General features: G+C 32.1%; 58 protein-coding genes, 1 tRNA gene and 2 pseudogenes (1 of these 61 running past the window's edge). 37 read left to right on the plus strand and 24 right to left on the minus strand.

Going from position 1 to position 57,671, the window contains the following annotated elements:
* A pseudogene (locus NAT47_RS05735) lies at positions 1-215 on the plus strand (IS110 family transposase); the annotation flags it as partial.
* Positions 216-413: 198 nt separating this feature from the next.
* On the opposite strand, the gene NAT47_RS05740 reads toward NAT47_RS05735, so the two are convergent.
* From NAT47_RS05740 to NAT47_RS05750, 3 genes are all read right to left on the minus strand, one after another.
* Positions 414-1,055, minus strand: coding sequence for a DUF6266 family protein (locus NAT47_RS05740; protein ID WP_250581357.1), 642 nt, complete (start codon positions 1,053-1,055; stop codon positions 414-416).
* A gap of 971 nt (positions 1,056-2,026) precedes the next feature.
* Positions 2,027-2,296 carry a helix-turn-helix domain-containing protein gene (locus tag NAT47_RS05745; RefSeq protein WP_250581358.1) on the minus strand — a complete coding sequence of 90 codons (270 nt, stop codon included), beginning with the start codon at positions 2,294-2,296 and terminating at the stop codon, positions 2,027-2,029.
* A gap of 928 nt (positions 2,297-3,224) precedes the next feature.
* On the minus strand, positions 3,225-3,737 hold the full coding sequence (locus NAT47_RS05750; protein ID WP_250581359.1) for an NUDIX hydrolase: 513 nt from the start codon (positions 3,735-3,737) through the stop codon (positions 3,225-3,227).
* 116 nt (positions 3,738-3,853) lie between these two features.
* Here NAT47_RS05750 and NAT47_RS05755 point away from each other — a divergent pair, with 116 nt between their 5' ends.
* The gene (locus NAT47_RS05755) at positions 3,854-5,068 is read left to right on the plus strand and encodes a glycosyltransferase family 4 protein (RefSeq protein ID WP_250581360.1); all 1,215 of its coding nucleotides are present in this window, start codon (positions 3,854-3,856) and stop codon (positions 5,066-5,068) included.
* 59 nt (positions 5,069-5,127) lie between these two features.
* On the opposite strand, the gene miaE is transcribed toward NAT47_RS05755, so the two are convergent.
* The 9 genes from miaE to NAT47_RS05800 all read right to left on the minus strand — a co-directional run bounded on the left by miaE (position 5,128) and on the right by NAT47_RS05800 (position 14,000).
* On the minus strand, positions 5,128-5,709 hold the full coding sequence (miaE, locus tag NAT47_RS05760) for a tRNA-(ms[2]io[6]A)-hydroxylase (protein ID WP_250581361.1): 582 nt from the start codon (positions 5,707-5,709) through the stop codon (positions 5,128-5,130).
* A 500-nt stretch (positions 5,710-6,209) separates the two neighbouring features.
* On the minus strand, positions 6,210-7,253 hold the full coding sequence (locus NAT47_RS05765; RefSeq protein ID WP_250581362.1) for an o-succinylbenzoate synthase: 1,044 nt from the start codon (positions 7,251-7,253) through the stop codon (positions 6,210-6,212).
* A gap of 80 nt (positions 7,254-7,333) precedes the next feature.
* Positions 7,334-8,530, minus strand: coding sequence for a tetratricopeptide repeat protein (locus NAT47_RS05770; RefSeq protein WP_250581363.1), 1,197 nt, complete (start codon positions 8,528-8,530; stop codon positions 7,334-7,336).
* A 103-nt stretch (positions 8,531-8,633) separates the two neighbouring features.
* A complete protein-coding gene (locus NAT47_RS05775) occupies positions 8,634-9,311 on the minus strand; it encodes a metal-dependent hydrolase (RefSeq protein ID WP_250581364.1) in 678 nt (225 codons plus the stop codon).
* A 13-nt stretch (positions 9,312-9,324) separates the two neighbouring features.
* Positions 9,325-10,245, minus strand: a complete 921-nt coding sequence (menA, locus tag NAT47_RS05780) for a 1,4-dihydroxy-2-naphthoate octaprenyltransferase (RefSeq protein WP_250581365.1) — start codon at positions 10,243-10,245, stop codon at positions 9,325-9,327.
* Between the two features lie 225 nt (positions 10,246-10,470).
* A complete protein-coding gene (locus tag NAT47_RS05785; RefSeq protein WP_250581366.1) occupies positions 10,471-11,973 on the minus strand; it encodes a PH domain-containing protein in 1,503 nt (500 codons plus the stop codon).
* A complete protein-coding gene (locus NAT47_RS05790; protein WP_250581367.1) occupies positions 11,966-12,544 on the minus strand; it encodes a PH domain-containing protein in 579 nt (192 codons plus the stop codon). The genes NAT47_RS05785 and NAT47_RS05790 overlap by 8 nt, the downstream gene beginning before the upstream one ends.
* 2 nt (positions 12,545-12,546) lie before the next feature.
* Positions 12,547-13,137, minus strand: a complete 591-nt coding sequence (locus NAT47_RS05795; RefSeq protein ID WP_250581368.1) for an outer membrane beta-barrel protein — start codon at positions 13,135-13,137, stop codon at positions 12,547-12,549.
* A 23-nt stretch (positions 13,138-13,160) separates the two neighbouring features.
* Complete coding sequence (locus tag NAT47_RS05800) at positions 13,161-14,000, minus strand: 1,4-dihydroxy-2-naphthoyl-CoA synthase (protein WP_250581369.1); 840 nt, start codon at positions 13,998-14,000, stop codon at positions 13,161-13,163.
* A gap of 179 nt (positions 14,001-14,179) precedes the next feature.
* Between NAT47_RS05800 and NAT47_RS05805 the strand changes: the two genes are divergently transcribed.
* Together NAT47_RS05805 and NAT47_RS05810 are read left to right on the plus strand one after the other, a co-directional pair.
* Entirely contained in the window at positions 14,180-14,626 is a 447-nt protein-coding gene (locus tag NAT47_RS05805) for a PH domain-containing protein (RefSeq protein WP_250581370.1), read from the plus strand.
* Positions 14,616-15,797: a serine hydrolase domain-containing protein gene (locus NAT47_RS05810; protein ID WP_250581372.1), complete on the plus strand. Its 1,182-nt coding sequence runs from the start codon at positions 14,616-14,618 to the stop codon at positions 15,795-15,797. Before NAT47_RS05805 ends, NAT47_RS05810 begins: the two co-directional genes overlap by 11 nt.
* On the opposite strand, the gene ygiD is transcribed toward NAT47_RS05810, so the two are convergent.
* From ygiD to NAT47_RS05830, 4 genes are all read right to left on the minus strand, one after another.
* Positions 15,798-16,631, minus strand: a complete 834-nt coding sequence (gene ygiD / locus NAT47_RS05815; RefSeq protein ID WP_456298675.1) for a 4,5-DOPA-extradiol-dioxygenase — start codon at positions 16,629-16,631, stop codon at positions 15,798-15,800.
* 110 nt (positions 16,632-16,741) lie between these two features.
* Positions 16,742-17,026, minus strand: coding sequence for a hypothetical protein (locus NAT47_RS05820; RefSeq protein ID WP_250581377.1), 285 nt, complete (start codon positions 17,024-17,026; stop codon positions 16,742-16,744).
* Position 17,027: 1 nt separating this feature from the next.
* Entirely contained in the window at positions 17,028-17,864 is an 837-nt protein-coding gene (locus NAT47_RS05825; protein ID WP_250581379.1) for a CvfB family protein, read from the minus strand.
* A 132-nt stretch (positions 17,865-17,996) separates the two neighbouring features.
* Positions 17,997-19,214 (minus strand): porin, encoded by a 1,218-nt coding sequence (locus tag NAT47_RS05830; RefSeq protein ID WP_250581381.1) that lies wholly within the window; start codon positions 19,212-19,214, stop codon positions 17,997-17,999.
* An 80-nt stretch (positions 19,215-19,294) separates the two neighbouring features.
* Between NAT47_RS05830 and prmA the strand changes: the two genes are divergently transcribed.
* Entirely contained in the window at positions 19,295-20,128 is an 834-nt protein-coding gene (prmA, locus tag NAT47_RS05835; RefSeq protein ID WP_250581383.1) for a 50S ribosomal protein L11 methyltransferase, read from the plus strand.
* Positions 20,129-20,186: 58 nt separating this feature from the next.
* Positions 20,187-20,462: an ATP-dependent Clp protease adaptor ClpS gene (locus tag NAT47_RS05840; RefSeq protein WP_250581385.1), complete on the plus strand. Its 276-nt coding sequence runs from the start codon at positions 20,187-20,189 to the stop codon at positions 20,460-20,462.
* Positions 20,463-20,510: 48 nt separating this feature from the next.
* On the opposite strand, the gene sucD is transcribed toward NAT47_RS05840, so the two are convergent.
* From sucD to NAT47_RS05880, 8 genes are all read right to left on the minus strand, one after another.
* Positions 20,511-21,383: a succinate--CoA ligase subunit alpha gene (gene sucD / locus NAT47_RS05845; RefSeq protein ID WP_250581387.1), complete on the minus strand. Its 873-nt coding sequence runs from the start codon at positions 21,381-21,383 to the stop codon at positions 20,511-20,513.
* An 84-nt stretch (positions 21,384-21,467) separates the two neighbouring features.
* Complete coding sequence (locus NAT47_RS05850; RefSeq protein ID WP_250581389.1) at positions 21,468-21,830, minus strand: nuclear transport factor 2 family protein; 363 nt, start codon at positions 21,828-21,830, stop codon at positions 21,468-21,470.
* Positions 21,820-22,761 carry a UDP-3-O-(3-hydroxymyristoyl)glucosamine N-acyltransferase gene (locus NAT47_RS05855; RefSeq protein ID WP_250581392.1) on the minus strand — a complete coding sequence of 314 codons (942 nt, stop codon included), beginning with the start codon at positions 22,759-22,761 and terminating at the stop codon, positions 21,820-21,822. The genes NAT47_RS05850 and NAT47_RS05855 overlap by 11 nt, the downstream gene beginning before the upstream one ends.
* 99 nt (positions 22,762-22,860) lie before the next feature.
* A complete protein-coding gene (gene efp, locus NAT47_RS05860) occupies positions 22,861-23,427 on the minus strand; it encodes an elongation factor P (protein ID WP_250581394.1) in 567 nt (188 codons plus the stop codon).
* Between the two features lie 35 nt (positions 23,428-23,462).
* Positions 23,463-24,248 carry an acyl-ACP--UDP-N-acetylglucosamine O-acyltransferase gene (gene lpxA / locus NAT47_RS05865; protein ID WP_250581396.1) on the minus strand — a complete coding sequence of 262 codons (786 nt, stop codon included), beginning with the start codon at positions 24,246-24,248 and terminating at the stop codon, positions 23,463-23,465.
* A 5-nt stretch (positions 24,249-24,253) separates the two neighbouring features.
* Positions 24,254-25,642, minus strand: coding sequence for a bifunctional UDP-3-O-[3-hydroxymyristoyl] N-acetylglucosamine deacetylase/3-hydroxyacyl-ACP dehydratase (locus NAT47_RS05870; protein WP_250581398.1), 1,389 nt, complete (start codon positions 25,640-25,642; stop codon positions 24,254-24,256).
* A 21-nt stretch (positions 25,643-25,663) separates the two neighbouring features.
* Positions 25,664-26,677, minus strand: a complete 1,014-nt coding sequence (gene lpxD, locus NAT47_RS05875) for a UDP-3-O-(3-hydroxymyristoyl)glucosamine N-acyltransferase (RefSeq protein WP_250581400.1) — start codon at positions 26,675-26,677, stop codon at positions 25,664-25,666.
* Between the two features lie 75 nt (positions 26,678-26,752).
* The gene (locus NAT47_RS05880; protein WP_250581402.1) at positions 26,753-27,988 is read right to left on the minus strand and encodes an HD domain-containing protein; all 1,236 of its coding nucleotides are present in this window, start codon (positions 27,986-27,988) and stop codon (positions 26,753-26,755) included.
* 133 nt (positions 27,989-28,121) lie between these two features.
* Here NAT47_RS05880 and porX point away from each other — a divergent pair, with 133 nt between their 5' ends.
* The 31 genes and pseudogenes from porX to NAT47_RS06045 form a co-directional block, all read left to right on the plus strand.
* Positions 28,122-29,675 carry a T9SS response regulator signal transducer PorX gene (porX, locus tag NAT47_RS05885; RefSeq protein WP_250581404.1) on the plus strand — a complete coding sequence of 518 codons (1,554 nt, stop codon included), beginning with the start codon at positions 28,122-28,124 and terminating at the stop codon, positions 29,673-29,675.
* 23 nt (positions 29,676-29,698) lie between these two features.
* The gene (gene tsaE / locus NAT47_RS05890; RefSeq protein ID WP_250581412.1) at positions 29,699-30,112 is read left to right on the plus strand and encodes a tRNA (adenosine(37)-N6)-threonylcarbamoyltransferase complex ATPase subunit type 1 TsaE; all 414 of its coding nucleotides are present in this window, start codon (positions 29,699-29,701) and stop codon (positions 30,110-30,112) included.
* Between the two features lie 100 nt (positions 30,113-30,212).
* Entirely contained in the window at positions 30,213-31,409 is a 1,197-nt protein-coding gene (locus tag NAT47_RS05895; RefSeq protein WP_250581414.1) for an alanine dehydrogenase, read from the plus strand.
* A 56-nt stretch (positions 31,410-31,465) separates the two neighbouring features.
* Positions 31,466-31,852: a DUF4258 domain-containing protein gene (locus tag NAT47_RS05900; protein WP_250581416.1), complete on the plus strand. Its 387-nt coding sequence runs from the start codon at positions 31,466-31,468 to the stop codon at positions 31,850-31,852.
* Between the two features lie 83 nt (positions 31,853-31,935).
* Positions 31,936-32,010: transfer RNA gene (locus NAT47_RS05905), tRNA-Val, on the plus strand.
* 272 nt (positions 32,011-32,282) lie between these two features.
* Positions 32,283-33,530, plus strand: a complete 1,248-nt coding sequence (locus tag NAT47_RS05910) for a site-specific integrase (RefSeq protein ID WP_250581418.1) — start codon at positions 32,283-32,285, stop codon at positions 33,528-33,530.
* Between the two features lie 76 nt (positions 33,531-33,606).
* On the plus strand, positions 33,607-34,206 hold the full coding sequence (locus NAT47_RS05915) for an SCO family protein (RefSeq protein WP_250581420.1): 600 nt from the start codon (positions 33,607-33,609) through the stop codon (positions 34,204-34,206).
* A 5-nt stretch (positions 34,207-34,211) separates the two neighbouring features.
* Positions 34,212-34,583, plus strand: a complete 372-nt coding sequence (locus NAT47_RS05920; protein WP_250581422.1) for a hypothetical protein — start codon at positions 34,212-34,214, stop codon at positions 34,581-34,583.
* A gap of 36 nt (positions 34,584-34,619) precedes the next feature.
* Positions 34,620-35,486 (plus strand): helix-turn-helix domain-containing protein, encoded by an 867-nt coding sequence (locus tag NAT47_RS05925; protein WP_250581424.1) that lies wholly within the window; start codon positions 34,620-34,622, stop codon positions 35,484-35,486.
* 10 nt (positions 35,487-35,496) lie between these two features.
* Positions 35,497-36,204, plus strand: coding sequence for a PepSY domain-containing protein (locus NAT47_RS05930; RefSeq protein WP_250581426.1), 708 nt, complete (start codon positions 35,497-35,499; stop codon positions 36,202-36,204).
* A 23-nt stretch (positions 36,205-36,227) separates the two neighbouring features.
* Complete coding sequence (locus tag NAT47_RS05935) at positions 36,228-36,629, plus strand: hypothetical protein (RefSeq protein WP_250581428.1); 402 nt, start codon at positions 36,228-36,230, stop codon at positions 36,627-36,629.
* Between the two features lie 132 nt (positions 36,630-36,761).
* Positions 36,762-38,887: pseudogene (locus tag NAT47_RS12535) on the plus strand (TonB-dependent receptor).
* A gap of 50 nt (positions 38,888-38,937) precedes the next feature.
* Positions 38,938-39,816, plus strand: coding sequence for a DJ-1/PfpI family protein (locus NAT47_RS05955; RefSeq protein WP_250581432.1), 879 nt, complete (start codon positions 38,938-38,940; stop codon positions 39,814-39,816).
* Between the two features lie 228 nt (positions 39,817-40,044).
* Entirely contained in the window at positions 40,045-41,706 is a 1,662-nt protein-coding gene (locus NAT47_RS05960; RefSeq protein ID WP_250581434.1) for a GEVED domain-containing protein, read from the plus strand.
* Between the two features lie 160 nt (positions 41,707-41,866).
* On the plus strand, positions 41,867-43,354 hold the full coding sequence (locus NAT47_RS05965) for a c-type cytochrome (protein ID WP_250581435.1): 1,488 nt from the start codon (positions 41,867-41,869) through the stop codon (positions 43,352-43,354).
* Between the two features lie 6 nt (positions 43,355-43,360).
* On the plus strand, positions 43,361-44,689 hold the full coding sequence (locus NAT47_RS05970; protein ID WP_250581436.1) for a c-type cytochrome: 1,329 nt from the start codon (positions 43,361-43,363) through the stop codon (positions 44,687-44,689).
* Positions 44,690-45,229: 540 nt separating this feature from the next.
* Entirely contained in the window at positions 45,230-46,078 is an 849-nt protein-coding gene (locus tag NAT47_RS05975) for an RteC domain-containing protein (RefSeq protein ID WP_250581437.1), read from the plus strand.
* 113 nt (positions 46,079-46,191) lie between these two features.
* Positions 46,192-46,479 carry a helix-turn-helix domain-containing protein gene (locus NAT47_RS05980; RefSeq protein WP_250581438.1) on the plus strand — a complete coding sequence of 96 codons (288 nt, stop codon included), beginning with the start codon at positions 46,192-46,194 and terminating at the stop codon, positions 46,477-46,479.
* A 92-nt stretch (positions 46,480-46,571) separates the two neighbouring features.
* On the plus strand, positions 46,572-47,405 hold the full coding sequence (locus NAT47_RS05985; RefSeq protein ID WP_250581439.1) for a transcriptional regulator: 834 nt from the start codon (positions 46,572-46,574) through the stop codon (positions 47,403-47,405).
* Between the two features lie 166 nt (positions 47,406-47,571).
* Positions 47,572-47,820 (plus strand): hypothetical protein, encoded by a 249-nt coding sequence (locus tag NAT47_RS05990; protein ID WP_250581440.1) that lies wholly within the window; start codon positions 47,572-47,574, stop codon positions 47,818-47,820.
* On the plus strand, positions 47,817-48,428 hold the full coding sequence (locus NAT47_RS05995) for an ATP-binding protein (protein ID WP_250581441.1): 612 nt from the start codon (positions 47,817-47,819) through the stop codon (positions 48,426-48,428). The genes NAT47_RS05990 and NAT47_RS05995 overlap by 4 nt, the downstream gene beginning before the upstream one ends.
* A 138-nt stretch (positions 48,429-48,566) precedes the next feature.
* Positions 48,567-49,229 carry a hypothetical protein gene (locus tag NAT47_RS06000; protein ID WP_250581442.1) on the plus strand — a complete coding sequence of 221 codons (663 nt, stop codon included), beginning with the start codon at positions 48,567-48,569 and terminating at the stop codon, positions 49,227-49,229.
* Positions 49,230-49,433: 204 nt separating this feature from the next.
* Complete coding sequence (locus NAT47_RS06005; RefSeq protein ID WP_250581443.1) at positions 49,434-50,651, plus strand: DUF4297 family anti-phage-associated protein; 1,218 nt, start codon at positions 49,434-49,436, stop codon at positions 50,649-50,651.
* Entirely contained in the window at positions 50,651-52,426 is a 1,776-nt protein-coding gene (gene herA / locus NAT47_RS06010; RefSeq protein WP_250581444.1) for an anti-phage-associated helicase HerA, read from the plus strand. The genes NAT47_RS06005 and herA overlap by 1 nt, the downstream gene beginning before the upstream one ends.
* A 191-nt stretch (positions 52,427-52,617) precedes the next feature.
* Positions 52,618-53,157, plus strand: a complete 540-nt coding sequence (locus NAT47_RS06015) for a hypothetical protein (protein ID WP_250581445.1) — start codon at positions 52,618-52,620, stop codon at positions 53,155-53,157.
* 12 nt (positions 53,158-53,169) lie between these two features.
* Complete coding sequence (locus tag NAT47_RS06020; RefSeq protein ID WP_169522452.1) at positions 53,170-53,562, plus strand: helix-turn-helix domain-containing protein; 393 nt, start codon at positions 53,170-53,172, stop codon at positions 53,560-53,562.
* Positions 53,552-53,995 carry a hypothetical protein gene (locus tag NAT47_RS06025; RefSeq protein WP_250581446.1) on the plus strand — a complete coding sequence of 148 codons (444 nt, stop codon included), beginning with the start codon at positions 53,552-53,554 and terminating at the stop codon, positions 53,993-53,995. The genes NAT47_RS06020 and NAT47_RS06025 overlap by 11 nt, the downstream gene beginning before the upstream one ends.
* A gap of 25 nt (positions 53,996-54,020) precedes the next feature.
* Positions 54,021-54,302 (plus strand): MarR family transcriptional regulator, encoded by a 282-nt coding sequence (locus tag NAT47_RS06030; RefSeq protein WP_250581447.1) that lies wholly within the window; start codon positions 54,021-54,023, stop codon positions 54,300-54,302.
* A gap of 1,317 nt (positions 54,303-55,619) precedes the next feature.
* Positions 55,620-56,045, plus strand: coding sequence for a DUF6943 family protein (locus NAT47_RS06035; protein WP_250581448.1), 426 nt, complete (start codon positions 55,620-55,622; stop codon positions 56,043-56,045).
* 178 nt (positions 56,046-56,223) lie between these two features.
* On the plus strand, positions 56,224-56,961 hold the full coding sequence (locus NAT47_RS06040) for a Shedu anti-phage system protein SduA domain-containing protein (RefSeq protein ID WP_250581449.1): 738 nt from the start codon (positions 56,224-56,226) through the stop codon (positions 56,959-56,961).
* Positions 56,962-57,025: 64 nt separating this feature from the next.
* Positions 57,026-57,671 carry the beginning of a DUF4365 domain-containing protein gene (locus tag NAT47_RS06045; RefSeq protein ID WP_250581450.1) on the plus strand. Its footprint extends 1,268 nt past the window's final position, so only the first 646 of its 1,914 coding nucleotides appear in the window; the start codon lies at positions 57,026-57,028; the stop codon falls past the right edge of the window.

Here is a 57,671-nt window from a genome sequence, read left to right on the forward strand (position 1 = left end):
CACACTTTTTGAGGGACAAAACACTAAAGTCTATTTTATTTAAGGCTGCGGGAAGTGCCATTCAGCACGATCCTCAATTAAAAAAATATTACCAACAAAAATTAGAAAAAGGAAAGCACAAGCTTACTGCTTTAAATGCTGTTGCAAACAAAATTGTACTAAGAATATTCGCCGTTGCAAAAAGAAATGAACCTTTTGTAAAATTAATTGCTTGATTACTTGTTTTTATCTTAGAATGCTCAGGATGACAATCGAGTCAATTAATTTCCAAAGATTTCTAAGCATTTTAAATTTTAAAATTTATTTCAATTTCTCCCATCTGTGTTCCAAAAACTTGAAAAATAAAAAAACGCCCCACTATCACTAGCAGGGCGTTTGTAAATCGCATGTACGAACACTAATCAAAACTAAGATTAACCCACGGTTACAGCACCTAAGTATAAACTGGTGGCATATAAAGCATCGTTAGAAGAAACAAATGTTGCCCATACTTGTACTTCCAATCCGCTTAAGAAGTTGGGCAATTCAAGAGTAGCGCTTCCACTACTTCTACTCCCTGCATTCAAACTGTACACCGTAGCTTTAGAAGTAGGTTCGTAAACCACTACTACAAGCTTATCGGTTGCCATTGCCTCACCTTGTCCGCTGTTGTCGGTCCAACTAAAATCTAAGTTTTGCCCGGTTCCAGCGATAACAGCTCCATTGTTAATCCCTAGCAAGTCGCCTTTACTAATTAAGACTTTAGTGTAATCCCACTCATAATTAGGATCCGTAAACACAATAGCCTCTTTCATTAAATACGACATTGCTTGATTGCGTCGTGTTTTCAAACCAGCATTACTACCAAAATAGCGTTTAATTACAGGTTGAACCCTGCCAAGAAATTCGGTAGTCATGGCAAACTTACTGCGCTGCTGTTGCTGATACGTTGTTGCCAAACGATTACTCTTTTTAGGTAAACTACGCATTACCTCTTTACCTCGCCATGTAGCGCCCACCACCGGACCTACTTTTCCTGAAAATGCACCTAAGATGCCCTTATTGTATGTACCCATACTCTTTTAAATATTAAATTATTAAAACTATTTTTTTGTTTTTGATGCGCGCTATCAAAGAACGAGACAAAGATAAAGTAAGGCTTTTTATGAACAAATCTAACTTATTAACTTGCAATGAATTAACGTTATTTAAAAGTATTTGATACGTTTTGCTAGGGTATGCCATCTTATGCCCTTCTTTGCCACCTTTTGACGGGTTTTGACGGGTTTTGACGTCTTTTGATAGGAATTGCTAGTCAATGATAGCTCGGGTGTGATTTTAAGGGGGTTTTGTTCGTAGTTTGTTCGAACGTTGTTCGAACGCGCTTCGTAAAAACAGCTGTTTCTTCGAACAAATTAGAAATAAGATAAGAAGGAAAATAAAAAAAAGGAACGATAATCCAATATAAAACGATACATTTTCATTAAGTTCTCTATACATTTTGTATTTGTAAATCTATGGCTTTACAAACACAAAACACTCGAATTGACGCTGGTGGAATTATGAATTTTAAGATGCTAACCTGAAACAACCAGTACCAGAAAAAAGCTCTTGAAACAATACAACCCTACCTCGTCTCTTCGAATGATTTTTAAAAGTGAAATGCTATTTTTTGCTTTTGAAAATTGTATCGAGAATTGTAGAAACGATACATTTTCGTTAGTTCTCGATACATTTTGTATTTGTAAATCTATGGCTTTACCAACACAAAACATTCGAATTGACGCTAATGAAATTATGAATTAAAAGACGCATGAAAGTAGCTTATAAACATTAGCAACGAGATAACACAACCGTCATTTCGAGTGATTTTTAAAAGGAAAAATGCTAATTTTTGCTTTTGAAAATTGTATCGAGAACTATAGAAAGCAAATAAAATAAGCACTATAGAAAGGAAAGAATGTAAAATATTTTACACGTATGAATTGAAGAAAGGAGTTCTAATTGCTATTAGAAAAAAAGCTTGGGGAAGCAAGAATACGAAAACTTAAAGCAAATGCTTGTTTTCTAATTTCTCCATAAGAGATTTTGTAAAGAAAGCTTTTGGATACAAAAAGCGTCCTCCTAGTTTAGTAAAAGGAATTTTCTTTTCTTTACGGTAACGCAACAAAGTAGAATCGCTAATGTTAAACAATTTTAGAACATCTGCATTATCGTACCAAATATCATTATTGGCTTGTTCTTTTAATTGTAAAACTGCTTTAGTTAATTGCTCTACTTGGGTTTGTAAAATTTCAACTTCTGATCGCACAGGCATGTAGGGTTATAATTGTTAAACGACTATTATTCTTTTACTTATAATTTTGTTTTGACTTTTAACAAAAGTGCTAAAAAATGTTATCTAAACAAAGATAACTTGAAAAAAAATAGAATGAAGTTTTCAACAGCTAGCGGCTAAATTTTCTTTTGTAAAAAATATTTTTTTAAAATAAATTGAAAAGTGAATGTAAATACGAGTAAAACAGAATATTAGAACTATAACAAAAACTCTATTTTTACTAAACGTATACTAAACGTATACTAAACGTAAAGTATTGATATAGTGAATATTGCACTCAATTGTTAATAACTACTTTTTGTTTTGATTAAGAAAAGAGCATAACTGTGTTATAAAAAAGGGCAAGAGCAAGAACAAGGGCAAGTTCAATTTCAAAAATCAATAGAGATACTTAGCCGCACGACAAACTGGGCGGTTAGAAAACTCAAATAAGTAAAACGCTCAGTGCAACTCCCTCAACACAATCCACCTCAAAGAAACTCCGTGTAACTCTGTGAAAAACTTAGTGCTACTTTGTGTAACTAAAAAATCCGTCACCACCAGCGCTCCGCCTAGGCGGACCCGTTTCATCCGCGTGCTAATTCAAGGGCAAGTTCAAATTCAAGGACAATGTACTTTACTTATAAAATTAAAACATATAAGTCATAGAAGTATAACTAGTGAAACGTTTCGCCAATAAAGTACATATAAGATTTTGAAGATGATTTCAATTTCTGTAATCTATGTTCCAAAAACCTGAAACTTGAAACAAAATAAATAAAACATCTAAATAGCATTTCATTAGCCTTCGACTTCGCTCAGGGTGACAATCGAGTCAATGAATTTCTAAAGATTTCAAGGGTTTAAATTTTAAAGATAATTTCAATTTCTTCAATCTGTGTTCCAAAAACTTGAAAAACAAAATCAACTATTTCAAATACTGCTCTCCTATCACCTTGCGTATCGAAACAAAACCAATTTTCTCCAAATCAATTTCCGAACGTTTTACCCAAACCAACTCCTGAATTTCATCTTCAGCAGCTACATTGATTATATCAGAAGTTAATTCACATTCGTAAAAAATATCCATCGTTCTGTAAGGCACGTTTTTGTACAAATAATTATTTGGTGAAGTCGTAATATACTTTAAATCCGAAGCCTGCAAGTTCAAGCCCAATTCTTCTCTAATCTCTCTACAAGCCGCTTCTTCCGCCGTTTCATTTGGATCAATGAATCCGCCTGGTAAATCCCATTTCCCTTTGTCTGGGTCCACATTTCGTACCGTAAACAACACCTTGTCTTCAAACGTAAAAACAAGCGCTACAGCCGCCGCAATATTATGATAATAAGTAAACCCACAATCCTCACACAAAAACCGACGATTATCAGGAAACGAAAAATGCGTTGAAGCACAACTAGGACAAAATTTGAAAAAACTCATTTTTTTAGTGATTAGTGATTAGTGATTAGTGATTAGTGATTAGTGCAAATTTACTTTTTACTTTTTACTTTTTACTTTTTACTTTTTACTTTTTACTTAATAACTATCTTTGTTCTATGAACCACTTAGTCATCATCGGAGCCGTATGGCCAGAACCCAATTCAACCGCAGCAGGAAACAGAATGTTGCAACTCATTGCCTTGTTTCAAAAGCAAGACTATGAAATCACGTTTTTGTGTTCGGCTATGCCATCGGACTTCTCATTTGATTTGAGCACAATTTCAGTTAATACGCAAACCATTCAATTAAATAATAGTTCGTTTGATATTATCATCAAAGAATTAAATCCCGATGTTGTACTTTTTGACCGTTTCATGATAGAAGAACAATACGGTTGGCGTGTCATAGAACAATGTCCGAATGCCTTACGAATTTTAGATACAGAAGATTTACATTTCTTAAGAAAAGCCCGAGAAGTAGCGTTCAAACAAAATCGCGAATTGGTCTTTGAAGATTATATTTCCGATGTTTTTAAACGCGAAATAGCTTCTATTTACAGATGTGATTTAACATTATTGATTTCCGAATACGAAATGCAATTGGCTGCTGAATCGTTTAAAATTGATGCTTCTATTTTGTACTATTTGCCTTTCCTATCGGAAGAAATAAATATAAATGTTCCAAAATTTGAAGAACGAAATCATTTTATAAGCATCGGCAACTTTTTGCACGAACCTAATTGGCAAACCGTTTTACAATTAAAAAAACAGTGGAAATCCATCAAAAAACAACTTCCTGAAGCTGAACTTCACGTTTATGGCGCTTATGTTTCCGAAAAAGCCAAACAATTGCATAATGAAAAAGAAGGTTTCTTAATCAAAGGAAGAGCCAAAAGCGTTGCAGACGTGTATGCAAAAGCAAAAGTGTTGTTAGCGCCAATTCCTTACGGAGCGGGTTTGAAAGGCAAATTATTTGAAGCTATGCAATTAGGATTACCTTCTGTTACAACAAAAATGGGCGCCGAAGGAATGAATGGAGTTTTAGATTGGAATGGATTCATCACTTCCGATGAGAATGAATTTGTAGAAAAAGCTGTTGAATTGTATACCAATAAATCAATTTGGAAAACCGTTCAAAAAAACGGTTATGAGATTATCGAAAAACGTTTCAAAAAAGAATTATTTGCAAGTGATTTCATAACTAAAGTAGCACATATTCAAGAACATTTGAAAACACATAGAAATCAAAACTTCTTGGGACAAATATTGCAACATCAAAACTTACAAAGCACCAAGTACATGAGTAAGTGGATCGAAGCAAAGAACAGTTGACAGTCACAGTTTTTAGTCGCAGTATATTCACTGAACACTGAGACTGAGACTACAAACTTTTACCCATGAATCGTCTCCGATTTCCCGTAACTCGCAATCACTTGGGCTTCAAATTCTAACCATTCTTCCCAACGCTTTTTAACGTCGTAGCCTTCTTCTGCTAATTCGTTTGCAAATTGCAAGAAAGAAGTGTAATGATTGGCTTCTGAAATCATTAATTCACGATAAAATTTTGCTAGTTCTTCGTCTTTTATATTATCGGAAAGCACTTTGAATCGTTCGCAGCTTCTGGCTTCTATCATAGCCGCAAATAACATGCGCTCTACAATTAAATGCTTGCGATTTCCAGGCTTCATAAACTTGAATAAATCATTTACATAACTGTCTTTTCGTTCGCGACCTAAGACCCAACCACGCGCTTTGATAATCTCATGTACTTGCTCAAAATGATCCATTTCTTCTTTCGCAATCTTCGTCAACTCGGTAGTAATTTCTGTGAACTCAGGCAACATATTGATTAACATAATGGCGTTAGAAGACGCTTTCAATTCGCACCAAGCATGATCGGTTAGAATTTCTTCTAAGTTTCCTTCGGCGATGTTAGCCCATCTTGGGTCGGTTGGTAATTTTAAACGAAACATTGGATAAATGATTTAGTTGTGCAAATTTAGGAAATAATACTTGTAAACGGAGAATAAGTTCAAGGGCAAGTTCAAATTCAAAATTCAAGTACAAACCCGCTACACCCCTAAAGTCCCCTCAAGGGGACAATTCTTTCTAAGAATATTTATTTTATTAGCATTTCATAAGAACTACTCTAACCGTTGCCTGAGGCTCTCGAAGGCAAAAGGTACCTAAAAAATCCGTCACCACCAGCGCTCCGCCTAGGCGGACCCGTTTTATCCGCGTGCCAACTCAAGGGCAAGTGCAAATTCAAATTCAAAAATTAATTACAAACTCGAAACACCCCTAATCCCGATAGCTATCGGGACCTCAAGGGGACAATCCTACTTTACACTATCAATGTAATACGTTTTCTCAGAAATTCAAGTTACTAATCTAGTAACTCCTTACCGACCTTTGCGAAAAAACTTAGCGTTCTTTGCGTTTAAATAAAATCATCCTTGTTCTAAACTGTAACCTAAATTCCTAAATTAGAAATATCCCATTGTTTATTAACATTATACTGAATATGTCCCTTCTCAATTTCCAACGGACAATCGAAATTATTCGTATACAAACCACCCGTTCCTAAACCTTGCGGCATGGGATTATTGAGTGTGAAAGTAAATTGCGTAATCGCATTTAATCCGATGTTGCTTTCTAATGCAGAAGTAATCCACCAACCAATATTTAAACTTTCAGCTATGGAAATCCATTCTAATGTTCCTTTGAAACCACCGACTAAACTTGGTTTTAAAATGATGTATTGCGGTTGAATTTCTTCTAGTAATTTTCGTTTTTTTTCAATTCCAAAAACACCTATTAGTTCTTCGTCTAAAGCGATTGGAAAAGGTGTTTGTTGACAAAGCATTTTCATTTCTTGAAGTTGACTGGCTTTAATTGGCTGCTCAATACTATGTAATTCAAATTCAGCTAATTGATTCAATTTACTTAAAGCCTCTTTTGAATCAAAAGCACCATTAGCATCCACCCGAATTTCAATGGTGTTAGCATCAAAATTTTGACGAATAAATCGCAATAATCCCAATTCTTTTTCGAAATCAATGGCACCAATTTTCAGCTTGATACACGAAAATCCTTGTGCTAATTTTTCTTCGATTTGGGTTTTCATGAAGTGCTCCTCGCCCATCCAAACCAAACCGTTGATTAACATATTCTTTTTACCAGTTGTAAAATCAGAAGGAAATAAATCGAAAGGAGTTTTCGATTGCAACGACAAAAACGCCATTTCCACTCCAAACTGAATCGAAGGAAACTCTAGTAATGCGTCCCACAATTGGTCTTTTCCCAAATGAATGTTCTGGCAAACCCATTGCAATTTTTCTTCATAATCGGGTCTATCATCAATAGAAAGGGTTCGTAAAATACCACACTCACCAATTCCAATTTTACCATTATCTTCCAAGATTAAAAACCAAGTTTCCTTCTCCGTCATTACCCCCCGAGAAGTGCCACTTGGACGTTTAAAATTTAGGATGTATTTTTTGTAGGTTGCTTTCATATCCAAGTACAAGTGCAAATTCAAGTACAAATTTCAAAGTTTTAAAGTTGATTTTTGTACTTGAACTTGTTATTGATATTTTATTCTAAAACTCTCAAGATTTTCTTGAAGTTGTCGATTGGTAATTTATGCTTTTCAAAAGCTGCGAAATCGACTTTCGTTTGTGCTATCCATGTTTTACCGTTGGATAAGCTTTCGTGAGCGTATTTTTTGTGAATACCTCTTGATTCAGAAATTCTATCGGTAAACAAATAAACGTGCGCCAAATTCAACTGAAAATGAATTTCGGATGGATTCAATTTTATTCCTTTATTGTATGTTTCTTCCGCTTTTGTAAATTGTTTAGAGAACAAATAATAATCGCCTAAAAGTCTATAATCTATATAAGTGGCTCTGTTTTTTGCAAACATTTCGGTTGAAATAATGGAAATCGCTTCTTCATAATTTCCTTTTTGAAAAGCCAAATTTGATTTCTCACGGATGATATCGTAATACGCTTTTACTTCACCCGTTTCTTTTAAACTTTCTTCTGTAAGTTTTTCAATAGCGCTGTTTTTCTCTACAGCTAAAAGTTGAGCATATTCTCTATACGTGTACTTTTTGCTACTATTTTCAATAAAAGCAGCATAAAAAGCCTCTTTTTTTGTAAGTTTTGAAACTACTGGAAGTTTTTTAGCAAGAGTTAAAATTTCATTTTTAGTAGTTTTATCCCAACCTCTGCTCGCTTTATAATCGACCCAAGGCACGACTTCTAAAACGATTTTTTGATTCATGACCCAGTTCTGACTTTCAAATCCGAACCACAAATTAGGTAAATTGGTCAAACATAACGAAGAAGACGAAATCAACTTGGCGTCTTTGTTTACCTTTTCTTTTTGTTCCCAGCACGCTCTATCAGTTTTACCCTCTTTTAGAAACAAATTTGCCGCATTCGCTTCTTGAAACAAAGCAAACGTACATTTATCATCACCTGAAATAGCCGATGTTAAATGAATCGCACCAGCTGTTCCCTGGCTAATTCCGGTAGGGTCAGGAATCGCTTTCAACACCGAAACCAAACTAGAAGTCAACTTCTGATTCTCGTCTAAAACCGTCACTCGGTATACAAATTCAGTGGTTCCGACGGGTAAATCTTCTGTTTTAATCAGAGCGCGTTTTCCTGCAGAAAGTGTTATTTCTTTTGTAGTGGCGCGTTCTTTATCCCAAAAACCATCTTTTTGAGCGTAAATTGAGCTAGAAAACAATACGGCGGATACGAAGTAAACTATTTTATTCATTATGATTTTTTAATTTAAACACGAATTACACAAATTTTCACCAATTAGAAAAGTAAAAAACTATGTATCTATGTGTTTAATACATTCAATTTTTATACCAAATTTACAATTCGATACTTGCTCCAATTTCTAATAGCATCAAATCTTTTCCTTTATCGAAAAATTTGCGTTTTGCTTCTTCGTGATTGATTTCAATGTAACCAAATGTATCGAAATGATATCCTAACACTTTATCGCATTGTACAAAATCAGAAGCAATAATAGCATCTTCAACGTCCATAGTGAAGTTATCGCCAATAGGTAAAATCGCTAAATCTAACTTGGTACGCATTGGAATTAGTTTCATATCCATAGTTAAAGCGGTATCGCCTGCGATGTAGATGTTTTTGTGTTCGCCCTCGATTACAAATCCACCAGGTTGTCCTCCGTAGCTTCCATCAGGGAATGAAGACGTATGAAGTGCAATTACATATTTCACGGTTCCGAATTCAAAATCCCAACTTCCACCGTGATTCATAGGATGGTAATTGAAACCTTTGTTTCCGTAATGTGAAGCAATTTCGTAGTTGGAAACAATAACGGCTTCGGTACGTTTAGCAATCGCTTCCACATCTAAAATATGGTCTTGATGTGCGTGAGTTAGCAATATATAATCCGCTTTCAACGTATTGATATCAATATGAGAAGCCTTTGGATTTCCTGAAATGAAGGGGTCAACTAAAATGTGAACCTCGTTAAGTTCAATTCCGATACAAGCGTGTCCGTAAAATGTGATTTTCATAGTTTTATAATTTTTATGATGCTAACATTATTAAATCTTTTAAAACAGAGCTTAAGTATAAAATTAACCAAAATAATAGACTTAATACAAATGTTCCCAATGCTACTTTTTTAAGTTCTGGGTCGAAGTCATCGTATTGTTTTGCTTTATAAACTGTTACTATGTGTTTTATAAAAAAAATATTAACCAAAAGAATTGGGAAGTAAGATGTATCTGTTAGTATAGCAAATACAAACATAACAATCATTTGAATAAAAAATAATAACGAATGATATTTCTTCGCATTCTCCAATCCCATCTTCACTACCAACGTATTCTTTCCTGCGATTTTATCGTTTTCAATATCGCGCATGTTATTTAAATTCAGCACCGCAACGCTTAATAATCCGATGGCGGTTGCGGGTAAGAATAATTTCCAATCGATAAAATGGGTAAACAAAAAGTTAGAACCAATTACCGAAACCAACCCGAAGAAAATAAACACAAATAAATCGCCAAAACCGCTATATCCATAAGCGCTTTTCCCAACCGTATATTTAATGGCTGCTCCGATGGAACCGATTCCTAATAAAATAAATATCAAACTCAAGGCGAAATTATCTTTTCCAAAAGCTATGTAAATCAATAACAGCGCAATAATGAACGTCAATACTGCAGTAATAATTACCGCTTTTTTCATTTGCTCGGCTGTGATAACTCCGGCTGCTACTAAACGTTTTTCGCCTATTCTATTTGCATCGGTTCCTTTTACGCCATCACCGTAATCGTTGGCGTAATTGGACAATACTTGTAATCCTAACGTAGTTAATAACGCCAAAACCACAATTCTCCAATCGGAATATCCTTGATAATAGGCATAAGCGCTTCCTACAATTATTCCAGAAACGGAAAGTGGTAAAGTTCGTAATCGTGCGGCTTGTATCCAGTGTTTCATTATTTAATTATTTAATTATTTTAATTAAAATCAAGTTCAAGGGCAAGTTCAAGTTCAAGAGCAATGGTTTTCGCTTCGCTCTAATGTGAGCCTACTTCGTAGGAGATTCCTACTTCGGCGGAATAACAAAACTAAGTCAATAATATCAAACTCCCAACTTCCTACTCCAATCTCCAATCTCCCATCTCCAAACTTCTAACTTCTAACTTCCTACTTCCAACTCCACTACATCCAATTCTTTTCCCAAGTTTCCACTTCGTATAACCAATAATTTACTAATTGCTTAATTTCGGTGTAATTTCCTGTGGTAAAACTTACGGTTCCTCCTGCAGTTGATAGCGTAACCGAACCGATATTCGTTGCTTTTTGCCAAAAAAATTGTTGGGTTTCGATAGCTTGAATTTTATAGGGTTCTATAATTGTTGTATCAATATCCCAAGCGCCATTTTGTTTGATGATGAAATCATGGGAAACAAAAAGTTTGTAATTTTTAAACGAAAACCAAAGCATCACTCCGGCGAAAACAGAAAAAATAGCTGTATACATGAACCAATCGTTCCAAGCTACAAAATCCGTTTTGTGATTTAGGAATAAGGTTACGACTATTGGAACTAATAAAAAGAAAAACGTATTCACCGCTAATTTTCTCCAATTCGGCAAATACATCGTTCCTTTTTGAGGTAATTGCCCTAATAACAATTTTAGAATAGCATCGCGTTCGTTTTCAGTACAACCTGGGACTTCAATTTGGTCTTTTTCTTTTACTTTCTCTGCATCACTTGAGGCTTGATGTATGCCAATCGTGGTTACATCCAATTTCTTTTGAAAGTAGTTTTGAGTAACTTTAATTTTTTGAACTTTATTTGGATTCAACAAGGTGTTTTTTGTCGAAAGTAATCCGTAAGACAAAATGATAGCTTGTTTGCTTTTCTGAATAGTGAAATCGAAATATTTGAGAATCGTTCGAACTAAATTCACCAGTAAAATCAAGGTAATAAAAAAACCAATGACAATAAAAACAGAAGTGTAAACAGGTAAAGTATCTAAATAATTAGTCACTTGATCTTCATCAATTACTTCCGCATTCAACTGTTGTAAATTTTCAACAATAGTGGTGAAAAACAGAAAAATCAGAGCAAAACTTTTGATATAATTCGAGGTAAATCCGATTTTTATTAAACTTGGTAATCCAATTTTTATAAAGGATGTTGGTGTTATCTCTTCAACATTTTTTTCAGCATTCTCAGTCAGTTCTGATTGCGAATGATTGATTAATCGTTCTTTCAGAATAGTTGCCAACTCATGAGAAATGGCACTAATAGAAGCTTCTTTTTTATCGCTTCCAGCAGTATCAATTTCCAATTTATGAACCCCAACCAAACGTTGAATTAAACTTTGATTGATATTGACTTGCTGAATTTTATGCAACTGAATGGTAATTCTGGTTTTATTCAAAACTCCTTTTTGAATGACAAATTCGTTGTTTTCTTCATCAATGTGAAAAGTAAAAAATAGATACTGCAAATACGAAATTACTCCAAGTAAAATTACAACTCCGGCAATACTTCCAAAGAAAACAAGTTTGTTTAAGGATTCAAATCTAACCAACCAAATCAACAACATGGGCCACAAAGCACGAACCGTCTTCTGCAGGGAATTGGCAAACATGACCAAAATTCCCGGAAGCGATTGTCGTTGCGGCTGTGAAAAATCAACTGATTTATTCATGTTCTTCAGATAACAGAGTTTCTGTTGGTACTACTTCAATTGGTTCGTCTTGCTTGGGCGGATTAATTTTTTGGGAAACCAAATTCTTAATGATTTGGGCATCAGCCAAAAGCAAACCAGGAATTTCTAAATCCGAACTACTACCACCTGCAGTAAATAATTCAATTGAAGCCAATCCTAATTTTCTTGATATAAATCCTTGATGCAAAGCCACATGTTGTACTCTATTGAAAGGAATAATTGTAGTAGTTTCCGAAATTAATCCCGATTTATAAATAGCATCGTGTTCTCTAAAAGCATACCCTTTTTTCTGAAAACTAAACTTAGTAAACACAACTAATCCTGTTAAAAATAAAACAATTCCAACTACAATCCCCATCCAAATTGTATTAGAAAAAGCTTCCTGCTTGAAATAAAACAAGGCTGAAAATCCTCCAATAACCAATAGTAAAAGCAATGAAAAATTAAAAAGTAAAACTGTAATATACTTGGGATTTAAACCTTTCAATTGCACTTCTTCGAATTTCGGAAGTTGGTTTAAGTCGATGGAATTATTGGTGAATTCGTTCATATTTAAAATTTAAAGCCAAGACCTAAATTGATAAAATGCGTATTAGCAGCTCCATCAAAATCATTAGAATTTATTGGAAAATATTTGTAACTACCTTCTATAAAAAACAAATCAGAAACATGATATTTTAAACCCGGATTAATTGTTAAACCATTGAAGTTAAGTTTTTTTTCTCGTGTTGTTATTGCTGGATCCATAGGCTCAAAAACACCTGTTTCAAATTTGAAATCATTTGAAAAAAAAGCATATCCTATACCAAAGAACGGTTTTAATTTACCTTTGAAAACGTCAACTTCAATACTAGCATTGGGATTCCAAATTAGGATATCATTTTGTAAAAATAAATCTCTCGATTGCAAATAGTCGATATTCAAACCTCCAAAAATCGAAATCATTTCATTTTGATAAATTGCGTAATTAGCGGAAATACCGACAATTCCATTAAAACCGTCACTAATAATGTTTTCATTACGAAGATTTCCAACGTAATGAACTCCTACTTGAAATTTTGTTTCTTTTTTAACGTCTGTATTTTCTTGAGCTAATGATACATTACCCAACAATACTAGTAACCCGAATGCGATTTTTTTCATGAATCTTTATTCTATTCTCTTAGTTATGGCAAATATTTCTTCTCAAAATTCGGTTTACGTTTTTCTAAAAACGCATCTCTTCCTTCTTTGGCTTCGTCTGTCATGTAAGCTAAACGAGTCGCTTCACCAGCAAAAACTTGTTGGCCAACCATTCCATCATCTGTTAAATTCATGGCAAATTTTAGCATTTTGATTGAGGTTGGTGATTTTGCTAGAATTTCTTGTGCCCATTCATAAGCTGTATCTTCTAACTCAGCATGAGGAATTACCGCATTTACCATTCCCATTTCAAAAGCTTCTTGAGCCGAATAATTTCTACCTAAGAAGAAAATTTCTCTCGCTTTCTTTTGTCCCACCATTTTTGCTAAATACGCCGAACCGTAGCCACCATCGAAACTTGTTACATCGGCATCGGTTTGTTTGAAAATAGCATGTTCTTTACTCGCTAACGTTAAATCACAAACAACGTGAAGCGAGTGTCCGCCACCTACAGCCCAACCGGGAACCACACAAATTACCGCTTTTGGCATGAAACGAATCATACGTTGTACTTCTAAAATATTTAATCTGTGGTAACCGTCTTCGCCTACGTAACCTTGATGTCCGCGTGCTTTTTGGTCGCCACCACTACAAAAACTCCAAATGCCATCTTTAGAACTTGGACCTTCTGCAGACAATAATACAACTCCAATTGAGGTATCTTCTTGTGCGTCATAAAATGCCTGAATTAATTCGGCAGTAGTTTTCGGACGAAAAGCATTTCTAACATCAGGACGATTGAAAGCGATTCGGGCAACACCATTGCATTTTTTATACGTAATATCTTCAAATTCTCTAACGGTTTTCCATTCTATTTTGCTCATTTTTTCAAATATTTAAGTCAATTTTATTAAATGTAATTTTCTGTAAAAATAATTCATTTTTTGCATTATATTGCAAGTCCAAAAGTAGATAATTAGAATATTTCATATCTAACATCTAAAGTAATTTTCAAGCATTTCATCATTTTCATTAATTTTATGATTTTCAAAATATTATCGTAATGATTTTCAAATCGGCAGTAAGTAAATTAAACAAATACATTTATGTTGGAGTAATCTTATTTTTATTACTCTTAACAATTCCTGCTCTTTTTGAAGACTCGTACGAGCCATTAGTTGTATTATTTACGATGCATTTCTTGATTATTTTATTTTTTTTATGGCTCTTTACAAGTACATACTATAGAATTGAAAACTCGGATTTACATTGGAAATCGGGTCCGTTTTATGGAAAAATTGATATTACTAAAATTTCTAAAATTGAATATCACAAAGGAATTTACGTACCAACTATTTGGAAACCAGCATTGAGTCATATTGGTTTAATTATTACCTATAATAAATATGATGATATTTACATTTCACCTGAAAAACAAGAAGAATTTATTGCTACATTGCAACGCCTAAATCCCAATATTACGTTTAAGAATACGCCTTATGTTGAATAAAATAGTACTTGTAGGTTTAAGCCTATTACTTTTTAATTGCCAAAATAAACCCGACGAAAACAAAGAATCTACCTTGAAAGATAAAGAAGGTAATGTTTCTGTATACGCTGTAAACTTTACTCCTCTAACCACCATCTATAAAAAACGAATGGGAAATGAAGTAGAAGCTTTCTATGATAAAAAATTTAATTCAAAAGATTTTAGCGGGTCGTTTTTAGTAGCTAAAAATGGAGAAATCCTATATGAAAATTATAGTGGCTATGCCTACAAAGAAAAAGGCGATTCGATTAAAGAAAACACTCCTTTACATATTGCATCGGTAAGTAAAATTATTACGGCTGTAACCGTTTTAAAATTGGTTGACCAAAAGAAACTAGAATTAGATGCTACAGTAAAATCGATTTTACCGGAATTTCCTCACGAAGAAACTACGGTAAGAATGTTATTAAGTCATCGAAGTGGTTTGAGAAATTATGCTTATTTTACAGATGATAAAGGTGTTTGGGATAAGAAGAAAACATTAACCAATCAAGATGTCTTAACGCTTTTAGCAACTAAAGACATTGGATTAGAATCTAAACCTGGAACGCGTTTTGGTTATTGCAATACGAATTATGCTTTATTAGCTTTAATCATCGAAAAAGTGACCAATAAAACGTATCCAAAAGTGCTTCAAGAAATGATTTTTGATCCTTTAGATATGAAAAACACTTTTGTTTTTGATGATTTAAATAAGAAAGACGAAGTGAGTCAATCTTACAAAAACAACTATTTGCGTTTGGCTTTTGAGTTTTTAGACCAAGTATATGGTGATAAAAATATCTATTCTACTCCACGCGATTTACTGAAATTTGATTTGGCCTTATATTCCGACAAATTCTTGAGCGCTAAAATGAAAGAGGAAATGTACAAAGGCTACAGCTACGAAAGAAAAGGCATCAAAAATTACGGATTAGGAATTCGAATGTTGGAATTTGAAACGGGACAGAAATACTTTTTTCATAACGGATGGTGGCATGGAAACACCTCCTCTATGGTTACACTTCATAAAGATTCAGTAACTATTATTGCCTTATCTAACAAGTTTACACGCAAAACGTATCAAACAAAACGTTTAGCACCAAGATTTGGCGATTATCCGTTTAAATTTAATGCAGAAGAAGGCGAATAATTAGCCTATTTTCACCGAAGTCATCGTTAACGAACCTCCAACCGCTTTATCATTAAAGAATTCTACTTTATCATTATCTGTTTGAAGTGCTAAAATGTACAACAAGGGATAATAATGATCGGGTGTTGGTATAGCTAACGTTGCAGCTTTATGTAATTTTTCATATTGAATTAATTCTTTATGAAAACCATTTGAAATTTTATTTTTAAAAACATCATTCATTTCTAATGCCCAATCAAATCCGTATTCTGGTTCGTTGAGTTTATCCCAAGCTACCATTCGTAAATTGTGCACCATATTACCACTTCCGATAATTAAAACACCTTTTTTACGAAGTGCTAATAATTGTTTTGCCAATTCATAATGATAAGCTGCTGGTTTATAATAATCGATACTCAATTGTAAAACGGGAATATCGGCATTAGGATACATGTGTTTTACAACGGACCAAGTTCCATGATCTAATCCCCAATCGTGGTCTAATTCCACCGCTGGATTGGTAATTAATTTTTGAATTTCAGTTGCCAATTCTGGACTTCCCGGAGCTGGATATTGTACCTCAAATAACGCTTGTGGAAAACCTCCAAAATCGTGAATCGTTTTTGGATTTGGCATTGCCGTTACCATTGTCCCCTTTGTTAACCAATGTGCCGAAACCACAACAACTGCTTTCGGAGTTGGAATTTCTTTCCCCATTTGTTGCCAACGTTTTGAAAATATATTATCTTCAATAGCATTCATTGGTGAACCGTGTCCGATGAATAAAACGGGCATCTTCTCCTCTTCTTCTCCTAATCCTTTTGTCCAATCATAGAACGGTTGTATACTTGCCATAGCGACTCCTCCTGAAAGTAAAGTTATGAAATTCTTGCGATTCATAAATTAATATTTGTACATACAAATGTAATAATAAAAAGAATACAAAATTCTAATTTAGGAAAAGTTTAGGGAAGTAAGTCGATTTTGAAATATCTCAAAATAAAAAAGATAGACATTACATTTAATAACAATGCTAACCAATAATATTTATTATAATCATCAGTATTTATAGCAATTTCATATAAATTTAAAAGAGGTAAAACCACAACGGCAATCCAAATCGGAATCCAAATGATTTCAGTCTCAAAACCAATAAAATGGATAGTTTCAAAATTTTGAAAAATAGCAACAAATGTCATTAATAAAACAACAACACTTAATACCAGATATATTTTGTTTTTTGTCGACATATTACACTAAGTAAATCCCGTCTTCTTTGATTTCGATAAGTTTTTGTTTGTATAAATTTCCAACGGCTTTTTTGAAATTCTTTTTACTCATTTTCAAAACCGTTTTAATGTCTTCTGGATGTGAATTATCCGTTAAACGTAAGAAACCGCGATTCGCTTTTAATTCGTCTAAAATTACTTGTGAAGAAGGTTCAATAGCCTCTACTCCTATTTTACGAAGTAAGACATCAATTTTACCATCAGGGCGAATGGTTTTGATGTACCCTTTTGTTTTCATTCCGGGTTTTACATCATCATATACTTCATTTTTATAGGCTAACCCTTTGTGTTTTTGATTGATGATACAATTGATTCCGCCTTCGGTAATATGAGAAATTAAAATATCCACCTCTTCGTTGCGTTGTAACTCTAAATTTTCGTTACTCAAAAACTGATTGGTTTTACTCGAAGCTACTAAACGATTTGTTTTTTCATCTAAAAACATATACACCAAATAACGTTTACCTTCTTCCATTGGACGCGCTTGTTCTTTAAACGGAACAAACAAATCTTTCTCTAATCCCCAATCTAAAAAAGCTCCGAATTTGTTGATGTAATTTACTTTTAAATGCGCAAATTCATTCAACTTGATATACGGTTTCAAAGTTGTTGCAACAGGGCGTTCTTCGTGATCTAAATACACAAAAACCGTTAAATTATCGCCAATAGTAAATTCTTTTGGCACATATTTATTTGGCAATAAAACATCATCTTCTTGTGTGTCTTCGCTTCCTAAAAACAAACCAACTTTAGTATCTCTAAGTATTTTTAACGTATTGAACTCTCCTATATGTAACATAAATGATTTAAATAAAGTGCAAAGGTAATCATTTTAAAAATTAGAATTTAGAAATTAGAATTCCGAAATAATGAAAACAAAAAAACCACAAATCAATCACTGACTTGTGGCTTTGTGCTATATGTCTAAAACTTAGATTCCGATTTCTAATTGAAAACGAACGTACCAATTTTGTTTATTACTTCCGTCTAAATAATTCAAATCGCTTAACGTAACTTCTCCTTGTAATTTGAAAGCATGTTCCCAAAGATACTTTGTAAGACCTAACGAGTATTGTTTGGAATCTGGTGTTAATGCTTTAATATCGTCATGCATATTTTGAGTTGAAAAACGACCAATAATTTCGTAATTCGTTGGGAAAACATAACTCAATTGATAGTCCATTCCATTTCCAACAGGAACATAATTGAATTCTGTTATATCTTCTGGATTAAAAGCAATTGGATCTTTAGCTGAACGCGACATATAACTCGACATAAAAGCCCATCCATTATATTTGAACATTGCATCTAATAATACCGATTTCATTGTTTTTTGTTCAAATAAATCGCCACCTAATTGTCCTTGAGTTCTTCTAGCTCTGTTATTTTGGTGAAATGCCCCTGACAATAATAATCTTGGTTTTTCCTCACGGGCAACATCTCCTTCAAAATTGGTACCATCTTTTTTAAACGATCCAAAAGGCATTAATTCTAATTTTCCCGTCAATGCCACTCCGTCATCAGCAGATTTTGTCCAGTTTCTTCCTTCTCCTGTTGAAACAGCCGTTTTTACATTGTATGAAAATTTATCTGTATTTTCATTCAAATAATAGGCTTGAAAACCAAAATCACGATCAATAGTAAAACGTGCATTATTGATACTTCTGTCGGTTAACTGTAAAGCTCCTGATGAATTGACACGTTGACGGTTTCCTGGTAATTTGGTTTGACCAAAAAGAAAACTCCAATGTTTATTTGGTCGATAAAAAATAGCAGCATCTCTAATGATATTAATATTTTCACCATCATGAACCTCCCCAACATCCCCAGGAGCAAAAGACAACTGGATTACATATAAAATGTGTGGGTTTCCAACATATCCATCAAATCTCAAACGTAAACGTCTAATTTCTCCAGAATAAGTAGGATCTTCTCCTTCATTTTCAAAATAAGTCACCCTATTTTGCATTCTAAAACGAATATTCAATTGAAATAAACTATCAGGTGATGTCATTCCTAATCCTTTTCCATAACTGTAATATGGCAAGGCAGCCAACTTTACATCGTTGTCTTTTGAGGGTTCTTTTACGTCCTGTGCAAAAGTAAAGGTGCTGATTACAAGTAATAAAAATGTAATTAATTTTTTCATTTGTTATGTTGTTGTTTATTTTATACAAAATTAATATTAAATATCAACTAAACACTACCTTTGCAAAAAATTAAAGAATTATGTCAAACATATACATAGGATATCATTTTACAGTTCATCCTTTAGAAATAGGAAGTGAAATTCTGATTGCGGAATTAGGTGAAAAAGCTTTTGAAAGTTTTATTGAAACTGAAACCGGAATCTCTGCTTTTGTACAAAAGGATTTATGGGATGAAACCATTTTAGATGACATTCAAATTTTGAGTAATCCAGAATTTAAAATCGAGTATACTTTCGAAGAAATTGAACAGGTTAATTGGAACGAAGAATGGGAGAAAAACTTCGAGCCTATTGATGTAGACGGAAAATGTCACGTACGAGCACCATTTCATGAAAAAACAAATGCTGAATACGACATCGTAATCGAACCTAAAATGAGTTTTGGAACAGGACATCATGAAACGACGCACATGATGATTCAACATTTATTAGAAACAGATTTAGTAGGCAAGAAAACTTTAGATATGGGATGTGGAACTGCCATTTTAGCTATTTTAGCCGAAATGAAAGGTGCACAACCTATCGATGCTATTGATATTGATAATTGGTGTTATTTAAACTCGATTGAAAATGCAGAACGCAATAATTGTAAACATATTTCGGTTTATGAAGGAGATGCTTCTTTATTAATAGGTAAAAAATATGATGTGATTATTGCAAACATCAACCGTAACATACTTTTAAATGATATGCAACAGTATGTAGCTTGTTTAAACGAAAACGGAATTTTATTTTTAAGTGGATTCTATACGGAAGATATTCCTGTAATTTCAGAAAGCTGTACTTCGAAAGGATTAACGTATGTAAAACAATTTGAAAGAAACAATTGGGTGGCATTGAAGTTTATAAAATAGTATTTTGAATTTTATAAATTAAATTCTAAATTTGTTATTCAACTGATAATAGATGATTATGAGTACAATAGAAAAAGTTAAAGAAGAAATTGTAGTTGAAGAAGCTATTGATTTAAATCATGAAATTGTATTACACAATGATGATGTTAATACTTTTGATCATGTAATTGATACTTTAATACGAGTATGCAATCATGATGATTTACAAGCAGAGCAATGTGCTATTCTAGTACATTATAAAGGAAAATGTACCGTTAAAACAGGTTCTCTAGAAGAGTTAAAACCTCAATGTTCTGCTTTATTAGATGCAGGCTTAAGTGCTGAAATTATATAAAAAAGTCCCGATTAAATCGGGACTTTTTATTTTATATGGTTTTGAGGATTACCCTAAAACTTCTTTTACTTTTTTACCAATTTCAGCTGGAGAATCTACCACGTGAATTCCGTTTTCTCTCATGATACGTTTTTTAGCTTCTGCTGTATCATCAGCACCACCAACGATTGCACCTGCGTGACCCATTGTTCTTCCTTTTGGAGCTGTTTCACCTGCGATGAATCCAACAACAGGTTTACGGTTTCCGTCAGCTTTAATCCAACGAGCAGCGTCAGCTTCTAATTGACCTCCGATTTCACCAATCATAATGATGATTTCAGTTTCTGGGTCATTCATTAATAATTCAACAGCTTCTTTAGTTGTAGTTCCAATAATTGGGTCACCACCAATTCCAATAGCTGTAGTAATTCCTAAACCTTGTTTTACTACTTGGTCAGCAGCTTCGTATGTTAAAGTACCTGATTTAGATACGATACCAACAGTTCCTTTTTTGAAAACGAAACCAGGCATAATACCAACTTTAGCTTCTTCTGGTGTAATAACACCAGGACAGTTAGGACCAACTAAACGGCAATCTTTTCCTTTGATGTAATCGTACGCTTTAATCATATCTGCTACCGGAATACCTTCAGTAATACAAATAATTACTTTAATTCCAGCTTCAGCAGCTTCCATAATTGCATCAGCAGCAAATGCTGGCGGAACGAAGATGATAGAAGTATCAGCACCCGCTTTCACAACTGCATCTTTAACAGTATTAAAAACAGGTCTATCTAAGTGCATAGTTCCTCCTTTTCCTGGAGTTACACCACCCACAACATTTGTTCCGTACTCGATCATTTGAGAAGCATGGAAAGTTCCTTCGCTACCTGTAAATCCTTGTACAATTATTTTTGAATTTTTATTTACTAAAACGCTCATGATATATGAATTAAATTGTGTTTAAAAATGTAATGCAAAAGTATGTTTTTTACCAAATAATTACCTCTTTTTTATGTTATTTTTTTAATTAGGTTTGCTAATTTGATATCCTTTTTTGATTTTATTATCTTCAAATTCCCAAATGGCCACTACTTTTGCAATTTGAACAAACTCTCTTGGATTTTCAATTGTGGTTACTTTATGATTGTATTTTACCACAATTTGATTATTTTCTTCAATAAAATGTGAGATTTCCATGAAAGAATCAACGTAATTTTGTTTTAATTCGTTTGCCAAATTAACGATATCTTCCTTAGTCATGGAGTCATTTCCATGGGAACTATCCCAAACCAATACAAAATCATCATGCAAAATTTCATTTAAAAAAGTGTCATTTCGCACACCATCTTCTTTATACAAAAATTCAATTATCTCTCTATTTGTCATTTTGCTTTAATTTTTCTATGATTTCTGGAATTCGTTTTACATTAGCTAATTGTTTTAATTTCTCACGAGATTCTTCAATAGGAGTACCAAAATAAGTTTTGCCGCCTTCGATGGATTTCGTCACACCAGTTTGTCCCAAAACAACAGCTTTTGAACCTATGATTATACCACTTGTAGTACCAACCTGCCCCCATAGCGTAACCTCATCTTCAATAACTACACAACCGGCGATTCCTGTTTGTGAGGCTATCAAACATTTTTTTCCAATCACTGTATCATGGCCTACATGCACTTGATTGTCAATTTTAGTTCCAGATCCGATAGTGGTATCACCAGTTACTCCTTTGTCAATAGTGCATAATGCTCCGATTCCTACATTATCTTCAATCACCACTCGCCCACCCGACAATAATTGATCAAAACCTTCTGGACGTTTTTTGTAATAAAAAGCATCTGCACCAAGTATAGTTCCGGCATGAATCATTACGTTATCACCAATAATGGTATTGTCATAAATTGTAACATTAGCGTGAATCAAGCAGTTTTTACCAATTTGCACATTATGTCCGATGAAGCAATTAGGTTGAATAATCGTTCCTTCTCCTATTGTGGCCGAATCAGATATGGTTATTTGCGAAGGATGAAAAGGTCTGAAATATTTTGTAAGTTTATTAAAATCTCTAAAAGGATCATCAGAAATCAATAACGCTTTTCCTTCTGGACATTCCACTTCTTTGTTAATTAAAACAATAGTAGCTGCCGATTGAAGTGCTTTATCGTAATATTTTGGATGATCAACAAATACAATATCTCCGGGTTCTACCACATGAATTTCATTCATACCGTGAACTGGAAAATCGGCATCACCCACAAAATTACAATTGATAATTTGGGCAATATCTTTTAGAGGATAAACTTTTGGAAATTTCATTAAAAAGTGATTAGTGAATAGTAATTAGTGATTAGCAAAATATAAAAGAGTAATTAGTTTTTGGTTATTTACTAATTACTCTTTACTTTTTACTATCAATTATTCTTTTACTCTTTCCATATAGTTTCCAGTTGCTGTATCAATTTTGATTTTATCTCCTTCATTGATAAACAACGGAACGTTTACAGTAGCTCCTGTTTCTACAGTTGCTGGTTTTGTAGCATTTGTAGCTGTATTTCCTTTAACTCCTGGCTCAGCATAAGTCACTTCTAAAATAATAGAAGCTGGCATATCAACTGATAAAGGCACTTCAGTTTCAGCATTGATTTGAATCATTACGTTTGTTCCTTCTTTTAATAAATCGGGAGCATCTAATACTTTTTTGTCTAACGTAATTTGTTCAAAAGATTCGTTGTTCATGAAGTGAAACTGATCTCCTTCAGCATATAAATATTGGAAAGTATGCGTTTCTACACGAACTTCTTCAATTTTATGCCCTGCTGAAAACGTATTATCTAAAACTTTACCATTTGTCAATGATTTTAATTTAGTTCTTACGAAAGCTGGACCTTTTCCAGGTTTAACATGTAAAAACTCAATGATTTTGTAAATATCATTGTTATACTTAATACATAATCCGTTTCTAATATCTGCAGTTGTTGCCATTGTAATTATTTATGTTTATTAACTATTTTTAAATTTTAAATTGAACTTGTATATCCCTTCATAATTCCTCGAGAAGAATTTCGTATGAAATCTAAAATCTCATCTCTTTCTGGTGTAGCTTCCATTTCAGCTTCAATGATACTAACCGCTTGAGAAGTATTGTAGTTTTTTTGATATAAAATTCGGTAAATATCCTGAATTTCTCTGATTTTTTCAGTTGAGAAACCTCTTCTTCTTAATCCTACTGAGTTGATTCCCACGTAAGAAAGTGGTTCTTTTGCTGCTTTGGTATAAGGAGGAACATCTTTACGTACTAATGAACCACCAGAAATCATAGCATGATCTCCAATAGAGATAAATTGATGAACTGCAGCTAAACCTCCAATGATGGCAAAATTTCCAACAGTAACATGTCCTGCTAAAGCCACACCATTAACAATAATAGCATTATCACCAATATGACAATCATGTGCTATGTGCGCAGTTGCCATAATCAAACAATTTTTACCAATTACAGTCTGACCTGAGGCTACAGTTCCTCTATTAATAGTTACACATTCTCTTATGGTAGTATTATCTCCAATGACTGCTAATGAATCTTCTCCACCAAATTTTAAATCTTGTGGTACTGCAGAAATTACGGCACCAGGGAATATATTACAATTTTTACCTATTCGAGCACCTTCCATAATGGTTACATTTGAACCAATCCAAGTTCCCTCACCTATTTCAACATTGTTATGAATAGTAGTAAATGGATCGATTACTACGTTTCTTGCTATTTTGGCACCGGGGTGCACATAAGCTAATGGTTGATTCATATATTTTATTTTACTTTAACTATTTGTGCCATTAATTCGGCTTCTGAAACTAATTTCCCATTTGCGTATGCATAAGCTTGCATATGACAAATTCCTCTTCTAATCGGTGATAACAAATCACATTTAAAGAATAAGGTATCCCCTGGTAAAACTTTATTTTTGAACTTAACGTTATCAATTTTCATAAAATAAGTCAAGTAATTTTCTGGATCAGGAACTGAACTTAAAATTAAAATTCCTCCTGTTTGTGCCATTGCTTCAATTTGTAAAACTCCGGGCATTACAGGTGCCCCAGGGAAATGCCCAACAAAGAAATCTTCATTCATTGTTACATTTTTCAAACCCACCACATGTGTATCGGTTAATTCTAAAATTTTATCAACTAATAAGAATGGTGGACGATGAGGTAACAAATTCATAATCCCATGAATATCTAAAACTGGCTCTTTATTTATATCATATTGAGGAACGTTATTTCGTTCTTCTGTTTTAATAATTTTTGCCATTTTTTTTGCAAACTGTGTGTTTACATAATGACCTGGTTTATTTGCGATAACCTTACCCTGAATTCGAGTTCCAATTAAGGATAAATCTCCTACTACATCTAATAACTTATGACGAGCCGCTTCATTAGGAAAGTGTAGGGTTAAGTTGTCAAGAATTCCGTTAGGTTTAACCGAAATTGAATCTTTATTAAAAGCTTTTTTTAAATTTTCCATTGTTTCAGAAGATATTTCTTTATCTACATAAACAATAGCATTATTCAAATCTCCTCCTTTGATCAAACCATTATTCAACAAAGCTTCTAACTCGTGTAAAAAACTAAATGTTCTACAATCAGCAACTTCCGATTTAAAATCTTTAATTCCTTTCATCGTTGCATTTTGAGTCCCTAAAACTTTGGTACCAAAATCTACCATTGCAGTTACACAATATTCTTCAGAGGGAATAACTGTAATTTCGCTTCCTGTAGCTTCATCTAAGTAAGAAATAACTTCTTTAACTACATAAATTTTTCGTTCAGCTTCTTGTTCAACTACGCCTGCTTTTTCAATAGCTTCTACAAAATATTTTGAAGAACCATCCATTATAGGAAGCTCAGAAGCATTTAATTCAATAATTATATTATCTAAATCACAACCTACAACAGCCGCCAAAACATGTTCGGGTGTTTGAATCATGACACCTCTCTTTTCCAAATTAGTGCCACGTTGTGTATTCACTACATAATTAGCATCAGCTTCAATAATGGGCTGTCCCTCTAAATCAACTCTAACAAATGTGTATCCATTATTAACAGGAGCTGGTTTAAAAGTCATTGTAACTTCTTGCCCTGTATGAAGGCCAACCCCTTGTAAAGAAATTTCGTTAGCGATGGTTTTTTGTTTAACCATGGTTATAAATTTATTTTTGAATTATTGTTTTTTTAAATTTTCGATATCCGCAACAATTTTAGGTAAGTTTTTGAAATGAACAAATGATTTCGCAAAATCACCATAGTTAAATGCTGGTGTACCTTGAACTACTTCTCCGTCAGCTAAACTTTTTCCTATTCCAGATTGTGCTTGTATTTTCACATTATTTCCAATGGTAATATGTCCTACAATTCCCACTTGACCACCAATCATACAATTTTTTCCAATTTTAGTAGAACCCGCTATTCCAGTTTGTGAAGCAATAACAGTGTTTTCTCCTATTTCAACGTTATGAGCAACCTGGATATGATTATCTAATTTTACTCCATTTCTAATGATTGTTGAACCAAGAGTTGCTCTGTCGATAGTAGAACAAGCACCAATTTCAACATTATCTTCAATGATTACATTGCCAATTTGAGGAACTTTTTTATAAGTACCATCTTCTTGAGGAGCAAATCCAAATCCGTCAGAACCAATTATAGTTCCAGAATGTATGGTACAATTGTTTCCTATTACTGTTTCAGAATATATTCTTACACCGGCAAAAAACACACAATTGTTACCTATAACAACGTTATCACCAATAAAACTGTTTGGATAAATTTTTACATTTTTACCAATTTTTACATTTTTACCAATGTAACAAAAACTGCCCAAATATAAATCAGATCCGTAAGTGACATCTTCCGAAATAACAGAAGGATGTTCAATTCCAGATTTCATCAATTTTACTTGGTTATAATATTCTAATAACTGAGAGAAAGCTTTATAAGCATCTTCAACTTTTATTAAAGTAGTTGATATTTCTTGTTCAGGCTCAAAAGTATTATTAACAATAGTAACCGATGCTTGAGTAGAATAAATATGATTGATATATTTAGGATTAGCAAGAAATGTTAAAGAACCTTCTGTACCTTCTTCGATTTTAGCTAATTTATAAACTTCCACTTCTGGATTGCCTACTACTTCGCCTTGTAAAATTCCTGCTATTTGAGCTGCTGTAAACTTCATTAAATTAATTTATAAGGTTTTAAAACCGCATGAAACCACTTCATCTTGGCAAAAATATAAAATTTAATTAAAATGTTAACGTTCTATCAAGACTTTTGGGAAACAAATAAAATATTTTGTCACAGGTTTCGATAACGCTTTCAAATGCAATTGATCAGAAGCTTCCACAACATCCTCTATGGATTTGTCCTTTTTTAAAATACGAATAGGCTCACTTGACTTACTGTAAGCCTCATTTTTTAATTTCCCTTTAAATACAAAATAATCTGCCTCTTTATCTGAAATTTTGGTTTGTGATATTAATTTTTCTTTTAAAGCTAACAAATTTTCTTTGTTTGGTTTATCATCTGTCATTTGAATCTTTAGTAAATCACGATTCAAAATCATTTTACATAGCGATTGTATCACAAAATCATCTTCAAATTGCCATGCTTTTATTGCCCCCATTACATCATAATCATCCAAATAAGAAAACTTATCTAACACACTTTTATCGAAATCTACTAATGAAATTTTATGCTGCAAAAAGAATTGCAACGGTTCGCTGCAAGGCAAAAGAATTCCTTTTTGGGTTAATTCTTTGGCACGCTTTAGAATTTTAGTTAAGATTAATTCCGCAACAACACTGGTTTTGTGCAAATAGGCTTGCCAATACATCAATCTTCGAGCTACTAAAAACTTTTCTACGGAATAAATTCCCTTTTCCTCAATTACCAAAAAATCATCTTGAACATTCATCATTTGAATCAAACGTTCGCTGTTGATATTTCCTTCAGCCACACCGCTGTAAAAACTATCACGTTTTAGATAATCCATTCGATCCATATCCAGCTGACTTGAAATCAATTGCAACATGAATTTTCTGTTATATTCACCTTTAAAAACTTGGATTGCTAAACTTAATTTTCCATCAAATTCTTTGTTCAACTGCTCCATAAATAATAACGATAATTCTTCATGATGCACTTCTTCCACAATACTATGTTCCATTGCGTGACTGTATGGACCATGACCAATATCGTGAAGCAAAATCGCAATGTACAAAGCATTTTCTTCTTCTTCCGAAATAGAAACACCTTTAAATTGCAAAGTTTGAACCGCTTTTTGCATAATATGCATACACCCCAAAGCATGATGAAAACGCGTATGATGCGCACCCGGATACACCAAATAGGACATTCCCATTTGGGAAATTCTTCGTAAACGCTGAAAATAAGGATGCTGAATTAAATCGTAAATTAAACTATTAGGAATGGTAATAAAACCATAAATAGGATCGTTAAATATTTTGAGTTTGTTAGTTTGGCTCACAATTTGATAATTTTAGTAACAAATGTAACGATTTTTTACTAATTGAAATCGTTGAAAAAGTATTGAACAATTTATACAATATTTAATACAAACCTCGTTTAATAAATAGTAACTTGCACACAAATTAAGAAATATGAGTCAGATAAAAATACTTTGGGTTGACGATGAAATTGATTTATTGAAGCCCCATATCTTGTTTTTAGAAAAGAAAAATTATCACGTAACTACTTGCAATAACGGACAAGATGCTATTGATTTGTTTGAAGAAAATAATTTTGATATTGTTTTCTTAGATGAAAATATGCCTGGTTTAAGTGGTTTAGAAACCTTATCTGAATTAAAAGAAAAGAAATCTTCAGTCCCAGTAATTATGATTACCAAAAGTGAAGAAGAATATATCATGGAAGAAGCAATCGGTTCTAAAATTGCCGATTATTTGATAAAACCAGTAAATCCAAATCAGATTTTATTGAGTTTGAAAAAGAATTTAGACCATTCACGATTAGTTTCAGAAAAGACAACTTTGGATTATCAGAAAGAATTCCGAAAAATTGCAATGGATATGGCAATAGTGAATTCTTATGAAGATTGGGTCGAATTGTACAAGAAACTATTGTTTTGGGAATTAGAGTTGGAAAACATCGAAGACCAAAGCATGGTAGAAATCTTAGAAAGTCAGAAAACCGAAGCGAATGTCCAATTTGGAAAATTTATAGAGCGTAATTATGAAGATTGGATTCAAGATCCTGATGATGCACCGGTTCTTTCACATAAAGTTTTTGGACAATTTGTTGCACCAGAAATTCGTAAAAAAGACAAACCCATTTTGTTTGTCGTTATAGATAATTTACGATATGACCAATGGAAAGCTTTTGAAAATATAATAAATAATTATTACAAATTAGAAAAAGAAGTAAGCTACTATTCTATTCTTCCTACGGCAACTCAATATGCTAGAAATGCTATTTTCTCAGGTTTGTTGCCATTAGAAATGGAGAAAAAATTTCCACAATATTGGAAAAATGATGTGGATGATGGTGGAAAAAACTTGTACGAGGGTGAATTTTTGACGGAACAACTAAAACGTTTAGGATTAACCATAAAACAAGAATATTATAAAATTACTAATTTCAAAGACGGAAAAAAACTGGCAGAAAACTTTAAAACATTAAAAAATAATGATTTAACAACGATTGTTTACAATTTTGTTGATATGCTTTCTCATGCTAAAACCGAAATGGAAGTAGTTAAAGAATTAGCATCTGATGATAAGGCCTATCGTTCTTTAACCGTGAGCTGGTTTAAAAACTCTCCTTTACTTGATATTATACAACAAGCACAAAAACAAGGATTTAGATTAATTTTAACTACCGATCACGGAACAATTAATTGCAAAAATCCATCAAAAGTGATTGGTGATAAAAACACGAGTTTAAACCTTCGCTACAAAACTGGAAGAAGCTTAACTTATGAAGACAAAGACGTTTATGCTGTGAAAGATCCAAAGAAAATTGGATTACCAGCACTAAACATGAGTAGCTCTTTCATTTTTGCAAAAAACGATTTATTTTTGGCTTATGTGAATAACTACAATCACTATGTAAGTTATTACCGAAATACCTATCAACATGGAGGAATTTCATTAGAGGAAATGATTATTCCGTTTTTAATTTTAGAACCAAGATAATTAAGTAATACTTGATTTTACATATGATCGTAATTTACAGTTTAGAAGAAATAAATGCCATTGCAAAACAAATTCTTGCTACACCTTCGTTAAAGAAAATCATCACGTTTCATGCACAAATGGGTGCTGGAAAAACGACTTTGATTAAAGAATTGGTAAAAGAATTAGGCGTGAAAGATAATTCAAGTAGTCCAACATTTTCTTTAGTAAACGAATACAGAACTTTTGAAGGTGAGACGGTATATCACTTCGATTTATATCGTTTAAATTCGGAAGAAGAAGGATATGATATGGGATTAGACGAATATTTCTATTCTGACAATTGGTGCTTTATAGAATGGCCTGAAAAAACCCCAAATTTAATTCCAATAGATCATGCAAGCATTTCCATAAAAATCTTACCAAATGGTAAACGTGAATTAACGTTAAAAAATTAAATCTTAAAGAGAATAGTGACCAACTTCTATTCTCTTTTTTTATGATTCCGTTTCCCAAGTCTAAAATTATTCCTAATTTAGAGCCTCAAAATCAAAAGTAATGTCGATATATACTCCTTTTTCTGCTTCACAATTGCTTCCACAAGAAGAAAAACTTGAAGTAGCGCGTCATAAAAGTGAATTATTTATAGGAATTCCAAAAGAAACATCCTATCAAGAAAGAAGAATTTGCCTAACACCCGATGCTGTTTCTTCATTAGTTTCACATGGTCATCGTGTTATGTTAGAATCAGGCGCTGGAGAAACTTCAAGTTATACCGACAAAGAATACAGCGATGCAGGTGCCGAAATTACTCAAGACACAAAAAAAGTATTGGGTTGCCCCATGATTTTAAAAGTAGAGCCACCTACTCTTACTGAAATTGAAATGATGAATCCGCAAACGATAGTTATTTCGGCTATTCAATTAAAAACACAAAAAAAAGAATATTTTGAAGCTCTTGCTAATAAGAAAATTACGGCTTTAGCCTTTGAATTTATTAAAGATGAAGATGGCTCTTATCCAGCGGTAAAATCCCTATCTGAAATAGCAGGTACGGCTTCCATATTAATTGCTTCTGAATTAATGATTGGCGAAAATATTGGCAAAGGGTTACTTTTCGGAAATATTACTGGTGTTCCTCCTACTAAAGTTGTTATTATTGGTGCCGGAACGGTTGCAGAGTACGCTGCAAGAACAGCATTAGGGTTAGGTGCACATGTAAAAGTATTTGACAATTCGATTACCAAATTACGTCGTTTACAAAATACCTTAAATCAAAGAATTTTCACTTCAACTATTCAAGAAAAATCACTTTTAAAGGCATTAAGACGTTGTGACGTTGCCATTGGTGCCATGAAAGGAAAAAACAGAGCTCCAGTTGTGGTTACAGAAACCATGGTAGAACACATGAAAAAAGGTGCCGTTATTGTGGATGTAAGTATCGATACCGGTGGTTGTTTTGAAACTTCCGAGGTAACTACGCATGAAAAACCAACTTTCATTAAAAACGGAGTAATTCACTATTGTGTTCCGAATATCCCTTCTCGTTATTCTAAAACGGCATCTATGTCGATCAGTAATATTATATCACCATTTTTATTGCAAATCGCTGAAGATGGCGGAATTGAGAGTGCCATACGTTGCAATCGAGGTTTAAAAAATGGAATTTATAGTTATCACGGATTACTTACCAACAAAGCAATAGCTGATTGGTTTACTTTAGAGTATCGCGATATTAACCTAATTGTTTTTTAAACCAAAAAATTCCTTTTGTTCTTTATTTAAACTAAATTTGCGAAAATTATTTTTTTATGAAATTTCAGTTTCGATTAGCTTATTATTTGTTTGGCTTATTATTGGGTGGTGTTTTTGTGATGTGGTTTTTAAAAGCCAAAGCCACTGACAAAGGTGTTGAATTTTGCTATTTTCCAAATTGCCGTGTTTTAAAAGATTTAAGAAGCAAATCATTAGAAATTGATTCACTTGCACAAAAATCATTAGATGCAAAATGGGTTACTTTAGAAGATATTCGTAACAGTTTACGCTATGGCGACGTCGATTTTTCAAAAAGTAATGAAGCCTATAGAAAAGGTAAGATTTACGTTATCGAAGGCAAAACTACTAATAATGAAGAAATTACAATAACTATGGTAAATTACACCAATAAAGTATTGTTAGAAAAGATAGAAAAAAAGTAATTTTTTTTACAGAAACACTTGCAGAAACAAATATTCCTTGTATATTTGCACTCGCAATACAGAAATAGTAAAGCACTTTATTGGGGCGATTAGCTCAGCTGGTTCAGAGCACCTCGTTTACACCGAGGGGGTCGGGGGTTCGAACCCCTCATCGCCCACACATTTAAAAACAAATGGTTTCAAAAGCCGATAAATCTTATGATTTATCGGCTTTTTGCTTTGGGACATATACCAAATTATTCATTCAATCTTAATGCTAAAGGGACAAAATCGAGACCCTAAAAATTTCTACAATTTTGGGTCTCGCTAAATTCTCTAAAGCACTGTAAACACCGTACTAACAACCAGTTTAATACTGGTTCAAAAAGTGTACATCTTGTTTGCTAAAAGTTTAAAAATTAAATTGAATACTAATTAAAAGGTCACCACCATGAAAGCAAAAATTACTGTGCATATTTATGCAAAAACTTCAAAAGCCAACAAAAATGGTCAATTGCCAATTTATTTCAGGTTAACTGTAAACGGAGAACGTTTTGAATTCAGTACTAAAAAATTCATTGAAAAATCAAAATGGTCCTCAGAACAATCAAAAATGAAAGGTAATTCAGAAGAAGCCAGGACAATAAATAACTATCTTGATTTAATGAAATCTAAAATTTTTGACATTCAGATGGAATTAATTCACAAAAATGAAGATTTGACAATTGAAAATTTTAAATCAAAACTAACTGGAGCACAAGAACGTGAGCGAATGATCATTCCAATTTATCAAAGCCATAATGATAAAATTAAAGATTTGATTGGAAATGGTTACGCTTATGGAACTTTAGAACGATTTAAAATTTCATTGAAACATCTACAGGAGTTTATCCTTTGGAAATACAATGTGAATGATATAAGCATCAATAAAATCGACTATGCATTTGTAACCGAGTTTGAATTTTATTTGAGAAGTGTAAAAAAATGCAACAACAATACAGCTGTTAAATATGTTAGAAATTTTAGAAAAATCATTAAGATTTGTTTAGATAATGATTGGTTAGATAAAGACCCTACTACTCGATATGAAGGTAAAATGAAAGAAGTTGAAAGAGACTTTTTGACTGAAGAGGAATTGTTGAAAATCTACAACAAGAAAATTTCATCAGAAAGACTACAACTAGTTAGAGATATTTTCATTTTTTCTTGCTACACTGGTTTAGCCTACATTGATGTAAAAGGATTGAAAAAGGATCATATTGGTATAGGCATTGATGGAGAGAAATGGATTTTCAAAAACCGTCAAAAAACAGATACAAAATCAAAAATACCAGTATTACCTATTGCCCAAGAAATAATTAATAAATACGAAAGTCATCCGAAATGTTTAAATGATGATAGTATTTTACCAATCTTAACAAATCAAAAAATGAATGCTTATTTAAAAGAAATTGGTGATTTATGTGACATCCCAAAAGAAATAACTTTCCACATGGCTAGACACACATTTGCAACATCAGTAACATTGACAAATGGAGTTCCAATTGAAACCGTTAGCAAAATGCTTGGCCATAAAAACCTCCACACAACTCAACATTACGCTAAAGTATTAGACAGAAAAGTTAGTGAAGATATGAAGATCTTAAAAGAGAAGTTTACTTTATCATCAATAGTAAAAAAACAAAATGTATCAATTTAGTTTATTTTATAGCTTTAAAAGTAAAGACTTTAAAAACAAAATAGCATAAAACTAAACAAATGCTTACATTTGCCAAATGAAAAAAATCATTTGGCTTTTATTTTTATTGATAACTTTTGGTTGTTCACAAAAACCAGATAGATTACCTTATTTGGGAAATCCTATCATAAAAGTTAATGATACTATCTATCCAACGATTATGGATTTTTCATTTATCAACCAAGATAGTGTGGTAATTACAAATAAGACTTTTGAAAGTAAAATTTATATAGCCGATTTTATTTTTCTTTCTTGCCCAACAATTTGTCCCAAAATGAATTTTGAGCTCAATAAAGTGTATGAAGTGTATAAAAACAACCCAAAAGTTAATTATTTATCTCATACAATTGATCCTGAAAGGGATAGTACATCAAGATTAAAAGACTTTAAGTCATCACTCTCTTTAAATGAAAATTGGCATTTTGTTACCGGAAACAAAGACAGTATTTTTAATATTGCCACAAAAAGCTATTTCACAACAGCTTATCCGGACGAAAATGAACCTGGAGGTTTAGTTCATGGTGGCGGTTTCTTACTAGTTGATAAGAATAAACACATCAGAGGAGTTTATGATGGCACCAACCCTGAAGAAACAAAACGCTTAATTAATGATATAAAAATATTATTAGACGAATAATTGAAATGAAAAAAGTAATTGTCATTTTTTTACTTTTTATTTTTACTATCCAAATAACAAAAAGTTTTTGGATAATATCTTCATTTCATATCAATAGGGATTATATTGCTAAAAATATATGTATTAATCGATTTGATAAAATCCCAACGTGTAAAGGTAAATGTTACTTAGATAGTGAACTAAGTAAAGAACAAAAAGAAAACCAAAAGAGTTTACTAAAAATCGAAAAAGAAAGCTTTTTTGTTTTGTCAGTTCTAAATGGCAAAGAAAGTAAACGATTGATTCCAACAAATTCCAAAAAAATAGTTGACTCACATAAAGACATTTACTATTCATCCTTCCTTTTTAAATTTGAAAATCCCCCAGAGTTAGCTTAATAATTACCTGTAATTATTAATTTAAAACTAACCATTATGCAGTCAAGTCATGTCTTGATATGTGATTTGGTGGATTTTAGCAAAAGTAATTGTGATATTTTTTATGATTCCTTAAAAGGATTTAATTCGAAATTTCCATTTGTAGAAGAATCACACAAGCAAAATTTTTATTCTATTTTGTTTGTAGATTCGTGCATGGGTGAAATTGAAATTGATAATCATAAAATTTATTTTAATTGCCCTAAAGTTGTTATTATTCAACCTAATTGCATTTCTAAAATAAATTTACAACCTGACACATCAGGTAAAATTATTTCTTTTACCGAAACATTTTTTTCGTTGCGTTATAATAATAATTCACTTAGCGATTTTTCATTTTTTGAGAAAGGTTGTAAACCTTACCTTTCTCTAAATTCTTTTCAAAAAGAACATTTACAAACCTTTTTTGAATTGTTTGATTATGAATATAATGCTGCTCTTAAAGAGAAAACAAAAGCACTTCGCTCATATTTGAATATTGTGTTAGTACAATTAGAACGTATTTATAACCCTCAGATAAGTGTAAAAACGCATACTAACAAAAACGAAAAGATTAAGGAATTTGAGAAATTAGTTGAACAACATTACAAAGAACATAAAATGCCATCATTCTACGCTGAGAAATTGCACATAACACCAAATTATCTCAACAAAATTTGCAAAAATGAAGTGAGCAAAACAGCTGGAGATATCATTAGAAAAAAAATAACTATTGAAGCTCAACGACTTCTTCATTACACGAATTTATCTGTAAATGAAATTGCTCACGATTTAGGGTTTGAAAATGTTTCTTATTTCATTACATTTTTTAAAAAGCAAACACAAACAACTCCTGAACAGTTTAGAAAGGCAGCAAATCAATAAAATAAATCTCATGAAATTCAGCAAATTAAACAGAAAAACTCATCGCTACCTTGGAGTAATCATTGGAATACAATTTTTATTTTGGACCATTAGCGGTCTATATTTTAGTTGGACCAATCTCGATGATATACATGGTGATACGTTTCGATTAGAGAATAAACCGGTTTATTTTGATAACCTTTTGCTTTCTTCACAAATTTTGTTACCTAAAATAAAATCATTGGAAATAAGAAACATTAATGATTCGCCTTTTTATTGGGTTAACGATTCTATTTTGGTCAATGCAAAAAACGGAAAATTTAAAAATGGAATTTCTAAAACCGAAGCTGTACAAATTGCCAAAAGGCACGTAATTCCTAGTTTAAAAATAGAAAAAGTTGAACTTTTAGAGGAAGTATCAAAAAAAGACGAGTACAGAAACAAAAAGACTCCAGTTTATAAAATCTCCTATCACGGTAAAGATAATGTTTGTGCCTATGTATCAAAAGAAGACGGAAAATTTCAATCGATTCGACATGATCGATGGAGAATTTTTGATTTTTTGTGGATGACTCACACCATGGATTATGAAGGAAAAGATAACATTAACAATGTAACACTTAGGATATTCTCCGTTTTTGGTCTATTGACTACCTTAAGTGGATTTTTACTCTTTTTTACTTCAAACAAAAAAATAATCCAATATTATAAAAACAAAAAAATAATTTCTAATAAATAATAAACAAATTAAAATTTTAAACAATGAGAAAATTAGCATTAATCGTAGGCTTATTGATTGTTACTACAACTATTTCAACTGCACAAAACAAATCAAAATTTGACTCATGGCCAGCCATAAAAGAGTTTCATAAAGTAATGTCGCAAACCTTTCACCCAAGTGAAGAAGGAAATTTAGAGCCAATCAAAAAACACTCCAGTGAAATGATGGAAAAAGCCAGTATATTATTAAAATCTGAAATTCCTAATGAATTTAGCTCTCCCAAAATCAAAGATGCAGTAGAACGATTGGCAAATGACAGTAAAAAACTCCATCAATTGGTAATAAACAATAAATCAGATAAAGAAATTACCGAAGCTTTGTCAAAATTACACGATATTTTTCATGAAATTGTTGGACTATGTACGAATGAAGAGCATCATTAAGTAATAATTTGAATTGAAAAACGAAATAGATGTCGCTTTTATGAAAACGAATCCAATTTATGTTGAAGTAAATTTGCAAATCATTAAACAACTTATAAAAATAATATGAAACTAAAAAATTTGGTTATCGTAATGTCTTTTTTCTTTACCTGTAATTTTGCAGTAGCCCAAGTAAAAGACACGTTAAAAGTTCAAACATTAGAGGAGGTAATTGTAACAGCAAACAAATCGGAACAAAGAAATATCGAAGTTCCGGTTGCTGTAACTTCCATTTCAGCAAAATCAGTTACTAATTCGCGGTTAGTTACTGTATCTGATTTGACCGGTCGTGTTCCTAATTACCTTTACCAAGAATTAGGTGTAGGATTTCAAGCCTTACAGTCTATTAGAGGTATTCAAGTATTCAGCGAAAACCCGGCTGTCTCTACTTATATCGATGATGTTAATTTATTAGATATTCTTGCTGGTGGTTTTGCCTTAACAGATGTAGAACGAATTGAAGTGCTGCGTGGTCCGCAAAGTACTCTATTTGGTAGAAATGCTATGGGTGGTGTTGTTAATATTTTTACTAAACAACCCACTAATAAAACTACAGGATTTGTTGAAATTGAAAGCGGCAATTTTGCTTTACAGCGTTATTCTGCTGGTTTCAAAACTCCTTTAATAAAGGACAAACTATTTTTCGGAATCAATGGCTTGTTTCAAGTAAGAGATGGATTTATGAAAAATGACATCACGGGTACTACTGCTACAGACGCAAGTTTGAATGGTAGAACCGTTGGAGGGGAAGAAAACACCTATGGTAATGCGTTTTTAAAATGGTTAGTGACCGATAAATTTAGTCTAACTGCCAACGTAAAAACACAAAGAGATTTCTCAAATGAATCTGGATTTTTTGTGTCTCAAGCGAATGAAACTATTGCTTTAGAAACCCCAACCGTAATTAATCTATCACGTATTGGAAGACACGAACGTAATATCACCAACTGTTCATTAACAGGTAAATACAAAGCTAAAAACTTCGATTTAACTTCAATCAGTTCTTTTCAACAAATAAGTTTATCGTTTCAGGATATTGATTTTCCTGGTATTTATCATTCTTTTTTCAACAGCGCAATTGGTGAAAAGCTTCCACCACAAGAAGTGTTGAGTCAAGAGTTTCGTATCAATTCTACCAATAAAGAAAATAAATTGCAATATGTTGCCGGTCTTTTTGGATTTAAACAAGTTGGATATGAACCTTCTACTAATTTAGCCTTTGAAAATGCTCCTAACAATTTTACTATTTTTAGAAATAGAAGTAATAACAGTGGTTATGCAGCTTTTGGTGAAGTGAGCTATAAAGTGTTAGAAAAATTAAAAATAACTGCGGGTGCTCGTTATGATATTGAAGAAAGGGAAGCTACTTTTAACGGTTTTGGTGATGCGGTTTTTGTTGACGGTGTGTTTACCCAAATTAATCCTGATCAAACAAAATCGGCCTCTTTTAATGCTTTTTCTCCAAAAGCAGCGGTGATGTATAGCTTTACCAAAAATGCGAATGCCTATGCTACTTATACTCGCGGTTTTAGAGCAGGTGGTGTAAATGCACAAGGAGGTTTGCCTGCGGGTGTTCACCAAGATTTTGATCCTGAATATTCCGATAATTTTGAAGTAGGTTTTAAAACTGCTTTTTGGAATAACCGCATTAATTTAATATAGCCGGTTATTTAATAAATTGGCAAGATTTACAATTTTTCAACAATGTGGCTCCTTTCACATTTGCTCGTGAAAATGTGGGTGATGCTTATTCAAAAGGTATCGAAGTTGAAGCCAATGTGATTCCATTAAAAGGGTTACAATTAGATTTTGCTTACTCTATTAATGATGCAGAATATGAAGATTTTTCATTATTACGATTTGGGGAAGCGGTTCCTATTGGAGGAAATAAATTAGCGAATGCACCTAAAACAACTTTTTTCACAGCAGCTGAATATTCTATTCAAACATCTGAAAATGTCAATTTATTGTTTCGTGCGGAGTACAGAAATATAGGTGGTTTCTACACAGACATTCAAAATTCATTATACCAACCAACGTATCATATAGTGAATACACGTTTTGGATTAACATATAGTAATTATGGATTGTTTTTATGGACTAGAAATTTAACTAATGAAAAGTTCTTAGCCTATGGAAGTGCCGACACCAGTTTCGGTAGAGCTTCAAGAGCCGCAATGCCTGCACAAATTGGAGTAACATTATCTGCAAGATTTTAATAATCAAAATGGGCGTTACTTAGTTTCGCCCATTTTTAATATTCAAACAAATGAGAAAAATAATCGTTTTACTATTTATTACATCACTTGTCATTTCATGTAAAGACGAGACCGTTGAAAAAACTCCCGAAAAAGTAACGATGACCAAAGTAGATTCCCTAAAAATTGCAAAGGAAATCGATAATTTTAGTCCGGAAAACCATGTCAATTCAATGGAGTTGATTTTTGGAAAACCAAAATTCGATATTAAAACCATTGGCATTTTAGTGTATGATGGTGTTTATGATTTAGATGTAATGGGTCCTCGATATGTTTTGGGTCAAGCTATGGGTGTAAAAACGCAATTAATCAGTATTAAAAAAGGAAATATAAAAACCGTAATGGGAGTTGAAATTGTGCCCAACACCACAATTGATTCCATTAGTCAATTAGATATTCTGATTATTCCAGGCGGGTTTACAGGGACAATCGAAGCAGCCTACGACGACAATTTACACCAATGGATTAGAAAAATTGACAAAACTACCAAATATACGGGTGCAGTTTGCACAGGGGTTTGGGTACTTGGTGCAACTGGTTTGCTAGAAAACAAAAAAGCTTCTACCAATTGGTACAGAGAAGAAGAATTTTTAAAGAAATACAAAGCCATTCCAGCCAATGAACGCTATACAAAAGATGGAAAATATTGGACAAGTGCCGGAGTTACAGCTGGTATGGATATGTCTTTGGCCATTATGAAAGATATTTATGGTGATAAATATGCACAAGCGATTATGCTCGATATGGAATATGACCCCAATCCACCCATCGAGGGAGGAACTCCAGAAAAAACCAATTGGGCAGTCAATTGGATGATGAAAGCCATGTATGACGGTGGTGTTAATCCATTAATTGATAGTTTAGAAAAGAAAAAAAAAGAGAATAAATAATCATTTCATTTTCATATTTGTTTAGTTAGGAACCTGATTGTTTTAAAACAATCAGTTTTTTTTATTTGTTTTAATCTAAAATTTTAATTTCTGATTGATTAAAAAAATAAAAATAAAGAAATTCTAATGATTAACTTAAAAAGTTGAAAAGCGAAATTAAAGTAACGAATATCAAAACAATAGCTTATTATTATAAATTAATTTTGCGAAAAATTAACTTATATACAAATGAAAAAACTTTATTTTCTTACACTCTTAATCTCCTCAATTAGTTTTGCTCAATATTCCGAATTTAATTGGGATACAAATGGAATAACAGTTGCTGGTGGAAATGGCGCAGGAAGCAATACAAATCAATTAAATTTTCCGTATTCAGTAATTGTTGATGCAAACAATAATTTATACATTACCGACACACAAAATCACCGAATTCAGAAATGGACAAGTGGAGAAACAGAGGGTGTTACAGTTGCTGGTGGTAATGGTGCTGGAGCAAATGCAAATCAACTAAATACACCAACTTGCGTTTGGGTTGACGAAAACCAAAACATTTATGTAATGGATTCATTCAATAATAGAATTCAAAAATGGGATGCTGGTGCAACTTCAGGAACAACGGTTGCTGGTGGAAATGGCGAAGGTGCTGCTCTAAACCAATTCAACAAACCAGGAGGATTTTATTTCAGAAACAATGCTTTTTATATTGTAGATGCAGGAAATAATCGAATTATAAAATGGATTTTAGGGGAAACATCTGGGACACAAGTTGCTGCTGGAACTTATGGAAGTGCTGCAGATCAATTAGCAAATCCAACAGTTAATGGAACTATTTATGTCGATGCAAATGAAAATCTATATGTAACTGATTACGTTAACAACAGAGTTCAAAAATTTGCACCTGGCAACATTAATGCAACAACAGTAGCTGGCGGAAATAGTTCAGGAACAAATCCAAATCAACTTAGAGCTCCTAATGGTATTTTTATGTTGCCTAATGGAAGAATGATGATTTCAGAATATACTGGAAGAAGAATAAACATGTGGGTTGAAGGAGAGTCAGAAGGAACAGTAGTAGCTGGTGGAAATGGTAACGGTAGTGCTTCAAATCAATTTAGAAGTCCAAGAGGAAACTTTATTTCTGCCAACGGAGATTTATATGTAACTGATATGGCAAATCATAGAATTCAAAAATTCACTAAAATTCCTTTTACACCTGTATGTAATAACAATCTTGGTGGTGGTTTAGAACCTTCCTTTGTAACGTTCAAAATCAACGGAACAACATTCGAACACAATACTTATACTGAACCAACAGAATATTATCATGCCTATCCACAAACAACAACACTAGAAGCTGGTCAAGCTTATGATATTTACACGTTCACCTCATCAGAAGCAGTTATAGGTTTATGGATGGATTACAACCAAAACAACATTTTTGAAGATACTGAATTTACACAACTAGTAAACAATATGAATTCTCAAAATACAACTAGTTTTACAGTTTCAAGTACTTCAAATTCGGGTTTGGTAAAAATGAGAATTCGCTCAAGAGCTTATGGAAGTGCTATTAATAGTTCAAACGCATGTACATCCTTTGGCTCTGGCGAAACAAGAGATTACATTTTTACAGTTAATAATAGTTTAGGTGTTAACGATAATTCTTTTGATACAAAAATAAAAGTGTATCCAAATCCAACCTCAGATTACATAAACATCGAATCTTTATCAGAAATTAAAAAAGTAACTGTTTACAATATGATGGGACAAATGGTTTTAAATACAATTTCCAATAAAGTGGATATTTCAAATTTATCAAGTGGTACTTTCATTCTTGAAGTTACTTCAATTGATGGTCAAAAAAGCAAAAGAAAAATAATCAAAAAATAAAAACTTTAGTGTTGAAAATCTAAATTAACAAGTGTAAATTTCAACAAACAAAGCACTTTTTTCAAACTAAGCAGGAACGTTTTTCTAAACATCCTGCTTTTTTGTTTTTAGTTTTTAAATTGTTACTGACGGAAATTTGTAAAAATAAAATTGATTAATTATGGATTTCCCAATGTTTCATTTAGACTGGCTTAACGACCGCTTTTTAATTGCAGTCATAGCGATTTTACATGTATTTATCAATCATGGATTGGCTGTTGGCTTTATACCTTACATAACTTGGCTTGAACAGAAAGGTGTTTCAATGGCATCTGCCAATCAAATTACAAATCTCGAATGGGATAATTTAGTGTATAAAAAAATGAAAGTAGCCTTTATCATCACCACTACTATAGGGGCGATGACTGGAGTTGGTATTTGGTTCTCTGTAGCTTTAGTGAGTCCTGCATCAATTGGTAGTTTGATTCGCGTGTTCTATTGGGCTTGGTTTATAGAATGGTTGGTTTTTGTTACAGAAGTTGTACTAATATTAATTTATTTTCTTACTTGGAAAAACTCTAATACATCATTAAAAGCAAAACTTCGTCATATTAATTTTGGTTGGTATTTGAGTATTTTCTCTTGGATAACCATGGCAATAATTGTTGCTATACTTGGTTTTATGATGGATCCAGGAAATTGGAATAATGAACAAACATTACTTAACGGTTTTACAAATCCTATTTATTTGCCTCAACTACTATTTAGAACGCCAACGGCTATGCTAGTAGCGGGAGTTTTTGGCATGTTACTTACAACAATTTTTGCAAAGCGAGGAACTGAAATGCGCGCAAAAGCAATCAAATTTGCTGGCCAATGGATTTTAGCTTGGATACCTTTAGTAATCATCGGAGCCATTTACTACTGGAATGTCATGCCATCAGCAATGAAAGAGAACATGGCTACCGCTATTGGTTCACAAGATTTTGCTGAATATTACAATTTACTAAAATATTTCATCATTGGTGCAGCTTCACTTTCAGTTGTTTTGGCTGGGTTTGCTTTATTAAAACCTAAAAAAATAAACTTCGCTTACGTGATTGTGCCTTGTTTATTTGTTTTCGGGTTTTTGGGGATTTTCGAGCGAGTTAGAGAATTTATTCGTAAACCTTATGTCATTGGAAATTATATGTATTCCAATTTATTGAGAGAAGAAGATTATCCACTATACAAAAGAGATGGAATTCTAAAATATGCAACGTACACCTCTGTAACCGAAATAACGGAAGAAAATAAAGTACAAGCTGGTAAAGATGTTTTTATGAATTTGTGCAGCCGTTGTCATACGGTAAATCCGCAAGGAGTAAATTCAATTGTATATGTTTTTGAGCGAATGTATGGTATTGGACAACCTTTAGACGAAGGTTCCATGAAGGCATACATACCAAACATGCATAATGGAAGAACATATATGCCACCTTATGCAGGAAACGAACAAGAACTTGATGCATTGGTTGCTTATATTAAACAAATACAACAAACAGGTGAAAGTTTAGAAGGAGTTCAAACAGCTGGTGTTGAAGTAAACCCGCTAAACAATGCAGTTGAAGTTTCCAAAAGAAATGAAGCGAAGAAAATAGAAAATGACACCAAGATAGCAAAAAACTAATACTCTATGTTATTACAAATTAATACCCCAGTTCCAAAAGATTTACCGTTAGATTTACCATTGCCAGAATGGCTTTTAGTAAGTCTGCTTGTTATTTCATTTTTATTACATATCATTTTTATCAACTTAATGGTTGGCGGAAGCATCATTACTCTTTGGGCTCAAATCAAAGGGTTAAAAAATAAAGAGTATGATGTTTTTGCTCATGAAATTGCCAAAACGATTACGGTAAATAAAAGTATTGCCGTTGTTATGGGCGTAGCACCCTTATTGAGTATCAATACACTTTACACTATTTACTTTTATTCGGCAAATGCACTAACAGGATTTGCTTGGATAATGATCATTCCTTTAGTCACTATTGCTTTTTTACTAACTTACTTACACAAATATACTTGGTCAACTTTTGAGCATAACAGAAAGTTGCATATTGGAATAATGGGGCTTGCTGTAGCAATATTTTTATTTATTCCACTTATTTTCTTAACAAATGTTAACTTAATGATGTTTCCCGAAAAATGGGGAACTGTGAAGGGATTTTTAAGTGCGCTGATGTTACCAAATGTTTTTCCTCGCTATTTTGAATTTTTAGGAGCTTGTCTAGCAATAACTGGAATTTTTATTGTGTGGTACAATGGAAGAAAATCATATCCAATTGAGGAAATTTATACCAATTTCACAAGAAATACAATCAAAAAAATAGGCTATTCCATAGCTACAGTTGGTTTAAGTTTACAAATTATTTTTGGAGTCATTGTATTATTTACATTACCTTCAAAAGGAATTAGTTATGCTGTTATTGCAGTCATGACTGGTGCTGGACTACTGTTAGCTTATGCATTGTGGTACAGTTACAAAACAGTTGTTAGTGAAGGAAAATTTATCGATTTACATTTTAAAAAGATAACCATTGCAGTTTTGTGTTTTTTGTTTTTTTATGGCGGAAGTCGTCAAATGTACAGACATAATTCGTTAGAAAAACATCAAGAATTAGTAGCAGCTCACACCGCAGAATTTCAAAAATTAAGTAAAGAAGCTCGCGAACAATCTTTGGTTTTGCAACAACAAGAAGCCGCAACTCCTAAGACGGATGCGGATTTAGGAAAAGGTGTTTTCAATCAATATTGTGCGGCTTGTCATAAAAAAGATGTAAAATTAGTGGGTCCTCCAGTTACAGAGATGGCATCCATTTACCAATCCAACAAAGCTGATTTACAAAAATGGATTAAAGCACCCGGTAAAAAACGAGCTGATGCTCCACAAATGCCTGGTTTTCCACAATTGTCTCAAACAGAATTAGAGCAACTTTCAGAATACATTTTAAATATAAATTAAAATGTCAAAAATATTTTACTTCATTCCAATAGCGATTTATTCAGTTTTTTTTAGCAGTTATTTATTTAAATATTAACAATTAAAAATTTCATTAAATGACACAAGTTTTAGTAATTATGATTTTAAGTTTTGTCTTTTTTTCAATTTATTTTCTAATCAAAATAAAAAATATGAGCGTGAAATTAACAAAAAGTAAAGAACTTAACAACATTGATAATTCGTTAGAAATAGATTATCAATTTATTAAAGGTTTATATTAAAATTTCATCTAATCCGAAACAACTCTTGTCGTAATGAGTAAGCACAACCATAAGTGCTCGGATTAGCTGTATGAAATAGTTTGATGCTGCTGACACTCTAAAACTATTTCATTTTAATATAAGACGCCAAATTTTCAAGTAATAATAGTTAAAAAGTACACACAAATTTATTTTCTTTTGAATTTGGTTAGTTTGAAAGCCCTAATGTTTATATGCATCAAGGGCTTTTTTATTAAATAGAATGTTTGAAAACATAAATCTAATCAAGAAAATATCAAATTTGAAAAATAAAATAAACGTACTTCTTTCAGACCTTAACGAACAATTAAATTTTACTGATTTAGAAATAGATGATCCAATACATAGAAGTGAAAGTGCTATCAACATAATTATAAATTCAATTGAAAAATTAAGAGCAATATTCGAAAAAGAGAAAAATGTATCACAAGAAATTGAAATTGATTTCTTCAAAAATGTGAAACCAAAATTTACATCAAAATTAATCTATTATAATGCTATTTATAAAATTGAGACCAAAAAACCCCATGGTGGTGACCGAATACTAAAAAAATATTTAAACCATGAATTAGAAAAATTAAAACGATATTTCGATAACAATTTAGAGTTTTACAAATATTACAGAACAGGTAGTAATTATTTGGATACTAAATATTTCACTAGAGGGAAGTTTGATATTAAATTAACGCTAGATAGTTTTTATTTTGAAGCAGATCATACATTTTCAACTTCACATGATTTTAAAGTGGCAAAGATAATGGCACACGATTTAATTCAAGTGTATTTAGAAGATAAGCTACTAATCATGGAAAACAGAGAACCTAAAGAAAAATCACAAGTTAATCCCAAGTTGAAGCAAAATTGGACTGGTTCTAAAGTTGCATTAATAGAGCTTTTATATGCTTTACATACAGAAGGTGTTTTTAATAATGGAACCTCTGATTTAAAAGATGTTGCAGAGTATTTCGAAAATATTTTTAATATTGATTTAGGTCAGTATCACAGGGCATTCCTTGAAATTAGAATGCGTAAATCCGACCAAACAAAATTCCTAAATGCTTTAAAAGAAAAGTTAGTGAAACGCATGGAAAATACAGATGAAATTTCATAACACTAATAAATACAATACTTTGAACAAAAATCATTCACAACTTGTGATTGACTTGTGATTTAAAACTATTCAAACATCTCAATTTTGTACCATAACAATCTAAAATACACGTTATGGCAATCGAAGTGATCACTCGCGAAGACTTAAATGAATTTAGAAGTCTTCTTTTGAACGATTTAATAGAAATCATTCAATCCAAACCGCAACAAACAAAACAATGGCTCAAATCCAATGAAGTCCGTAAACTGTTAAACATCTCTCCAGGGACTTTACAAAACCTCCGCATCAACGGCACACTCACCTACACCAAAGTTGGCGGTATCATGTATTATGACAATTCAGATATTGATAAATTATTAAATGGAAATAAGGTAAATGCTTTGCCTACCCTCTTTAAGTAATATGATTTTTTTGTCATACCGAGCGCAGTCGAGGTATCTCATAATCTTAGTAAAAGTCTTAATACTTAATACTCCAATCTTAATACTTCCAAATGAATTACATCAAACACTTAACCGGTTTCTTCGAAAAAGTAGCCATTGATAAAACATTAAATCCAACACATGTAAGCTTATACATTGCTTTGTTCCAATTTTGGAATTGCAATCGCTTTAAAAATCCAATAAGCATAAATCGAGATGAGGTAATGCGAATAAGCAAAATCAGTTCCAAAGCAACCTATCATAAATGTCTGAAGAACTTGCATAGTTTGGGTTACATCAATTACGAACCATCCTTCAATCCATTCAAAGGAAGCCATGTCATTTTATTCAACTTTTCAGAAGATTTAAAACCGCTGCCTAAATCCGAAAGAAAACCAAAAAATGAACCACTTAATGAACTTGTTTCTGAACAAGCTTTGAACAAGTCTTGTACTAGTAGTGAGACAGGTACTGAACAAGCATTAGTACCTTCTATAAACTATATAAACAATACAAACATTTTAAACGATAAAAACGTTTCAAACTTGGAAAAGCTCACAAAAAATTTTGAAGAAGTAAATAATTCAGTTTTAAAAAACGAAGATGAAGAAAAAGAAAAAAGTTCCGCGAAAAAAGAAAAAGAAGAAAAGTTACAGCCATCAATCGAAGAAGTTAAAACCTATTTCCAGGAAAATAACTTTCCAGAACAAGAAGCACAAAAATTCTTCAATTACTTCAAAAGTGTCGGTTGGTTAGTCGGTGGAAAAACACCAATGGTCGATTGGCAAGCGGCAGCACAAAATTGGATGATTAACGTACCAAAATTCATTTCAAATGCAGAACAACACAACAGAGCAAAACAACTCAACACAACAACTAACAAAGACTATTCAGAGCCTTTATAGTCTTTTTGTCATACTGATCTTGTTTCAGTATCTCATCCTTTGCGAACCTTGCGTAAATCTTTGCGAACCTTGCGGTTAAACCTATGCTAACCTATCCATAGCGAAGCGTCTTAATCCATCAAAAAAAACTATAAAATCTATGTTCCTATGTGGTTAAAATAAAAAAATGGAAAACGAAATAAAATCACATTACAGCTACACCGAAGTAATCAATTGGCTCGAACAAAAAGGCATCGAACTATACGGCAATCATTTCAAAATAATGGAAACTGATTACCCAATTGTTTACAAACTAATCGCGTATTTCTTAAAAGACGAACCAACTTGCTTTCAATACGGTATAAACCTCAACCAAGATTTGATATTAAGAGGAGGACTGCCAGTGGCAGTCAGGTATAAAAATTATAAGTTATGAATACAACATTAAGTTATTTAGAAATCATTTCTTGGTTAGAAAAAAAAGGAATTGAGTTATATGGCAAGAAGTTCAAAATCCTAGAAACAGACCATGAAATAATTTACAAATTGATAGCCTACTTTTTGAAGGATGAACAAGCTTGTTATCAATTCAATATCGATTTAGAAAAAGGCATCTTATTAACCGGACCAATTGGATGCGGTAAAACATCATTGATGAATTTAATGAAATACCTAACAGCAACAGAACATAAATTTTTCGTAAAACCCTGTAGAGATATAAGCTTCGAATTCATTCAGGACGGTTATCAAATCATTCATAAATATAGCAAAGGAAAACTTTATGAATCAGAACCAAAAACTATATGCTTCGACGATTTAGGCACAGAAAACAATCTGAAATACTTCGGTAACGAATGCAATGTAATGGCAGAAATTCTATTAAGCCGATATGATCTATTCATTTCAAAAAAACTCATAACCCACATAACCACAAATCTATCCGCCACAGAAATAGAAAAACACTACGGCAACCGAGTTCGCTCCAGATTACGAGAGATGGTAAATCTAATTGCCTATGATAAATCAACATTAGATAAACGCTAACGTCAGTTCGAGTGTTCTAATAAAATTGCGACTAGCTATTTTATTAGAATGTATCGAGAACCTTTCAAAGATATAAATCCGCATAAATCCGCGTTGCAAAGCATCCGTTTCATCCGCGTTCCAACAACAAAAAACAACATGAAAACAATAACCAACTTTTGGAACTACTTCCAACAAAACAACTTCGTTTTCCTACTCCTAAACGAAATCTCAAAAGACGAACTAAAACTCCATTTCGACAAACTAATCGAGATACTACATCAATACAACAAAGACCTAGACCTCATCATCAAAAACAAAAAAAACGGTGCAGAATTAATTATAACAGCAAATGGTAATCCCTATCTATTCAAAGAAGTAGAATTATTAGTCCATCATGCACTAGTTGTAGAACGTTGGAAAATAACCGCATTCCTCCAACCCGAAACCAACCTAACAAAATACGAAAAGAGCACCGACAAACCACTAGAGTATTACGGCATCACTTTACGAATAAGCGAAATGTATTTCATCCCATTAGAAAACCCAAACAAACCAACTGATTTAGGAATAAAAGTGTTACTCAAAAACTACATCGTCCACAAAGACAACCCAAGACTTCGAGAAGCAGTTTACATCCACATTGAACATTTAATCGGAGAAAAGTCATTTGCTAATGATATAGCTTTTATTGAAATTGGACAATGGGAAGGAGATAATGAAAACCAAATCGAATTGTATAATTTAAAATCCTATATCGATATTGAAAAGGAACAATTAAGTTTCGGTAACAAATACAATTTACTGCCAAAGCTTAACTAATATTCCGTTCGCAAAACATTACAAAATCTGTAGTAAATCGCAAATGAAATATAGCAATTTTTGCAAAAAATAAATTGATAACTCGGTTAATAAGTCAAATCGGATCGATTAAAATCATTCGAAATTATTTTATATTTTAGTAAATAAAATTTATTAAAAACAAATTGAAATATTGTGTGAAAATAATCTTCAATCCCAAAACAGATGACAGACAGAACAGCAACTGATACAATTAAAGGATATTTTTATCAATTTGACCTAGCAATACTCAAATTATTACAATTAGAGGATGATACGCACGAAATTATAGTTGAAGGTATTGAGGATGTTGATGTAAAAGATGCAACCGAAGAAACTGCTATACAATGCAAATACCATTCTAAAATTGAATATAATCATTCCGTCATTGCCAAACCAATACGTTTAATGCTAAATCATTTCAAAGAGGTTTTAAATGGTAAAGAGAAAAAAATAAAGTATTTATATTTTGGTCACTTTAAATCGGGGCACGAAAAATTTCCTTCTACAATTACGTTGGATTTCTTAAAGTCAAATTTGCTCACTTACAAAAAAGAAAAAGTTGAGTATAAACATTACGAAGAATTAAAATTAAGTGATGAAAACTTAATATTATTTTTAGAAACTTTGGAAATTGATATTAATGCAAAATCTTATGAGGATCAACTTAAAGAGATATTCACTTCTTTGAAAAATCAGAATAATTTTAATTGTGATGATTTTGAAGCTGAAAACTTCTACTATAACAACGCGTTGAAAATCATAAGCAATCTTGCTAAGGAGAATGATATAGCTAATCGAAAGATTTCTAAAAAAGATTTTTTAACTCAAATCAATTCTAAACAAGTACTTTTTCATAAATGGTTTGTTCAATATAAAGGCAAAAAGAAATTACTATCTGATATTAGGTCTAAATATTTTAGTGATTACAATAGTTCTCCATTTGAAAGATTTTTTCTAATAGAAGTGAATTCAAGTAATTATTTACGAAGTGATTTAAAATCTATAATTCATTTAATTAGTAAAAAATACTCTCAACTTTCAAGATTAAATCCAGATTCTTTTTGTCCATATATTCACATATCAGGATTATCAAATATAGAATTAATTGAGCTAAAAACAGAACTCATTAACGAAAACTTTAAATTTAAAGATGGCTTTGATTTCAATGGTTCAAGATTCAATCCAAAATCAATTACAGAAAAAGCTACTTACCATAATGGAATAAAAATTAAAATAGTTAATGATTTAAAAGATATTGAAACAATTTTTAATCAAATTTCAAAAGCTAAAGAAGTATATCATTTCTATTTCGAAACTCCATTTTTTTCAACATCAAATGAAAGTATTAAACATGTACAAATTCAAATACAAGAAATTAACGATATCAAAAATATAATCTAATGACAGAAGACAAATTAAATGCAGAAGTAATTGCAGTATTTCCCAATAAAGTTAAAATTAAAGTAGATAAACTTGAAGATTTCAGAATAGCAGACGAATCATTAAGAGTTGGTTCGTATCTCAAAATTTATGGAAATGATAATGCTATTTTAATGGCAATAATTGAAAATTTTTCAATTGATGTTTCAGAAAAAAATAATGAAGCTATTAGAACACATATCATCGAAGCTAGTCCATTGGGAATAATCAAAAATGGTAAATTTACAAGAGGTGGTGACGATTTAACAATTCCGCCAAAAAAAGTTGAACCAGCAACAGAAGAGGAAATCAAGAAAATTTATATCGAATCGGTAGAAGATAAAGAACAATTTACTTTTTGTTCATTATCTTCAAATGCAAACATTAGAATTCCAGTAAATGGCAATAAATTTTTCAATAAGCATATTGCAATAGTCGGTTCTACAGGTTCTGGTAAATCTCATACATTATCTACTATCATACAAACGGCTGTAAATTCTAAAAGCGGAGATTTTAGTTTAAATAATTCACACGTAATAATTTTTGATATCCATTCCGAATATAAATCAGCTTTTCCAGATGCTAATTTTATTGATATTGAGAATTTAAAATTGCCATATTGGTTACTAAATAGTGATGAACTAGAAGAAGTGCTTCTAGATACTGGAGAGAGAGATAATTATAATCAATCTTCAGTTTTTAGAAAATTGGTTACCGAAAACAAGAAAAAGCACAATCCTGATAAAACAAAGATATTTTACGATTCTCCTTTATTTTTTGACATAAATGAAGTTCAAAATGCTTTATATAACTTAAAGAATGAAACAAAAAATTCTAAAAGTTCAAATCGATATATGATAGTTGATGATTCTTATACTTGTAATGATAGTAGTACAACTGTTGATACTGGAATATTACTAAATGAAGAACAGAGAATAGATAAATATTTTAATGAAGAGTTTCAATTTCATCCAACTAAAAATCAGAATGTAACTAAAGGAGATTATGCGGAAGGTACTTTAGATAAGTTTTTTGTAAGATTTCAAGAAAAGATAAATCAAGACCGTTTAACTTTCTTATTTGGTGAAGAATCAAAAGAGATTTCTTTCGAAGATACATTGAAAAATATTTTAGGATATAATTCAAATTCCAATGTTACAGTAATTGATTTAAGCGGAGTTCCTTTTGAAGTATTAAGTATTACCGTTTCTTTAATTTCAAGAATTGTATTTGAATATGGTTATATATACAAAAGATTGAGAAACAACATTAATCCAAATGAAAAAATCAATAATGACATTCCAATACTTTTAGTTTATGAAGAAGCACACAAATATGTTCCAAATAGCGATTTAGTAAAATATAGATCTTCAAAAAAATCAATTGAAAGAATTGCGAAAGAGGGCAGAAAATATGGAGTTACTTTGTTATTAGCAAGTCAAAGACCATCTGAAATATCAGAAACTATATTTTCACAATGTAATAATTTCATTGCGATGAGATTAACTAATCCAGTTGACCAAGGTTATGTGAAAAAATTACTTCCAGATAGTTTAGGTTCATTAATTGAAAAAATGCCATCATTAAAACAAGGTGAAGCTTTGTTAATTGGTGAATCTGTAATTCTGCCTTCAATCGTTCAAATTGATAGATGTAAAAATGAGCCTTCTTCAAGTGATATTCCGTATTGGGAATTATGGAAAGAAGAATGGAAAGATATGGATATTGATAAAATTAAAGAGGAATGGTATAAATAAGTAAGTAAACTAAAATTCAAATTGACAGCATAAAAATTATGCTGAAGTATTCAAAATAGAAGACCTTTTAGAATTGAAGTTAGAAATGAAAAAAATAGTTTTTAAGTAACAAATAGTATTCTTACATTTGAAAAAATAAACTAAATAGTATATTAAATAATCATAAAATACACTTAAAAGTGTATTTTTGTTTGCAAACTAATAATAAAGTGAATATATTTGCTCTAGAAATATGGGATGATGAAGCTGCTAAATGCACTTTTTACACCGTAAAATATGATGATGCCGATACAAATGAAACTGATTTATTCTTTGAAAAATATGATGCAATAGCAGAATATAAAGAAGCAAATAAAGAATTGTTGTCTTTTGTATTGTTATCAATTGGTAATGATCACGGAGCAATAGATGAATTATTCAATAGAGATGAAAACGAAGTTAAGGGATTACCTGTACAAGGTAAAAGAACAATCGAAAATATTACTTACCACTTTCCGGAATTTCCATTAAGATTATACGCCTTAAAAATCACAAACAACATAGTTATACTTTTCAATGGAGGTATCAAAGATGGTCCAACAAATCAAGCAAGTTCATTACATTTAGAATGGAGAGCAGCATGTGAATTCGCAAAACGAATTAATGAAGCTTTACAAGATGGAACAATAATTGTAAATGAAAAACATAGAAAACTTACTAATTATGATGGTTCAGATGAAATCATCCTCTAAAAATCCAAAACAATGAGAAGCAAAGTAGCACAAAGAATTTTAGCAGAAACACCGGAAGAAACAAAAATCTTCGCGAGATTATATGCTGATATCGTGGTTCGAGTAAATCAGTTGTTAAAAGCAAAAGGATTTAGCCAAAAAGATTTAGCAGATAAGCTAGAAAAAAGACCTTCCGAAGTTAACAAATGGTTGGTAGGAGAACATAACTTTACGTTACGTTCTTTAGCCAAATTGGAAGCAGAACTTGGGGAACCAATTATTAATGTTCCACAAAGAAAGCCAATGGGAACAACTGGATATGTAACAGTATACAGAAACAATGCTATAAATACTGATGTAGCATATACAAGTGCATGGAAAAAATCAAAATCAAACAATAAAACAGCATTAGCCAATGTCAGCTAATTTATTACAACCTGAAAAAATTGAAATTGTTGATTTTAAGATCATAAAAGGACAAATTAATAGTCCATTCGATTTTGAGGAAGAAAAAGTACAAGGACACAATTTCAATGTGGACTTTGAATTAGGTTTTAATATTCCAGATAAATTAATTAAAGCCGATTTTTCAGTAAATGTTGAAACCAAAAGTGAAAAAGAAGATAGCGAAGAAGCAATCGGAGCGTTCAGTTTTGTCTTTGTTTTTCATGTGGATAACATTGAAGAATTAACCAAATTAGAAGAAGACAATACAGTTACTATAAGTCCTGCTTTAGGAAATGCTTTAGCTGCAATTACATATTCAACATCAAGAGGAATATTAATGACACGTTTTCAAGGTACTGCTTTAAGTAATTTTATATTGCCTGTTATCAATCCAAATAAGTTAATAGAATAATCTTTTATTCTTCAAAGAGTATATTTTGTCCCATTTATTGTCAATATTTGGGACATTTTTTTATCCAAATAATTCGAAAATAAAAAATATTGAAAAGTGGGTAGAAAAACTAACAGATAATAGAGTTAAAATTCTTAGAGAAACTCATAATAATCATAAAGTAACTAAAAAAGAATTAGAACAAGCTATAGGTATAAGTGCTTCTGCTATAGACAATAACATAGATATTCTTAAAGATTTAGGATTACTTAGTAGAGAAGGGAGTGATAAAGGAGGTTATTGGAAAATTAATCACATCTTGCCATAGGTGGGTAGAAAAGGTGGGTAGATAAATCATTTATAAAAACTCATTATCTCATTCAGCTGCACAAAAATCGCTTCTAGTCCAAGTTTCCTGGCATCAATTCTTTGTTTGCTCCATTTCGCTAATTTCAAATAAAAAGAAATCGGAACGCTTCGCTGAAGTAGTTTCACCCACCCAGTCCAACGCTCCCCACCGCACTAGTGGTATTTTGTGTGTTTTTAGCACTTGTTTTCCCAAAAGTAAGTCAATAAAAAAAGGCTCCCTGTTTTCCCAACCCCTCGCGCACAGTCCGCCATTTTTTATCCACTTACACCCAATTCAAAAAACAAACGCTAAAAGCACACAAAAACCACTCCCAAGCTATTATTACATAATAAACCTTATAATTCATTCCCAACACCCCACGCAGTCCCCCTGAAAGTTATAAGGGTTATTATGTAAAATATCCGCGCCCAGCCGCACCCACCCGACAGAAAATAGGAATGCTAACGCTGTCGTAATTTGCATTGTTTTTTGAAAATGCCTCCCATTTCCAGTTCACTAAACACTAAAAACCAACAACTGTAAACTATCATGGCATTATCAAAAATCAAATTTCCCCACAAGAGTATGTTTTTCTTTTTTTATATTTTCATAAACATATATTGTCAAACCGTGCTAAGTCAAAGTAGTCCAGCAAAAAAGAAAACCATACCCTTGTTCAGCTACTGCCCAATCACTAGGAAGTATCACATTGTTTTTTGAAGATGCTTTCCATTTCCAGTTCACGCTCTCCACTGAATACTAAAAACTGAACACTGAACACTTTCAAAGCATTCTCAAAAATCAAAATACTACAAGAGTGTGTTATTCTTTTTTCTCCTATTCACAAAGAAATATTGTCAAACCGAGCGTAGTCGAGGTCGTCTAGCAAAAAAAGAAAACCACACCCTTGTTTACCAGTCCCGATTGAACACCCCTAAAACCCCATTTCATAAGAACATTTGGGGTTAACATTTTTACAAAAAAAAAGGATAAAAAAGAAGCCAAAGGTTTGCTCCGGGTATTCAAAAAAGCAAGTTCAAGCCTTCGGTTACGGATAAAATCTCCACCCATACATTTTCAATACCACCACATCCACTTAGCGTTTCCACAGACGCATATGGGTAGTATTTTACCCGTAAAACTTGCTTTTTTGAAACCCTCCACAAGGCAAGAGGGCTTTCTTTTTTTTCCTTTTTTCTTTTGCAAAAATGTGTGTGGGGCATCTCGGTTTCCAATCACATTTCGGGCAATCACGAAGGAAAGACGAAGGAAGTTAACCTGTTAAATCCTTGTACTATGGACACAATTTTTATTAAAACCCACCAACCTGGGGCGCACTATGCCAAACCGTACTTTTTCGTATTATCAAAAGGACTGAATAGCGGAAAACCAAGCAATGAACCTTTTACAAACAGCTTTGTACTTGTATTTCAAACCGAAGCTCAAAAAGAGGACATTTTTTGGATAGCCATGAGCCTATGGAAATCCAAATTCTGGATGCCTTTTCTTCGAGGTTCTGTTATTCCGTTCTTATCGCTCTATGAATTCAAAAAAGAGTTCAATCCAAAAGCCACCCGATTGATGCGTGAACACGAGCTGCACCATAAAAACATCCAAGCACTCAAGCTGCTTCAAGAACAAGAAGCTCACCACGCAAAAAACATCCACTTAATCAACGAAATTAGAAATGCTATTTTAATGAGATACAGAAAAAATAACTAAAAACTCAGATCTAAAGGTCTGAGTTTTTAATTTTATAAAAGAAATTAAATTGAAAGAATTAATTTATATTTGGAAAAGCAAATTTGTTATGAAGTACCACAAATCTAACTAGTTTTTCTTTTAAGAACTTGACATTATAGCATTTTTAATTAGTATGTTAAAACTTAAAAAAACGAAAATGAAAGAAAATATTCAGGAAATATTAAATGAAATATTTGACCCTCTTATACTTGGAGATGAAAACAAAGTTCATAAATTAACTAAATCACCAACCTTTAAAGAAATAGAGGGTTTTGCCGAATTGATATTGAAAGATGAATCTGAAGAAAGCTTTCAATTTTTTTTATCTCAAAATTCTCATTTCCTATTTAGACTTGCTCCATCTTCTGATGAAACATACCTAGGGATTTTAATGAAGCCTCCAATTAGTAATTTTAATTTTGCAGATTACGCTATTTTTAGCGTTAGTCAAGGTGGTTGCAGAGTATTACTAATTGAAATTGAAAGACCTAACGATAAATTATTTACCAAAAAATTAACTCCAGCTAATAAATTGCAAATTGCTTTAGGGCAAATTAACGATTGGGATGAATGGATTCAATCAAATAAACAAACTTTCTTTAATACTTCATTCCGTTTATTGAAAGAATCTCCTAAATTTCCAAAAAAAGGTGAAAAAGGAAATTTTATTTATTGTTCGAAAAATCAATTAGAAGCTTTATGGAATGGATTTGGTGGAAATGAATATTGTACCTTTGAATATTTAATAGTTTTAGGAAGATGGAGCAAACTTAATGAAAGAGAAAAACAGAGGTTAATGTATTTAAATAATAGTTTTTCAAAACAAAACATTAAGATTAGAACTTATGATAATTTAATTCGAAAATCTATTGATGGACCAAAGCATTTGTGGTAAGAATAAAAATTTATTTCGTAAACTGCGTTTTAATTAAACATTGTTATTAATTCTCAAGGACAACATGGGACAAAGAACGAGAAATCATTTAATTGAAGATGAATCCAGACTATTTTTCAAGAAATCTTTACCTAAATTTTGGGTTTGTAGAGATAAAAATGACGACTATGGTATTGATTGTGAAGTTGAAATTTTTGATAATATAGGAAATTCAACTGGTCTAGTTTTTTGGGTTCAACTTAAAGGTACGGATTCCGATAAAAATAAAACAATTAAAAGTATATCTTTTAAAAATGAAAAAATCATACAATTTATTAATTATGACATACCTGTTTTAATTGTTCGTTATTCATCACATAAAAAGGCGTTTTATTGCAGATGGTCACAAAATATCACAAATTTTAAAACTGAAAATAAATATATAAATGTATTATTTTTTGAAAATAATTTATGGAATGAAACGAGTCATCAAGATATTATCGATTATTTACAACGACAATTATTTATTAAACAAGGTAAGATTAAGTTTCCAATAAAAACTTTTGTTGAAAGAGAAGATTATGATGAAAATAGAACAATAATACCTTTTTCAAACATTACAATAATAAAAAATTGTATTCAAACAAAGAATAACTACTTTAAGTTAACTAAAATTTCTAACGATTCCATTTTACAGATTAAAGTTGATAAAGATCAAATAGTTTTGAGTT

The organism is Flavobacterium fragile, from assembly GCF_023634865.1.
GTDB classification, from domain to species: domain Bacteria; phylum Bacteroidota; class Bacteroidia; order Flavobacteriales; family Flavobacteriaceae; genus Flavobacterium; species Flavobacterium fragile.

Bases quoted from the DNA above. Each gene is read 5' to 3' on its own strand.
- NAT47_RS05740 (WP_250581357.1), bottom strand. From the start codon at position 1,055: ATGGGTACATACAATAAGGGCATCTTAGGTGCATTTTCAGGAAAAGTA.
- NAT47_RS05745 (WP_250581358.1), bottom strand. From the start codon at position 2,296: ATGCCTGTGCGATCAGAAGTTGAAATTTTACAAACCCAAGTAGAGCAA.
- NAT47_RS05750 (WP_250581359.1), bottom strand. From the start codon at position 3,737: ATGAGTTTTTTCAAATTTTGTCCTAGTTGTGCTTCAACGCATTTTTCG.
- NAT47_RS05755 (WP_250581360.1), top strand. From the start codon at position 3,854: ATGAACCACTTAGTCATCATCGGAGCCGTATGGCCAGAACCCAATTCA.
- miaE (WP_250581361.1), bottom strand. From the start codon at position 5,709: ATGTTTCGTTTAAAATTACCAACCGACCCAAGATGGGCTAACATCGCC.
- NAT47_RS05765 (WP_250581362.1), bottom strand. From the start codon at position 7,253: ATGAAAGCAACCTACAAAAAATACATCCTAAATTTTAAACGTCCAAGT.
- NAT47_RS05770 (WP_250581363.1), bottom strand. From the start codon at position 8,530: ATGAATAAAATAGTTTACTTCGTATCCGCCGTATTGTTTTCTAGCTCA.
- NAT47_RS05775 (WP_250581364.1), bottom strand. From the start codon at position 9,311: ATGAAAATCACATTTTACGGACACGCTTGTATCGGAATTGAACTTAAC.
- menA (WP_250581365.1), bottom strand. From the start codon at position 10,245: ATGAAACACTGGATACAAGCCGCACGATTACGAACTTTACCACTTTCC.
- NAT47_RS05785 (WP_250581366.1), bottom strand. From the start codon at position 11,973: ATGAATAAATCAGTTGATTTTTCACAGCCGCAACGACAATCGCTTCCG.
- NAT47_RS05790 (WP_250581367.1), bottom strand. From the start codon at position 12,544: ATGAACGAATTCACCAATAATTCCATCGACTTAAACCAACTTCCGAAA.
- NAT47_RS05795 (WP_250581368.1), bottom strand. From the start codon at position 13,137: ATGAAAAAAATCGCATTCGGGTTACTAGTATTGTTGGGTAATGTATCA.
- NAT47_RS05800 (WP_250581369.1), bottom strand. From the start codon at position 14,000: ATGAGCAAAATAGAATGGAAAACCGTTAGAGAATTTGAAGATATTACG.
- NAT47_RS05805 (WP_250581370.1), top strand. From the start codon at position 14,180: ATGATTTTCAAATCGGCAGTAAGTAAATTAAACAAATACATTTATGTT.
- NAT47_RS05810 (WP_250581372.1), top strand. From the start codon at position 14,616: ATGTTGAATAAAATAGTACTTGTAGGTTTAAGCCTATTACTTTTTAAT.
- ygiD (WP_456298675.1), bottom strand. From the start codon at position 16,631: ATGGCAAGTATACAACCGTTCTATGATTGGACAAAAGGATTAGGAGAA.
- NAT47_RS05820 (WP_250581377.1), bottom strand. From the start codon at position 17,026: ATGTCGACAAAAAACAAAATATATCTGGTATTAAGTGTTGTTGTTTTA.
- NAT47_RS05825 (WP_250581379.1), bottom strand. From the start codon at position 17,864: ATGTTACATATAGGAGAGTTCAATACGTTAAAAATACTTAGAGATACT.
- NAT47_RS05830 (WP_250581381.1), bottom strand. From the start codon at position 19,214: ATGAAAAAATTAATTACATTTTTATTACTTGTAATCAGCACCTTTACT.
- prmA (WP_250581383.1), top strand. From the start codon at position 19,295: ATGTCAAACATATACATAGGATATCATTTTACAGTTCATCCTTTAGAA.
- NAT47_RS05840 (WP_250581385.1), top strand. From the start codon at position 20,187: ATGAGTACAATAGAAAAAGTTAAAGAAGAAATTGTAGTTGAAGAAGCT.
- sucD (WP_250581387.1), bottom strand. From the start codon at position 21,383: ATGAGCGTTTTAGTAAATAAAAATTCAAAAATAATTGTACAAGGATTT.
- NAT47_RS05850 (WP_250581389.1), bottom strand. From the start codon at position 21,830: ATGACAAATAGAGAGATAATTGAATTTTTGTATAAAGAAGATGGTGTG.
- NAT47_RS05855 (WP_250581392.1), bottom strand. From the start codon at position 22,761: ATGAAATTTCCAAAAGTTTATCCTCTAAAAGATATTGCCCAAATTATC.
- efp (WP_250581394.1), bottom strand. From the start codon at position 23,427: ATGGCAACAACTGCAGATATTAGAAACGGATTATGTATTAAGTATAAC.
- lpxA (WP_250581396.1), bottom strand. From the start codon at position 24,248: ATGAATCAACCATTAGCTTATGTGCACCCCGGTGCCAAAATAGCAAGA.
- NAT47_RS05870 (WP_250581398.1), bottom strand. From the start codon at position 25,642: ATGGTTAAACAAAAAACCATCGCTAACGAAATTTCTTTACAAGGGGTT.
- lpxD (WP_250581400.1), bottom strand. From the start codon at position 26,677: ATGAAGTTTACAGCAGCTCAAATAGCAGGAATTTTACAAGGCGAAGTA.
- porX (WP_250581404.1), top strand. From the start codon at position 28,122: ATGAGTCAGATAAAAATACTTTGGGTTGACGATGAAATTGATTTATTG.
- tsaE (WP_250581412.1), top strand. From the start codon at position 29,699: ATGATCGTAATTTACAGTTTAGAAGAAATAAATGCCATTGCAAAACAA.
- NAT47_RS05895 (WP_250581414.1), top strand. From the start codon at position 30,213: ATGTCGATATATACTCCTTTTTCTGCTTCACAATTGCTTCCACAAGAA.
- NAT47_RS05900 (WP_250581416.1), top strand. From the start codon at position 31,466: ATGAAATTTCAGTTTCGATTAGCTTATTATTTGTTTGGCTTATTATTG.
- NAT47_RS05910 (WP_250581418.1), top strand. From the start codon at position 32,283: ATGAAAGCAAAAATTACTGTGCATATTTATGCAAAAACTTCAAAAGCC.
- NAT47_RS05915 (WP_250581420.1), top strand. From the start codon at position 33,607: ATGAAAAAAATCATTTGGCTTTTATTTTTATTGATAACTTTTGGTTGT.
- NAT47_RS05920 (WP_250581422.1), top strand. From the start codon at position 34,212: ATGAAAAAAGTAATTGTCATTTTTTTACTTTTTATTTTTACTATCCAA.
- NAT47_RS05925 (WP_250581424.1), top strand. From the start codon at position 34,620: ATGCAGTCAAGTCATGTCTTGATATGTGATTTGGTGGATTTTAGCAAA.
- NAT47_RS05930 (WP_250581426.1), top strand. From the start codon at position 35,497: ATGAAATTCAGCAAATTAAACAGAAAAACTCATCGCTACCTTGGAGTA.
- NAT47_RS05935 (WP_250581428.1), top strand. From the start codon at position 36,228: ATGAGAAAATTAGCATTAATCGTAGGCTTATTGATTGTTACTACAACT.
- NAT47_RS05955 (WP_250581432.1), top strand. From the start codon at position 38,938: ATGAGAAAAATAATCGTTTTACTATTTATTACATCACTTGTCATTTCA.
- NAT47_RS05960 (WP_250581434.1), top strand. From the start codon at position 40,045: ATGAAAAAACTTTATTTTCTTACACTCTTAATCTCCTCAATTAGTTTT.
- NAT47_RS05965 (WP_250581435.1), top strand. From the start codon at position 41,867: ATGGATTTCCCAATGTTTCATTTAGACTGGCTTAACGACCGCTTTTTA.
- NAT47_RS05970 (WP_250581436.1), top strand. From the start codon at position 43,361: ATGTTATTACAAATTAATACCCCAGTTCCAAAAGATTTACCGTTAGAT.
- NAT47_RS05980 (WP_250581438.1), top strand. From the start codon at position 46,192: ATGGCAATCGAAGTGATCACTCGCGAAGACTTAAATGAATTTAGAAGT.
- NAT47_RS05985 (WP_250581439.1), top strand. From the start codon at position 46,572: ATGAATTACATCAAACACTTAACCGGTTTCTTCGAAAAAGTAGCCATT.
- NAT47_RS05990 (WP_250581440.1), top strand. From the start codon at position 47,572: ATGGAAAACGAAATAAAATCACATTACAGCTACACCGAAGTAATCAAT.
- NAT47_RS05995 (WP_250581441.1), top strand. From the start codon at position 47,817: ATGAATACAACATTAAGTTATTTAGAAATCATTTCTTGGTTAGAAAAA.
- NAT47_RS06000 (WP_250581442.1), top strand. From the start codon at position 48,567: ATGAAAACAATAACCAACTTTTGGAACTACTTCCAACAAAACAACTTC.
- NAT47_RS06005 (WP_250581443.1), top strand. From the start codon at position 49,434: ATGACAGACAGAACAGCAACTGATACAATTAAAGGATATTTTTATCAA.
- herA (WP_250581444.1), top strand. From the start codon at position 50,651: ATGACAGAAGACAAATTAAATGCAGAAGTAATTGCAGTATTTCCCAAT.
- NAT47_RS06020 (WP_169522452.1), top strand. From the start codon at position 53,170: ATGAGAAGCAAAGTAGCACAAAGAATTTTAGCAGAAACACCGGAAGAA.
- NAT47_RS06025 (WP_250581446.1), top strand. From the start codon at position 53,552: ATGTCAGCTAATTTATTACAACCTGAAAAAATTGAAATTGTTGATTTT.
- NAT47_RS06035 (WP_250581448.1), top strand. From the start codon at position 55,620: ATGGACACAATTTTTATTAAAACCCACCAACCTGGGGCGCACTATGCC.
- NAT47_RS06040 (WP_250581449.1), top strand. From the start codon at position 56,224: ATGAAAGAAAATATTCAGGAAATATTAAATGAAATATTTGACCCTCTT.